This window comes from Leifsonia poae (genome assembly GCF_027921845.1).
Taxonomy (GTDB): Bacteria; Actinomycetota; Actinomycetes; order Actinomycetales; family Microbacteriaceae; genus Leifsonia; species Leifsonia poae.
This window is the reverse complement of the sequence record NZ_BSEN01000015.1, coordinates 932706-990376: the sequence shown is the minus strand read 5'-3', so window position 1 is coordinate 990376 and position 57671 is coordinate 932706. Positions and strand designations below refer to the sequence as shown.

Annotated in this window: 51 protein-coding genes (1 of these 51 only partly in view); 26 read left to right on the top strand and 25 right to left on the bottom strand. The window is 69.0% G+C overall.

Translation table 11 applies throughout. The features are described from left to right. Positions 1-51 precede the first annotated feature (51 nt). On the top strand, positions 52-489 hold the full coding sequence (locus tag PKE84_RS19505; RefSeq protein ID WP_271178900.1) for an RDD family protein: 438 nt from the start codon (positions 52-54) through the stop codon (positions 487-489). Between the two features lie 50 nt (positions 490-539). On the opposite strand, the gene PKE84_RS19500 is transcribed toward PKE84_RS19505, so the two are convergent. From PKE84_RS19500 to lipB, 3 genes are read right to left on the bottom strand one after another with little or no spacing between them, the layout of a single operon-like run. Further along, positions 540-1238 (bottom strand): DUF4191 domain-containing protein, encoded by a 699-nt coding sequence (locus PKE84_RS19500; protein ID WP_271178899.1) that lies wholly within the window; start codon positions 1236-1238, stop codon positions 540-542. A 49-nt stretch (positions 1239-1287) separates the two neighbouring features. After that, positions 1288-2277 carry a lipoyl synthase gene (lipA, locus tag PKE84_RS19495; RefSeq protein ID WP_271178898.1) on the bottom strand — a complete coding sequence of 330 codons (990 nt, stop codon included), beginning with the start codon at positions 2275-2277 and terminating at the stop codon, positions 1288-1290. Beyond that, entirely contained in the window at positions 2274-2909 is a 636-nt protein-coding gene (gene lipB / locus PKE84_RS19490) for a lipoyl(octanoyl) transferase LipB (protein WP_271178897.1), read from the bottom strand. The genes lipA and lipB overlap by 4 nt, the downstream gene beginning before the upstream one ends. Positions 2910-3020: 111 nt before the next feature. Between lipB and PKE84_RS19485 the strand changes: the two genes are divergently transcribed. Continuing rightward, positions 3021-4475, top strand: a complete 1455-nt coding sequence (locus PKE84_RS19485) for a hypothetical protein (RefSeq protein WP_271178896.1) — start codon at positions 3021-3023, stop codon at positions 4473-4475. On the opposite strand, the gene sucB is transcribed toward PKE84_RS19485, so the two are convergent. The 3 genes from sucB to PKE84_RS19470 form a co-directional block, all read right to left on the bottom strand. Next, positions 4472-6001 carry a 2-oxoglutarate dehydrogenase, E2 component, dihydrolipoamide succinyltransferase gene (gene sucB / locus PKE84_RS19480; RefSeq protein WP_271178895.1) on the bottom strand — a complete coding sequence of 510 codons (1530 nt, stop codon included), beginning with the start codon at positions 5999-6001 and terminating at the stop codon, positions 4472-4474. The genes PKE84_RS19485 and sucB overlap by 4 nt on opposite strands. Before the next feature lie 65 nt (positions 6002-6066). Continuing rightward, a complete protein-coding gene (gene lpdA / locus PKE84_RS19475; protein WP_271178894.1) occupies positions 6067-7440 on the bottom strand; it encodes a dihydrolipoyl dehydrogenase in 1374 nt (457 codons plus the stop codon). A 105-nt stretch (positions 7441-7545) separates the two neighbouring features. Then, the gene (locus PKE84_RS19470; protein ID WP_271178893.1) at positions 7546-9033 is read right to left on the bottom strand and encodes a leucyl aminopeptidase; all 1488 of its coding nucleotides are present in this window, start codon (positions 9031-9033) and stop codon (positions 7546-7548) included. 107 nt (positions 9034-9140) lie between these two features. On the opposite strand from PKE84_RS19470, the gene PKE84_RS19465 reads away from it, so the two are divergent. From PKE84_RS19465 to PKE84_RS19445, 5 genes are all read left to right on the top strand, one after another. Further along, a complete protein-coding gene (locus PKE84_RS19465; RefSeq protein ID WP_271178892.1) occupies positions 9141-10073 on the top strand; it encodes a proteasome assembly chaperone family protein in 933 nt (310 codons plus the stop codon). A gap of 75 nt (positions 10074-10148) precedes the next feature. Continuing rightward, positions 10149-11489, top strand: a complete 1341-nt coding sequence (locus PKE84_RS19460) for an MFS transporter (RefSeq protein WP_271178891.1) — start codon at positions 10149-10151, stop codon at positions 11487-11489. A gap of 216 nt (positions 11490-11705) precedes the next feature. After that, positions 11706-13019 carry an RNA polymerase sigma factor gene (locus PKE84_RS19455; protein WP_271178890.1) on the top strand — a complete coding sequence of 438 codons (1314 nt, stop codon included), beginning with the start codon at positions 11706-11708 and terminating at the stop codon, positions 13017-13019. Positions 13020-13028: 9 nt separating this feature from the next. Beyond that, positions 13029-14324 (top strand): MurT ligase domain-containing protein, encoded by a 1296-nt coding sequence (locus PKE84_RS19450; RefSeq protein WP_271178889.1) that lies wholly within the window; start codon positions 13029-13031, stop codon positions 14322-14324. Next, positions 14321-15064 carry a type 1 glutamine amidotransferase gene (locus tag PKE84_RS19445; RefSeq protein ID WP_271178888.1) on the top strand — a complete coding sequence of 248 codons (744 nt, stop codon included), beginning with the start codon at positions 14321-14323 and terminating at the stop codon, positions 15062-15064. Before PKE84_RS19450 ends, PKE84_RS19445 begins: the two co-directional genes overlap by 4 nt. A 15-nt stretch (positions 15065-15079) precedes the next feature. On the opposite strand, the gene alr is transcribed toward PKE84_RS19445, so the two are convergent. The 3 genes from alr to PKE84_RS19430 are packed head-to-tail and all read right to left on the bottom strand — an operon-like array spanning position 15080 to position 17136. Further along, positions 15080-16156 carry an alanine racemase gene (gene alr / locus PKE84_RS19440; protein ID WP_271178887.1) on the bottom strand — a complete coding sequence of 359 codons (1077 nt, stop codon included), beginning with the start codon at positions 16154-16156 and terminating at the stop codon, positions 15080-15082. Then, positions 16153-16869, bottom strand: coding sequence for an alanine racemase C-terminal domain-containing protein (locus tag PKE84_RS19435; RefSeq protein WP_271178886.1), 717 nt, complete (start codon positions 16867-16869; stop codon positions 16153-16155). Before PKE84_RS19435 ends, alr begins: the two co-directional genes overlap by 4 nt. 30 nt (positions 16870-16899) lie before the next feature. Continuing rightward, positions 16900-17136, bottom strand: coding sequence for a DUF7455 domain-containing protein (locus PKE84_RS19430; RefSeq protein WP_223690763.1), 237 nt, complete (start codon positions 17134-17136; stop codon positions 16900-16902). A 224-nt stretch (positions 17137-17360) separates the two neighbouring features. Here PKE84_RS19430 and PKE84_RS19425 point away from each other — a divergent pair, with 224 nt between their 5' ends. Then, positions 17361-19445 carry a DNA gyrase/topoisomerase IV subunit B gene (locus PKE84_RS19425; RefSeq protein WP_271178885.1) on the top strand — a complete coding sequence of 695 codons (2085 nt, stop codon included), beginning with the start codon at positions 17361-17363 and terminating at the stop codon, positions 19443-19445. 149 nt (positions 19446-19594) lie between these two features. Here PKE84_RS19425 and PKE84_RS19420 read toward each other — a convergent pair whose 3' ends face one another. Further along, the gene (locus PKE84_RS19420; RefSeq protein ID WP_271178884.1) at positions 19595-22075 is read right to left on the bottom strand and encodes a DNA gyrase/topoisomerase IV subunit A; all 2481 of its coding nucleotides are present in this window, start codon (positions 22073-22075) and stop codon (positions 19595-19597) included. A gap of 98 nt (positions 22076-22173) precedes the next feature. Here PKE84_RS19420 and PKE84_RS19415 point away from each other — a divergent pair, with 98 nt between their 5' ends. After that, the gene (locus PKE84_RS19415) at positions 22174-23328 is read left to right on the top strand and encodes an alkaline phosphatase family protein (RefSeq protein ID WP_271178883.1); all 1155 of its coding nucleotides are present in this window, start codon (positions 22174-22176) and stop codon (positions 23326-23328) included. 1 nt (position 23329) lies between these two features. On the opposite strand, the gene sepH is transcribed toward PKE84_RS19415, so the two are convergent. Continuing rightward, positions 23330-24499, bottom strand: a complete 1170-nt coding sequence (gene sepH, locus PKE84_RS19410; RefSeq protein ID WP_271178882.1) for a septation protein SepH — start codon at positions 24497-24499, stop codon at positions 23330-23332. A gap of 206 nt (positions 24500-24705) precedes the next feature. Between sepH and PKE84_RS19405 the strand changes: the two genes are divergently transcribed. After that, entirely contained in the window at positions 24706-24999 is a 294-nt protein-coding gene (locus PKE84_RS19405; protein ID WP_026307201.1) for a DUF4193 domain-containing protein, read from the top strand. A gap of 6 nt (positions 25000-25005) precedes the next feature. Here PKE84_RS19405 and PKE84_RS19400 read toward each other — a convergent pair whose 3' ends face one another. Next, a complete protein-coding gene (locus PKE84_RS19400; RefSeq protein WP_271178881.1) occupies positions 25006-25455 on the bottom strand; it encodes a DUF3093 domain-containing protein in 450 nt (149 codons plus the stop codon). Positions 25456-25493: 38 nt separating this feature from the next. On the opposite strand from PKE84_RS19400, the gene dut reads away from it, so the two are divergent. From dut to dxs, 6 genes are all read left to right on the top strand, one after another. Beyond that, positions 25494-25952 (top strand): dUTP diphosphatase, encoded by a 459-nt coding sequence (dut, locus tag PKE84_RS19395; RefSeq protein ID WP_271178880.1) that lies wholly within the window; start codon positions 25494-25496, stop codon positions 25950-25952. Continuing rightward, on the top strand, positions 25949-26575 hold the full coding sequence (locus PKE84_RS19390) for a DUF3710 domain-containing protein (protein WP_271178879.1): 627 nt from the start codon (positions 25949-25951) through the stop codon (positions 26573-26575). The genes dut and PKE84_RS19390 overlap by 4 nt, the downstream gene beginning before the upstream one ends. Before the next feature lie 9 nt (positions 26576-26584). After that, positions 26585-27346, top strand: a complete 762-nt coding sequence (locus PKE84_RS19385; RefSeq protein ID WP_271178878.1) for a DUF3159 domain-containing protein — start codon at positions 26585-26587, stop codon at positions 27344-27346. 3 nt (positions 27347-27349) lie between these two features. Then, positions 27350-29725, top strand: coding sequence for an HAD-IC family P-type ATPase (locus PKE84_RS19380; protein ID WP_271178877.1), 2376 nt, complete (start codon positions 27350-27352; stop codon positions 29723-29725). 142 nt (positions 29726-29867) lie between these two features. Then, positions 29868-32681: an aconitate hydratase AcnA gene (gene acnA / locus PKE84_RS19375; protein ID WP_271178876.1), complete on the top strand. Its 2814-nt coding sequence runs from the start codon at positions 29868-29870 to the stop codon at positions 32679-32681. A gap of 78 nt (positions 32682-32759) precedes the next feature. Beyond that, entirely contained in the window at positions 32760-34697 is a 1938-nt protein-coding gene (gene dxs, locus PKE84_RS19370) for a 1-deoxy-D-xylulose-5-phosphate synthase (RefSeq protein ID WP_271178875.1), read from the top strand. A 21-nt stretch (positions 34698-34718) separates the two neighbouring features. Here dxs and PKE84_RS19365 read toward each other — a convergent pair whose 3' ends face one another. Next, positions 34719-35255, bottom strand: a complete 537-nt coding sequence (locus PKE84_RS19365) for a dihydrofolate reductase family protein (RefSeq protein ID WP_271178874.1) — start codon at positions 35253-35255, stop codon at positions 34719-34721. A 12-nt stretch (positions 35256-35267) separates the two neighbouring features. Continuing rightward, a complete protein-coding gene (locus PKE84_RS19360) occupies positions 35268-36440 on the bottom strand; it encodes a N(5)-(carboxyethyl)ornithine synthase (RefSeq protein WP_271178873.1) in 1173 nt (390 codons plus the stop codon). Between the two features lie 93 nt (positions 36441-36533). Between PKE84_RS19360 and PKE84_RS19355 the strand changes: the two genes are divergently transcribed. Together PKE84_RS19355 and PKE84_RS19350 are read left to right on the top strand one after the other, a co-directional pair. Then, the gene (locus tag PKE84_RS19355) at positions 36534-36929 is read left to right on the top strand and encodes a MerR family transcriptional regulator (protein ID WP_271178872.1); all 396 of its coding nucleotides are present in this window, start codon (positions 36534-36536) and stop codon (positions 36927-36929) included. After that, positions 36926-37918: an aldo/keto reductase gene (locus tag PKE84_RS19350; RefSeq protein ID WP_271178871.1), complete on the top strand. Its 993-nt coding sequence runs from the start codon at positions 36926-36928 to the stop codon at positions 37916-37918. Before PKE84_RS19355 ends, PKE84_RS19350 begins: the two co-directional genes overlap by 4 nt. Positions 37919-38037: 119 nt before the next feature. Here the strand turns inward: PKE84_RS19350 and PKE84_RS19345 are convergent, their stop codons facing one another. Next, the gene (locus PKE84_RS19345; protein ID WP_373877171.1) at positions 38038-41028 is read right to left on the bottom strand and encodes a glycoside hydrolase family 2 TIM barrel-domain containing protein; all 2991 of its coding nucleotides are present in this window, start codon (positions 41026-41028) and stop codon (positions 38038-38040) included. A 92-nt stretch (positions 41029-41120) separates the two neighbouring features. Between PKE84_RS19345 and PKE84_RS19340 the strand changes: the two genes are divergently transcribed. Continuing rightward, positions 41121-41774 (top strand): TetR/AcrR family transcriptional regulator, encoded by a 654-nt coding sequence (locus PKE84_RS19340; protein WP_271178869.1) that lies wholly within the window; start codon positions 41121-41123, stop codon positions 41772-41774. Between the two features lie 33 nt (positions 41775-41807). Here the strand turns inward: PKE84_RS19340 and PKE84_RS19335 are convergent, their stop codons facing one another. The 4 genes from PKE84_RS19335 to PKE84_RS19320 all read right to left on the bottom strand — a co-directional run bounded on the left by PKE84_RS19335 (position 41808) and on the right by PKE84_RS19320 (position 47013). Further along, on the bottom strand, positions 41808-43946 hold the full coding sequence (locus tag PKE84_RS19335) for a 3-hydroxyacyl-CoA dehydrogenase NAD-binding domain-containing protein (protein WP_271178868.1): 2139 nt from the start codon (positions 43944-43946) through the stop codon (positions 41808-41810). A 3-nt stretch (positions 43947-43949) separates the two neighbouring features. Beyond that, a complete protein-coding gene (locus PKE84_RS19330; protein ID WP_271178867.1) occupies positions 43950-45155 on the bottom strand; it encodes a thiolase family protein in 1206 nt (401 codons plus the stop codon). A 72-nt stretch (positions 45156-45227) separates the two neighbouring features. Further along, positions 45228-46424, bottom strand: a complete 1197-nt coding sequence (locus tag PKE84_RS19325; protein ID WP_271178866.1) for an HRDC domain-containing protein — start codon at positions 46422-46424, stop codon at positions 45228-45230. Further along, positions 46417-47013 carry a DUF3000 domain-containing protein gene (locus PKE84_RS19320; protein ID WP_271178865.1) on the bottom strand — a complete coding sequence of 199 codons (597 nt, stop codon included), beginning with the start codon at positions 47011-47013 and terminating at the stop codon, positions 46417-46419. Before PKE84_RS19320 ends, PKE84_RS19325 begins: the two co-directional genes overlap by 8 nt. Positions 47014-47111: 98 nt before the next feature. Here PKE84_RS19320 and PKE84_RS19315 point away from each other — a divergent pair, with 98 nt between their 5' ends. Beyond that, complete coding sequence (locus tag PKE84_RS19315; protein ID WP_271178864.1) at positions 47112-48287, top strand: alpha/beta hydrolase family protein; 1176 nt, start codon at positions 47112-47114, stop codon at positions 48285-48287. A gap of 9 nt (positions 48288-48296) precedes the next feature. On the opposite strand, the gene PKE84_RS19310 is transcribed toward PKE84_RS19315, so the two are convergent. Next, the gene (locus PKE84_RS19310; RefSeq protein ID WP_271178863.1) at positions 48297-48731 is read right to left on the bottom strand and encodes a SufE family protein; all 435 of its coding nucleotides are present in this window, start codon (positions 48729-48731) and stop codon (positions 48297-48299) included. 9 nt (positions 48732-48740) lie between these two features. Continuing rightward, positions 48741-49640, bottom strand: coding sequence for a sulfurtransferase (locus PKE84_RS19305; protein WP_271178862.1), 900 nt, complete (start codon positions 49638-49640; stop codon positions 48741-48743). Between the two features lie 152 nt (positions 49641-49792). Between PKE84_RS19305 and zapE the strand changes: the two genes are divergently transcribed. From zapE to PKE84_RS19275, 6 genes are all read left to right on the top strand, one after another. Then, positions 49793-50845: a cell division protein ZapE gene (zapE, locus tag PKE84_RS19300; protein WP_271178861.1), complete on the top strand. Its 1053-nt coding sequence runs from the start codon at positions 49793-49795 to the stop codon at positions 50843-50845. 4 nt (positions 50846-50849) lie between these two features. Next, the gene (locus tag PKE84_RS19295) at positions 50850-51869 is read left to right on the top strand and encodes a serine hydrolase domain-containing protein (RefSeq protein ID WP_271178860.1); all 1020 of its coding nucleotides are present in this window, start codon (positions 50850-50852) and stop codon (positions 51867-51869) included. A gap of 41 nt (positions 51870-51910) precedes the next feature. Continuing rightward, positions 51911-52459: a hypothetical protein gene (locus PKE84_RS19290; protein ID WP_271178859.1), complete on the top strand. Its 549-nt coding sequence runs from the start codon at positions 51911-51913 to the stop codon at positions 52457-52459. 205 nt (positions 52460-52664) lie between these two features. Further along, positions 52665-53948 (top strand): ammonium transporter, encoded by a 1284-nt coding sequence (locus PKE84_RS19285; protein ID WP_271178858.1) that lies wholly within the window; start codon positions 52665-52667, stop codon positions 53946-53948. A 118-nt stretch (positions 53949-54066) separates the two neighbouring features. Then, positions 54067-55437 (top strand): ammonium transporter, encoded by a 1371-nt coding sequence (locus PKE84_RS19280; protein WP_271178857.1) that lies wholly within the window; start codon positions 54067-54069, stop codon positions 55435-55437. Between the two features lie 25 nt (positions 55438-55462). Beyond that, complete coding sequence (locus tag PKE84_RS19275) at positions 55463-55825, top strand: type II toxin-antitoxin system PemK/MazF family toxin (RefSeq protein WP_271178856.1); 363 nt, start codon at positions 55463-55465, stop codon at positions 55823-55825. A gap of 19 nt (positions 55826-55844) precedes the next feature. On the opposite strand, the gene PKE84_RS19270 is transcribed toward PKE84_RS19275, so the two are convergent. The 4 genes in view from PKE84_RS19270 to PKE84_RS19255 are tightly spaced (at most 15 nt apart) and all read right to left on the bottom strand, a layout consistent with a single transcriptional unit that may run on beyond the window. Further along, positions 55845-56084, bottom strand: a complete 240-nt coding sequence (locus PKE84_RS19270) for a hypothetical protein (RefSeq protein WP_271178855.1) — start codon at positions 56082-56084, stop codon at positions 55845-55847. A 1-nt stretch (position 56085) separates the two neighbouring features. Then, positions 56086-56370, bottom strand: coding sequence for a hypothetical protein (locus tag PKE84_RS19265; protein WP_271178854.1), 285 nt, complete (start codon positions 56368-56370; stop codon positions 56086-56088). Between the two features lie 14 nt (positions 56371-56384). Continuing rightward, positions 56385-56639 carry a hypothetical protein gene (locus tag PKE84_RS19260; protein ID WP_271178853.1) on the bottom strand — a complete coding sequence of 85 codons (255 nt, stop codon included), beginning with the start codon at positions 56637-56639 and terminating at the stop codon, positions 56385-56387. A 15-nt stretch (positions 56640-56654) separates the two neighbouring features. Beyond that, positions 56655-57671: the end of a WD40/YVTN/BNR-like repeat-containing protein gene (locus tag PKE84_RS19255; protein ID WP_271178852.1), read on the bottom strand. 1566 nt of this gene lie beyond the right edge of the window; only the last 1017 of its 2583 coding nucleotides appear in the window; the start codon falls outside the window, past its right edge; its stop codon occupies positions 56655-56657.

Below are 57671 nucleotides of genomic sequence, written 5' to 3'. Positions count from 1 at the left end.
GCAAATGTTTCCGGCATGTTACGCGTACCCCTGGCCGGTAAACTTGCGAGGGTGCCCCAGAATCCCTCCGCCTCCCGTTCCGGCGACATCGCACCGAGCAGATATCCCGGGCAGCGCCTCGGTCTCCCCGAGGAGGGCCGCGGCTCCGTGGGCCGCGCCGGGCGCCGGATCGGCGCCCTCGTCATCGACTGGGGACTGGCGTATCTGATCTCGTGGGGCCTGTTCCGTCATGACGGAACAGCGGACGGCTGGACGACCCTCGGCATCTTCGCCCTGATGCAGATCGTCTTCATCCCGACGATCGGCGGCAGCATCGGCCACCGCGTGTTCGGGATGCGCGTGGTCGCGCTCAAGGGCGGCTGGATCGGGATCTGGCGGCCCATCGTGCGCACCCTGCTGCTCTGCGTCGTCGTGCCGGCCCTGGTCTGGGACTCCGATCAGCGCGGTTTCCACGACAAGATCGCTGGGACGGTCCTCATCCGCGCCTGAGCGCGGCGGGTCAGCCCTGAGCGCGGCGGGTCAGCCCTGAGCGCGGCGGGTCAGCGGGAACGCTGCGCGCGTACCTTCATCGGGTCGATGCCCTTGGGGATCGGCATCGGGTTCTCGAGCGACTGCAGACGGTTGCTGATCGCCATGACCTCGGCCTTGGTGAGCGTCGGCTTGATCTTGGCGAGCGTGCGCGGGATCTTGTGCAGCGGCACCGAGTCGGCATCCGGACCAACGCTGATCGTCGTGACCGGTACGTTCGGGAGCACGCGGTTGACGCTGCGGCGCTGCTCGTCGAGCATCCGGACGGTGCGGGTCTTGGGACCCTCGCTGATCAGCACCACGCCGCCACGGCCGACGGCGCGATAGACCGCGTCCTGCGTCTTGCCGTTGACCGCGATGGGCATCTCTGACCCGCGCCAGCTGCGCTTGAGCGAGCTGCGCAGCACGGCGCCGACGGCACCGGGCTGACCCTCGATCTGCGAGTAGGCGGCACGCTCGGCACGGCGGCCGAGGATGATGAGCGCGATGAGCACGCCGGCCAGCAGCCCGGCGACGATCCAGAGGATCATCGTGAAGACGTTGCCGTCGGACAGGAAGATCGACAGGAGAACGCCCACGATGATCGGCAGCACGAGTCCGCCGACGATGTATGCGACGGCCCGGTTGTCGTAGCGGCGGGTCATCTGGAAGACCTGCCACATCTGCTTCAGACGGCCGGGCTCCTTGGTGGACTTGTCCTTGCGTGCCATAGGTCTAAGGATACCGGCAAGACCGGGCTCGGCGTGACCTCGTTCGCGTTCAGGAAACCGCCTGTGCGAACCCGAGTGACGCGTCGGCCAGCTGCTGCAGTTCGGGTGGCACCGGACGGCCCTTCGCCTGCATCGACTGGGCCCACAAGCGCCCGGCGCGGTAGGACGATCGCACGAGGGGACCGGCGAGCACCCCGAGGAATCCGATCTCCTCGGCTTCGTGCTTCAGCTCGACGAACTCGTCCGGATGCACCCAGCGCGCCACCGGCAGATGCCGCGCACTCGGGCGCAGATACTGGGTGATCGTGATGATGTCGGTTCCGGCGTCGTGCAGGTCGCGAAGCGCCTGGCTGACCTCGTCGCGCTCCTCGCCCATCCCGAGGATGAGGTTGGACTTCGTGATGAGCCCGGCAGCGCGTCCCTGGGTGATGACGTTGAGGGAGCGGTCGTAGCGGAACGCCGGCCGGATCCGCTTGAAGATCCGGGGCACGGTCTCGACGTTGTGCGCGAACACCTCCGGCTCGGCCGAGAACACCTCGCCGAGATAGTCCGGGTTGCCGGAGAAATCGGGTACCAGGATCTCGACGCCCGTGCCGGGGCTCTGCCGATGGATCTCGCGGATCGTCTCGGCGTACAGCCACGACCCCTCGTCGTCCAGGTCGTCGCGGGCGACGCCGGTCACCGTCGCGTAGCGCAGACTCATCCGCGTGACGGACTCGGCGACGCGACGCGGCTCATCGGTGTCGTAGTCGGCCGGCTTGCCGGTGTCGATCTGACAGAAGTCGCAGCGCCTGGTACACTGCGCTCCGCCGATGAGGAAGGTCGCCTCGCGGTCCTCCCAGCACTCGAAGATGTTCGGGCAGCCGGCCTCCTGGCACACGGTGTGCAGGTCTTCGCTCTTCACCAGCGACTGCAGCTGCCGGTACTCCGGCCCCATCTTCGCCTTGGTCTTGATCCACTCGGGCTTGCGCTCGATCGGTGTCTCGGCGTTGCGGACCTCGAGACGCAGCATCCGGCGTCCCTCGGGTGCGGCGCTCACGCGACGGCCGCCAGTTCCTGCTCGAAGCGGGCCTGGACGAGCGGCGCGACGTCCTGAGGCGTCACCGTGCGGCCGAGCACGCGGCTGATCGAGGTGATCCCCGCATCCCGGATGCCGCAGGCGACGATGGCGTCGTACGCCTCGAACCCGTTGGAGCAGTTCAGGGCGAAGCCGTGCATCGTCACCCCCTCGGCGACACGGATGCCGATCGCGGCGATCTTCTCGTCGCGCTGCACCCCGCGGATCCAGACGCCGGAACGGCCCTGCACCCGCTCGCCGGTCACGCCGAGGTCGGCGAGCACGTCGATGAGGATGCCCTCGAGCCGGCGGACGTATCCGACGACGTCGATCGGTTCGGCGAGATGGAAGATCGGGTACCCCACGAGCTGACCCGGCCCGTGCCAGGTGATCTTCCCGCCGCGGTCGACATCGATGACGGGTGTTCCGTCTGTCGGCCTTTCGTCGGGCTCGGTTCGCTTGCCGGCGGTGTACACCGACGGGTGCTCGAGGAGGATGACGGTATCGGGCGCCCGGCCTGCGACGACAGCGGCGTGCAGGGCACGTTGCTGTTCGAGGGCCTCGAGATACGGCACGGAGTTGGCGCTTAGCCCCGTGACGATAAACGCGGTCACCGGGTCAGTCTATGCGCTCGCCGGTTCTCCACAGTCCACTTCGACCGCGCGTTGTGCACCGACGTGCGTCGGACGGTTGCCGGTCCGCGGGAGCTGGACTGGGATGGAGTCATGGCGCCGACACCCGCACTCGACCTCGCGCGTCGCGCCTCGGCCCTGGCCGCTCAGCACGACTGGACGACGCTGGCGACGCTGGCAGCCGATGAGCGCGAACTGCGTCAGCTCGTGCTCCCGTCCGGTGCTGCCTTCCCCGTGGAACTCTGGCTGCAGACGCCGTCGCCGGATGCGCACACCAGGGTGCAGACGGAGATCGAGCTCGCGGCCCCCGGCGCGTCCGAGCATCTGCTCGGGCTCGTCGAGGTGGTGACGGAGACGACACGGCGCCGCGAGCTGAGGGGGACGACGGTGGTGCCCGCCGTGCTTCGCGAACACGCCTCAGGCGGGCTGCTCGCCGACCTGCTCGCGCACCGCACCTACCTGAGGGCGGGGGAGGTGGCCACGGTCCTGCTCGGGGTGGCAGCGGGGCTGTCGGCCCTGAACGAGCGCGGCTGGGCCCACGGGGCGCTGACCACGCGGTGCGTCGTGTTCCGGCACGACTCCTGCCCGGCGCTCGCGTCCCTGGCGGGAGCGCGCCGTCTGACGGCGGACAGCGCCGACGGCGACCGCCGCGGCTTCCTGCGCCTCGCAGACCGGTTGGCAGGCTCCCTCCCGAGGGCCGATGGTGATCGGATCCTGGAGGCGATCCGTGAGCCGCTCCGGTCGGGGAGCTGGGAGTCCGTGTCCGACGCGGTGGCGGTCGCGGTCGAGCCCGAGGCGGTGTTGATTCCCGTCGGGAGTGGCGACGTCGCCGGTCCGGACACTCGGCCGACCGCCGCGCTGGCGTCGCACGCCGTGCCGTCGCGGGCCATGGCTCCGCACGCGGGGATGCTCGACACAGTTCTGGAGGGGCACCCGATCGCGGCGATCGTGCAGCGGGTCACCGGATGGCTCGGCACGCGCAGGAAACTGGTGGCCGTGGCCGTGACGCCGATCGCGCTGGCAGCTCTCGCGGTGGCGATGGTGCCCCCGGACGCCCCGACCTCTGGCGCGGTTCCGCCGGCGTCTCCCGCCCAGGATGCCCCGTCAGGCGCCGTGTCCACACCCTCGGCCTCCGCGTCGTCTCCGCGGGCAACAGCGACGTCCATGGCCTCAGGTAGCAGTGGTGGTGGCACGGGCGATCAGCGGCTGCGATCCGATGATCCGGTGGTCGCGGCAGCGGGCCTGCTTGCCGCCCGGCTGGCCTGCTTCCGTGCCGCTTCCAAGCCGTCGTGCCTCGAAACATCGCTGAGGGTCGACTCGGCGTTGTACCGGGAGGATGCCGCCGCGCTCGGTGCGGTCGGGGCGGACGTGCTCCGGGACTTCTCGGATGCCCGCCTGGCGCTGGTGCAGCGCTGGGGCGATGCGGCGCTGGTGTCGGCGACACCGTCTGCCGCGCAGAGCGGGGCGAGCGGGAAAAGCGAACCGGCCTCGGTCCTGATGGTCAGGAACGAGGCCGGTTGGCGCTTACGTGATGTCTATCGCGATTAGATGCCCAGGTTGCCGGCGAAGTCGCCGCCCTCGAGGCGGTTCTTCACCGCGACGAGGAAGCGAGCGGCGTCGGCACCGTCGACGATGCGGTGGTCGTACGACAGCGCAAGGTACACGGTGGAGCGGATCGCGATCGAGTCGGATCCGTCGGCCGAGATGACCACGGGCTTCTTGGTGACGATGCCGGTGCCCAGGATCGCGACCTGCGGGAGGAAGACGACCGGGGTGTCGAACAGCGCGCCACGCGAACCGGTGTTGGTTAGCGTGAACGTGCCGCCGGCCAGCTCATCCGGCTTGAGGCGGTTCTCGCGGGTGCGCTCGGCGAGGTCCGCGATCTCCGCGGCGAGCCCGGCGAGGTCGAGCTCGGACGCATTGCGGACCACGGGGGTCAGCAGGCCGCGCTCGGTGTCGACCGCGATCGACATGTTCTCGTGGTCCGGATAGACGATCGAGTCGCCGTCGATCGTGGCGTTGATGACGGGGTACGTCTTCAGCGCCTCGGCCGCCGCCAGAGCGAAGAACGGGAGGAACGAGAGCTTGACGCCCGTCTTGGCCTGGAAGTCGGCCTTCACCTTGTCGCGGAACGCGGCGACCTTGGTGACGTCGACCTCGACCACGGTGGTGAGCTGAGCGGACGACTGCATCGAGACGACGGCGCGCTCGGCGACGACCTTGCGCAGACGCGACATCGGCTGGGTCGTGCCGCGCAGCGGCGAGACCTCGGGAGCCGGTGCGGCAGCGGGTGCTGCTTCGGCCGGGGCGGCCGCAGCAGCGGGAGCAGCAGCCGAGAGGATGTCCTCCTTACGGATGCGTCCGCCGACACCGGTGCCGGTGACGTTCGCGAGGTCGATGCCCTGCTCGTTCGCCAGCTTGCGGACGATCGGGGTGACGTAGCCCGCGTTGCCGGCGTGTGCACCGCCCGACGATGCTGCGGGAGCAGGCGCGGCGGCGGGAGCAGGCGCCGCGGCGGGCGCCGGAGCAGCGGCAGGAGCAGCTGCCGCGGGTGCCTCGGCGGGGGCGGCCGCCGGAGCGGGCGTCTCCGCGGCGGGGGCCGGAGCCTCAGCCGGAGCCGGAGCCTCCTGAGCGGGCGCAGGCGCCGCAGCCGGAGCGGCAGCGACCGGAGCCGGTGCCTCGGCAGGTGCCGGAGCCTCTGTCGGAGCGGCCTCTGTCGGAGCGGCCTCTGCCGGTGCGGCCTCGGCAGGCGCGGCCTCGGCAGGCGCAGCCTCGGCAGGTGCCGGAGCAGCCTCGGCCTCAGCGGCCGGCGCGGCCGGAGCCTCGCCACCGCCGGAACCGTCGCCGATCGTCACGAGCGCGGTGCCCACCTCGACGGTCTCGTCCTCCTGCACCAGGATCGCCTCGATCACGCCGGCGATCGGTGACGGGATCTCGGTGTCGACCTTGTCGGTCGAGACTTCGAGCAGGGGCTCGTCGACCTCGACACGGTCGCCAACGTTCTTCAGCCAGCGGGTGACCGTGCCTTCCGTGACACTCTCACCGAGTGCCGGGAGGCTGACGGATTCGCTCATGAGCTTGTCTCCTTCAAACCAATTCGTTCAGTAGCTTATTGCAGTCGCGTCGACGATCGACGGACCTAAAGAGTGTGCAGCGGCTTGCCCGCCAGGTAGAGGAAGGCCTCTCCGAGCGACTCGTTCTGCGTGGGGTGAGCGTGCACGAACGGAGCGATGTCCTCCGGGTACGCCTCCCAGTTCACCGCGAGCTGTGCTTCGCCGATGAGCTCGCCGACGCGGGCACCGATCATGTGCACGCCGACGACGGGGCCGTCGACCACGCGGACGACCTTGACGGAGCCGCTGGTGCCGATGATCTCGCTCTTGCCGTTGCCGGCGAGGCTGTAGTCGTAGCTCGACACCTTGTCGGCGCCGTACTGCTCGACCGCCTTGGCCTCGGTGAGGCCGACCGACGCGACCTCGGGGTCGCAGTAGGTGACCTTGGGGATGTTGACGTCCGCCACGACGATCGGGTTCAGGCCCGCGATCTCCTCGGCGACGAAGATGCCCTGCTGGAACCCGCGGTGCGCGAGCTGCAGGCCGGGGACGATGTCGCCGACGGCGTAGACGCCCGGGATGTTCGTGTGCAGGCGCTCGTCGGTGATGACGAAGCCGCGGTCCATCGTGACGCCGACCTCTTCGTAGCCGAGGTTGGCGGTGTTCGGGCCGCGCCCGACGGCGACGAGGAGCAGTTCGGCCTCGACGGTGTCACCGTTCTCGAGCGAGACGACGACGCCGTCTTCGTTCTGGGTGACGCCGGCGAACCGCACGCCGAGACGGTAGTCGATCCCGCGGCGCCGGAACGCGCGCTCGAGGGACTTGCTGATGGCCTCGTCCTCGTTGGGGACGAGGTGGGGGAGGGCCTCGATGATCGTGACCTCGGCGCCGAACGACTTCCAGACGCTGGCGAACTCGACGCCGATCACACCGCCGCCGAGCACGGCGACCTTCTTGGGAACGAAGTCGAGCTCGAGCGCCTGCTCGCTGGCGATGACACGGCCGCTGATCTCGAGCCCCGGAAGGGAGCGGGAGTAGGAGCCGGTGGCCAGGATGACGTTCTTGCCGACGATGGTGTTCTCGCCGACCTGCACGGTCGTGGGGGAGACCAGACGGCCCTCGCCCTCGATGACCGTGATGCCGCGAGCCTTCACCAGGCCCTGCAGGCCCTTGTACTTCTTGGCGATGATGTTCTGCCGGTATTCGGTGACACCGTTGATGTCGATGCCCTGGAACTCCGTGATGATGCCGTACTTCGACGACTCACGCGAGTAGTCGGCCACCTCGGCGGCGTGAAGCAGCGCCTTGGTGGGAATGCATCCTCGGTGCAGGCAGGTGCCTCCGACCTTGTCTTTCTCGATCATGCCAACGGTGAAACCGAGCTCGGCCGCACGCAGCGCTGCTGCGTAGCCTCCACTTCCACCGCCGAGCACCACAATGTCAAAGTTCTGCTCAGACACCCAGCTACTCCCTCGCGCATCAGGATTCGTGACACGACCCTGCCCCGAGGGATCACTCGTGGGCAGGCGTTGATTCGGCAAGATTTTCTTGCCTCTACGACCCTACTACTTCCGTGAAAAGTCCTCGGCCAACCGGATGAGCGCACGGACGGTCACGGCGGTCGGGCCCTTGCCGGTGAATCCGTAGGGCGCGGCCGGACCCTTCGCCGGTCCGGCGATGTCGAGGTGGGCCCACGGGATGCGGGGCGAATCCTCCGCATCTCCTGTGCGTCCGACGAACTCCTGCAGGAAGACTCCTGCAAGGAGCATCCCGCCTGCCGTGTTGCCGGGGTTCGCGTTGGCGATGTCGGCGACGTCGGAGTTGATGGTCGCACGCAGCTCGCCAGGGAGCGGCATCGGCCAGAGCAGTTCGCCACTGGTCTTGGCCGCGTCGAGCACCCGCTCGACGAGGGCGTCCTCACCCATCACAGCGGCGTAGCGCGTGCCGAGAGCGACCATGGCGGCACCGGTCAGGGTGGCGACGTCGACGATCGCATCCGGCTTCTCCTCGCTGGCGGCCACGAGTCCGTCGGCCATCACGAGGCGCCCCTCCGCGTCGGTGTTGAGCACCTCGACGGTGCGGCCGCCGCGGATGCGGAGCACGTCGTTCGGCCGGATCGCCGAGCCCGACGGCATGTTCTCCGCGATGCAGAGCCACGCGGTCACGGTCACGGGGAGGGCGAGACGAGCGGCGGCGAGCGTCACGGCCAGCACGGTCGCGGCGCCGGTCATGTCGTACTTCATGCCGACCATGCCGGTCGGCGGCTTGAGGGAGAGCCCGCCGGTGTCGAAGGTGATGCCCTTGCCGACGAGGGCGAGGTGCGCGGTCGAACCGGCGGGGTTGTAGGTGACCTTCACCAGGCGAGGGGGCCGGGTGGAGCCCTGACCGACACCGAGGATGCCGCCGAAGCCGTCGGCGGCGAGCTGCTTCTCATCCCAGACGGTCACGTCGACGGGGAGGCCCTGCGCATTCGAGCGCGCGGCCTCGGCGAGCGTCTCGGGATAGAGGTCGAGAGGAGGCGTGTTGACGAGATCCTTCACCAGGGCGACGGCCTCGGCGACGGCGGTCGCCCGCGCCACGAGCTGGTCGCCGTCGGCGCTCGAGCCGAGCACCTCGATGGTCGCGACCGGTGTCTTCGTCGCCGACTTGGAAGCCTCGCGATAGGCGGTGAAGGCGTACGAACCGAGAGCGGCGCCCTCGAGAACCGCGCCGAGCTGCTCGTCACCCTCGACCGGGAACGCGATGCTCACCGATCCCGTGCCCGCGAGCTGCCGGATGCCCGACCCGGCGGCATACCGCAGCGCGTCCTCATCCACCGCGTCCGGAACGCCGATCACGGCGATGGGCGTGCCGCCCTCGAGGCCGGGCAGTCGCACCAGCTCGTCGCGTCCGCCCGTGAACCCGATCGCGTCCAGCTGAGCTGCGACGGCCTCGTAGCCCTCCACGGCGAACAGGGTGGCGGTCCCGCCGGACAGGCGGGCGGCGATGAGCACGATGTCGGACGAGGAAGAAGGAGTGGCTGCGGGGGAGAGCGAGAGAGAAGGAACCGTCATGCATCGAATCTACCGCCCGGGGCCGCGAGCCCCCTGTTCGCTGTGGGCGTGAGGCTTCGCGGCCTGTTCGCAGGATTCGCCCGCAGGGGTCGGCCTAGAGTTAAAACATGCACGATCCTGGCGAACTGTACGACCGCAATCCGGCCCTCGAGGTCCCGGAGGGTCTCCACCTGGTCGCCGGCCTCACCGGGTTCGCCGACGCGGGCTCCGGCGTGAGCCAGCTCGGCACCTACCTTCTCGGAACGCTCGACACCGACGTCGTGGCGACGTTCGACGCCGACATCCTGCTCGACTACCGCGCGCGCCGCCCGATCATCTACTTCGATCAGGATCACCTCACCGACTACCAGCCGGCGACGCTCAAGCTCTATCTGGCGTACGACGAGCTGCGCCAGCCGTTCCTCCTCCTCTCCGGCTTCGAGCCAGACTTCCAATGGGAGCGCTTCACGCAGGCCGTGCTCGGGCTGCTGGACGAGCTCAAGGTGAAGAGCGTCACGTGGGTGCACGCCATCCCGATGCCGGTGCCGCATACCCGCCCGATCGGCGTCACGGTCAGCGGCAACCGCTCCGAGCTGATCGAGACGATGTCGATCTGGAAGCCGCACACCCAGGTGCCGGCGAATGCGCTGCACCTGCTGGAGTACCGGCTGCAGCAGCTGTCGTACCCGATCGCCGGGTTCATCCTGCTCATCCCGCACTATCTGGCCGACACGGAGTACCCGGCCGCCGCCATCACGGCGCTCGACAGCATCAGCGCAGCGACCGGCCTGATCTTCCCGACCGACCGGTTGCGGCAGGAGGACAGGGAGTTCATCGCGAACATCGACGAACAGGTCGCAGGCAACGCCGAACTGGCGCGGCTGGTGGGCACCCTCGAGGAGCGCCACGACAGTTATATGGAAGACAACCAGCTGCGGTCCCCTCTGACCGACAGCGAGGGGGAGCTGCCGTCGGCCGACGAGATCGCCGCCGAACTCGAGAACTTCCTCGCCTTCCGCCGTCACGGCGACGACGAGCCGGGCGGTCCGGCCGCTTCCTGACCGGATGCTCCGCCGACCCGTCGTCGAAGCAGGGCCCACGCACGGGAGCCTCCGCGACGGTAATACGCTTGACGGGTGAACTCGCGTCGATCCTGGCTGATTTTCGGGGTCGGCGTCTTCGCCTATCTCATCGCCGTGATGCAGCGCACCACGATCGGTGTCGCCGGTGTGGCCGCGACCGAGCGCTTCCACAGTTCGGCCTCGGTGCTCTCGACGCTCGCGGTCGTGCAACTCGTCGTCTACGCGGCGATGCAGATCCCGGTCGGCGTGCTGATCGACCGGGTGGGCTCCCGCTGGCTGATGGCGTTCGGCACGGCGTTCATGGTCGCCGGCCAGATCACGGTCGCCTTCGCGCCGACGATCGGCGTCGCGATCGCGGGGCGCATCCTGGTGGGCGCCGGCGACGCGACTGTCTTCACCTCTCTGATGCGCCTGACGAACTCCTGGTTCAGCGGACGGATCGTGCCGCAGCTCTCGCAATGGATCGGCAACATCGGTCAGCTCGGGCAGGTCCTGTCCGCCATCCCGTTCGCGCTGATCCTGCACCAGGCCGGATGGACCACCGCCTTCCTCACGGCGGCGTCCCTCTCGGTGATCGCCTTCATCGGGATCGTCGTCGTGATCAGCGACCGTCCGGTCGGCTCGCTGGAGGGTCCGCGACCGGCCTCCTGGGCGGAGTCGATGCGGCAGCTCCGGGTCAGTCTGGCCCGGCCGGGCACGCAGCTCGGGTTCTGGTCGCATTTCGTGACGCAGTCGTCCGGAACGGTGTACAGCCTGATGTGGGGGCTCCCGTTCATGGTCTACGCGCTCGGGATCGATCCCGCCGAGGCGGCCGGGCTGTTGATCGTCCCGGTGGTCGCCGGGCTCATCGCCGGGCCGATCCTCGGCCTGCTGACGGCACGTTTCCCGTCACGACGCAGCAACCTGGTGCTCGGGATCGTCGGGTTGATGGGGGTCACCTGGGCCTTCGTGCTGCTCTGGCCGGGCGTCCCGCCGCTCTGGATGCTCATCGTGCTGCTCGTCGTGCTCGGGATCGGCGGCCCCGGCTCGCTGATCGGCTTCGACTTCGCCCGCACCTTCAACCCGTTGCGCAGCCTGGGATCGGCGAACGGGATCGTGAACGTCGGCGGCTTCCTCGCCAGCTTCATCATGATGTTCCTCATCGGCGTCGTCCTGGACACCGAGAATTCGATCCACGTCGCGGCCGGCCAGCCGTCTGATCTCTACGCGTTCGACTCGTTCCGCTGGGCCTTCGCGGTGCAGTACGTGATCGTGGGGATCGGCGTCGGGTTCCTCCTGCATGCACGGCGCCGCACCCGGCGCCGTCTCTCGGAGGATGAGGGAATAGAAGTGGCCCCGTTGTGGGTTGCACTCATGGAGGCGTGGAGAGGCCGCAGGGGCCGGACGGCCCGCTGAGAGCGCCGGGAACGGCTGCTGAGGTTTGGTCGGGGGCGGCCGGGATTCGTGCAATAATTGTAGTTCGGACCCGTTCATATCCAGGGGCTCGGAGCATTTGACGATGCCCGGCGAAAAGACCCAGGACTTGACATGGGTCTTAGTAATGTCCGCACGCAACCTGAGCCAGGCCAAGGCGCGAACTCGGCCCCTCCGCTTGGTATGAAAGGTGTTCACATGGCAACCCGTGCAGCAACGAAGACTCCGACGGCCGATCCGGCCGTCGACGAGGTGACGACAGCGACCGCGAAGGCGGCCGTGAAGCCCGCCGCGAAGAAGGCCGCGCCGAAGGCGACGGCGAAGCCCGCCGCGAAGAAGGCGGCGACCAAGCCCAAGGGCCGCGCCGCCAAGAGCGACGACGACGAGGTCGGCGACGACGAAGCGGTCGAGATCGACGAAGTGGAGACGGCGGAGGACGCCACCGAGACCGAGGGCGACGATGCCGAGGTCAAGGCGGAGGACACCGACGACGACACCGAGAAGCCGGCAGCCGTCGAGGAGCCCCTTCCGACGGGCGCGCTGGTACTGCGCGCCGTCGACGAGGACGACGACATCCCCGTCTACTCCACCGCGATCACCGGCGCCACCGCCGACCCGGTCAAGGACTACCTGAAGCAGATCGGTAAGGTCGCCCTGCTGAACGCGGCCGAAGAGGTCGAACTCGCGATGCGCATCGAGGCCGGACTGTTCGCCGAGGACAAGCTCGCGAACACGCCGAACATGCCCAAGGAGCTCGAGCGCGAGCTGCGCTGGGTCGCCCGTGACGGCCAGCGTGCCAAGAGCCACCTGCTCGGCGCCAACCTCCGACTGGTCGTCTCGCTGGCCAAGCGTTACACCGGCCGTGGCATGCAGTTCCTCGACCTGATCCAGGAAGGCAACCTGGGCCTCATCCGTGCCGTCGAGAAGTTCGACTACACCAAGGGCTTCAAGTTCTCGACCTACGCCACCTGGTGGATCCGTCAGGCGATTACCCGCGCGATGGCCGACCAGGCGCGCACCATCCGTATCCCGGTGCACATGGTCGAGGTCATCAACAAGCTCGCCCGCGTGCAGCGCCAGATGCTCCAGGACCTGGGTCGCGAGCCCACGCCCGAAGAGCTGAGCCGCGAGCTCGACATGACGCCGGAGAAGGTCATCGAGGTGCAGAAGTACGGCCGCGAGCCGATCTCTCTGCACACTCCGCTCGGTGAAGACGGCGACAGCGAGTTCGGCGACCTGATCGAGGACACCGAGGCGGTCGTGCCGGCCGACGCGGTGGGCTTCACGATGCTGCAGAAGCAGCTCGAGAGCCTCCTCGACTCGCTGTCCGAGCGCGAGGCGGGCGTGATCCGCATGCGCTTCGGTCTCGGCGACGGAATGCCGAAGACGCTCGACCAGATCGGCGACACCTTCGGTGTGACGCGTGAGCGCATCCGCCAGATCGAGTCGAAGACCATGGCGAAGCTGCGCCACCCGTCGCGTTCGCAGTCGCTGCGCGACTACCTCGAGTAGGCCGGGGGAGTGCGCTACAGACTGGCCGTCATCGCCGGTCGCCTCGCCCGCTGGCTTCTGCGCCTGCGCGGCGGGGGATCGGCTGTGCCCGGCAGGGTCGCCCTGGCGATCGCGCCGCGTTTCTTGGAGCGGTCGGTCAGCCGGCTTCCCCTCGGCGTCGTGTTCGTCTCCGGATCGAACGGCAAGTCCACGACGACCAACATGCTCACGGGCATCCTGCGTGAGCACGGTCTGAACGTCTTCACGAACCCGTCGGGAGGCAACCTCCCGCAGGGCATCGCCTCCGCTCTACTGGCGAGCGTTCCGCTCGACGGGTATGTGCGCGGCGATGTCGGGGTGATCGAGGTCGACGAGGCCTACGGCGTCGATCTGGCGACCGTGCTCAAGCCGCGGGCGTCGTTGCTGCTCAACGTGCAGATCGATCAGCTGAACCGCTTCTTCGAGCCCACCCGCGTGGTCGGGATGCTCCGTACGATCGGCGCGCGATCGTCCGAGTTCGTCGTGGTGAACGCCGATGACGACAGCCTGGCGCGCGTGGGCGCCGAGCTCGCCGCCGAGGGTCGCGACGTCTCGACCTTCGAGGTCGCTCCTGCTCTGATCGCCGCGTCGCCGAACGGGCTCGCGAACGTCGAGGACTTCTCGGGCGTCGCCTCCGGCACGCTCCCGCCGCCCACCGTCACCGTCGCGTCCCTCGGCGCCCGCACGGCGTCGCTCGACCTCGCCGCTGCCGGGCCGTCGACACCTGCTTCGAGCGTCGAGATCGCACTGCCCGCGCGGGGCCTGCACTACGCGGTCGACGCGGCCGGCGCGACGGCGATGGCCCGCCGCCTTCTCGGCGACCGGTTCCGTGCCGACGCGGTGACCAGGGCGATGACGTCGCTCCGCACCGTCTACGGACGCGGCGAGACGCTCCGGGTCGGCGACGAGGACATCGAGATCATCATGATGAAGAACCCGCCGAGCCTGCAGCTCAACCTCGACTACCTGGCGGAGGCCCCAGAGCAGGTGTTCGTCGCCGTCGACGAGGGGACGCCGGACCCGTCGTGGGTGTACGACATCGATCTCTCGTCGATCGCGCACGTCGACGTGATCTCGGGCACCAAGGCCTGGCAGTTCGCGACGCGCTTCGGCTATGCGGGCATTCCGGTCGGATCCGTCGTGCCGGAGCTCCGGCCGGCCCTCAACGCCTTCCTCGCGCTGCCCAAGCCGTCGCACGGCACCAAGACCATGATCGTGAACTACGAGCAGATGATGCTGATCCGCAAGCAGCTCGGCTTCCTCGACCTGGAGGGCGGCGAGAAATGACGGCGTTGCGCATCCTGCACCTCTACCCGCGCGAACTCGGGATCAACGGCGACGTCGGCAACGTGACCGCGCTCGTCGAGCGCGCCCGGTGGCGGGGGATCGAGACCGAGGTCGTGACGCACGAGGCCGGCGTCCGGCTCCCCGACGACATCGACATCGTGCACATCGGCAGCGGCCCGCTCTCGTCGCAGCGCGTCGTGCTCGAGGACGTCCAGCGCATCGCGCCCGCCCTGCGGGCCTGGCGCGACGGCGGAGTCCCCGTTCTGGCGATCGCCGGAGGCTGGCAGCTCCTCGGTTCCGAGCTCGTGACGAGCGACGGCGAGCGACTGGCCGGTGCCGGTGTGTTCCCGACGCGCGCGACGCTGGGCGCCGAACGTCACGTGGGCGAGATCGTCGTGCGCACCTCCGAGGGAACGCTCGCCGGCTTCGAGAACCACTCCGCGACCACCGTGCTCGAGGGCGCCGAGCCGCTCGGCACCGTCATCAGCGGCTTCGGAAACGAGGCGTCGTCGTCCGAGCGGTACGAGGGCGTGCGCATCGCGGCTGCGATCGGCACGCACCTGCACGGTCCGGTGCTCCCGATGAACCCGTCACTCGCCGACCGGATGCTCGGCTCTGCGCTTGCGCTCCGTGGCACGTCCGAGCCGCTGGCGACGACGAGCGAGCTGGAGCACGTCGACCGGTTCGCCGCGAACGCGCGCCGCGCCATCGCCGATCGCCTCGGGGTCAAGCTCGGCTGACGGCTGACGGCTGGGTCAGCCGAGGTAGACGCGGGGGACACGCTGCGCGACGCCGGTGACCATCTCGTCAGCGATCGTCTCGGCCCAGTCCGCCCATTTCTCGGCGATGACCTCGCCATTGACGCCGGGGCCGAACAGCGTCGCCGTGTCTCCCACACGAACCCGATCGCTGCCCATCTCGACCAGCATCGAGTCGACCTCCACCGCGACCACCTGTCGCGGGATGCCGCCGATGGCGACGTGCGCCTTCGCGATGCCGAGAGTGGGCACGCCGTCGCCGTAGCCGATGGCGATGCGGGCGTGCGAGGTGCCGCCGACGTGGATCTCCGTCACCGGAGCCTCCAGCCGCATGACCGGCACCAGACCCAGATCGGCTCCCGTGCTGTCGTCGAACGGGGAGATGCCGTACGCGGCGATGCCGAGACGCACGAGGTCGAAGCGGGCCTCCGGCATCCGGATGCCCGCGGAGCTGGCCGCCAGGTGCAGGATCTCGAACCGGGCGCCGCGCTCCTCGGCGATCGCCACGGCGGCGCGGAACTCGCCGAGCGCCTTCTCGTCGTCGTCGATGGAGGCGTCGGCGAGGTGCGACCAGGCGGCCCGGATGCGCACCACGCCCTGCTCCTGCAGGGCCACGGCGGCATCGATCAGACCCGGCCATTCCTCGATGGTGGCGCCATTGCGGCTGAGGCCGGTGTCGACCTTGAGATGGATCACGGCGGGACGGTCCGCCGCGGCGGCGGCGATCGCGTCGAGTTGCCAGCGCGCGGAGACGCCGAGTTCGATGTCGGCCTCGATGGCGGCGCGGAAGTCGGCGTCGGGTCCGTGCAGCCAGGCCAGGAGCGGCACGGTGATACCGGCCCCGCGCAGCACCAGGCCGGCCGGGATCTCCAGGACGGCGAGGGAGGTCGCACCCGATTCGAGCCCGGCGCGGGCGATCGGGAGGAGGCCGTGCCCGTAGGCGTCGGCCTTGACCGCGAGCATCACCTCGGACGGCGCGATGAGTGCGGCGAGGTGGGAGACGTTGTGCCGCAGTGCGGCGAGATCGATCACAGCGCGCGGCAGCGGTTCGGCGATGGCGTCGGTGATCGTCATGCGCGGTACACCCTCTCGATGCGGGTGCCGAGCCGGCTGGTGATGACGGGGGCGGCGATGCCGATCACCCGGGCCCAGTCGGCGACGCTCGGTTCGCCGCGCACCGGATCGCCGAAGAGAACGGCGTGGTCACCGGGCTCGGCGGAGTTTCCGTCGAGATCGACGACGAACTGGTCCATCGCGATGCGGCCCGTCACGCGGCCGGTGAAGTCACCGACACGCACCGGCGCCTTGTTCGAGGCGACGCGCGGGATGCCGTCGGCGAACCCGAGGGCGACGAGCGCGAGGCTCGTCGGCTGCGCCGTGCGGTAGGTGTAGCCGTACGAGACACCGCGATCGGCGCCGACGTGCTTGACGGCGATGACCTCGCCGACGAGCCGGAGCGCGGGCAGTCCGCGTGCCTCGTCCAGGCCGAACAGCTCGGTCCCGATGAGGGGGCCGCGGGTGGACCGGTCGTCGACGCTCGCGACGACGGCTCCGCTCAGACCGGCGTCTGCAAGCGCGGCTGCGTCTTCGTACCGGGAGACGAGAAAACCGCCGACCCCCGCATCCGACAGCGCACGTGCCACGGGGATGAGCCCGTGTCCGTACGCGTCGGCGCGGAGGTCGGCGGTGGAGTCGGTGAGCGGTGAACCGCTGTCTGCTGCGTTACGGACGATTCGTTCGAGGTCGACGAACGCGTGCCTGTGCACACTCGTCGGCCGCGAATCCATCGTCAGCAGTCAGGGGGAACGTCGCGGAGCCTACGCGCGCTGGTCCTCGAAGAGACGCGCGGTCTCGTCGTGCCAGCTGTGCGCGATCTCCGACAGCTTCTCCTGGTGCTTCTTGCCGTGGTGAGCGCAGAAGAGGAGCTCGCCGTTATTGACGACGACGCGGATGTACGCCTGTGCTCCGCAGCTGTCGCAACGGTCGGCCGCCGTCAGTTGCGGCCCCGATGCGAGCTCGTCAACCGCACCGTTCTCCGTGGTGATCGTCGACATGTGATGCTCCTTTCAGATCGCAACCCGTGAACTCGATACCTCTATAGAACCACGTTCTCACGGGAACACTGCGTGATTTGCCTGCTATTTCGCTCAACGCGTAGCCCATGGGCCGTGGGTGTCGGTGGCGGGCGCCGGCCCGAAGACTCCGTAGGCTGGAGGGTGGGATGGCGCCAGCCCCCTCATCAGCACCCGCGGCGCCTCGACTTCTGCAAGGAGCGCTCGTGGCGAGCTCAGATTATTCGGCCAGACACCTCTCCGTCCTCGAGGGACTGGAGGCGGTGCGCAAGCGCCCAGGCATGTACATCGGCTCGACCGACTCGCGCGGTCTCATGCACTGCCTCTGGGAGATCATCGACAACTCGGTCGATGAGGCGCTGGCCGGTCACGGCTCGACGATCGACGTGATCCTGCACTCCGACGACAGCGTCGAGGTGAGGGACACCGCCCGCGGCATCCCCGTCGACGCCGAGCCCAAGACCGGGCTGTCGGGCGTCGAGGTCGTCTTCACGAAACTCCACGCCGGCGGCAAGTTCGGCACGGGCTCGTACGCCGCATCCGGTGGTCTGCACGGCGTCGGAGCATCGGTCGTCAACGCGCTCTCCGAGCGGCTCGACGTCGAGGTCGACCGCGACGGTAAGACCTGGGCGATGTCGTTCCACCGAGGCGAGCCCGGCATCTTCGACGACGGCAAGAACGAACCGAGCCCGGATGCCCCCTTCACGCCGTTCGTGAAGAACAGCGAGCTGCGGGTCGTCGGCAAGGTGAAGCGCGGCGTCACCGGCACGCGCATCCGGTACTGGGCCGACCGTCAGATCTTCACCAAGGGTGCGGACTTCCAGGGCGACGACCTGATCGGCCGCGCGCGTCAGACCGCGTTCCTCGTGCCGGGACTCACGATCACCATCGACGACAAGCGGAGCCCCGAGGGGGAGAAGACCGCGTTCGAGTACCAGGGCGGCATCTCGGAGTTCGTCGATTTCCTCGCCCCCGACAGCCCGATCACCGAGACGTGGCGGCTCACCGGCGAAGGCCACTTCACTGAGACGGTTCCGGTGCTCTCCGACTCGGGTGCGATGCTTCCGACCGAGCTCAAGCGCGAATGCCAGGTCGACATCGCGCTGCGCTGGGGCACCGGATACGACACCGTGATGCGCAGCTTCGTGAACATCATCGCCACGCCCAAGGGCGGCAGCCACCAGACCGGCTTCGATCAGGGCATGCTGAAGTTCCTGCGGCAGCAGGTCGAGCAGAACGCGCGCCGCCTCAAGGTCGGCAACGACAAGCTCGAGAAGGACGACGTGATGGCCGGCCTGACCGCTGTGCTCACGGTGCGCCTGCCCGAGCCGCAGTTCGAGGGCCAGACCAAGGAGATCCTCGGCACCCCGGCGGTGCGGGCGATCGTGGCGCAGGTGGTGCAGAAAGCGATGTCCGAGCGGTTCGGGTCGTCCAAGCGCGACGACAAGGCGCAGTCCGCGCTGCTGCTCGACAAGGTCGTGGCCGAGATGAAGTCCCGGATCTCGGCGCGCGCTCACAAGGAGACGCAGCGCCGCAAGAACGCGCTCGAGACGTCGTCGCTGCCGGCCAAGCTCGTCGACTGCCGGTCGAACGACGTCGGCAACAGCGAGCTCTTCATCGTCGAGGGCGACTCGGCGCTCGGCACCGCCCGGCGCGCCCGCGACAGCGAGTACCAGGCTCTGCTGCCGATCCGCGGCAAGATCCTCAACGTGCAGAAGGCCTCGGTCTCCGACATGCTCTCGAACGCGGAGTGCGCGGCGATCATCCAGGTCATCGGCGCCGGATCCGGGCGCAGCTTCGACCTGTCGACGGCGCGCTACGGCAAGGTCATCATCATGAGCGACGCGGATGTCGACGGAGCGCACATCCGGACCCTGCTGCTCACTCTGTTTTTCCGTTACATGCGCCCGATGATCGAGGAGGGTCGCGTGTTCGCCGCCGTTCCTCCGCTGCACCGAGTGATCGTCATGAACCCCGGCACGAAGCCCAACGAGACGATCTACACGTACTCGGAGGCGGAGCTGCAGGCCGTGCTCGCGGACCTGAAGAAGCGCGGCAAGCGATACCAGGAGCCGATCCAGCGCTACAAGGGGCTGGGCGAGATGGACGCCGACCAGCTGGCCACGACGACGATGGACCGCCACCACCGCACGCTGCGGCGGGTGCGCGTTCCCGACGCCGAGCAGGCCTCCGCGGTCTTCGAGCTGCTGATGGGCAACGATGTCGCGCCGCGCAAGGAGTTCATCATCGCCGGAGCGGACGACCTCTCCCGCGCCCGCATCGACGCCTAGCGCGAGCACCGGCTCACGCGATCGAGTCCGAACTTGTTGCGCCGAAATCCGGCGTGTCGGAGCAACAAGTTCGGACTCGATCGCGTGGGTGCGATCGCACGTGGGTGCGAGCGCAGGCGCGTATGGGCGCGGGTGCTGGGCGCGGGGCGCTAGGCGCCGAGGCGGCGGCCGATCGAGCTGACGACCATGTCGAGCGGGGTGCCGGAGGCGTCGCGGCGTGAGCCGCCCTCTGGAAGCACGCGCGCGGCGCCGTCCGGCCCGACGGCGAGGGCGGGGGCCCGGCCGGCCCAGGCGAGCGCGACCTCCGTCTCGCCCTTGAGGAAGCGCTGCGAGCGGACACCGCCGGTCGCGCGTCCCTTAGCCGGGAACTCCGAGAAGTCGCTCACCTTGCCGCTGCCGGGGTCGGCGCCGAGCAGCGTGTCGCCGCCCGTGGCGATCGTCACCACGACGACCTCGTCGCGCTCCTCGGCCGGGATGCTCGTGAAGTGGACGACCCGCGCATCCGCGCCGAGGTTGATGCCGGCCATGCCGCCGGCGGCGCGCCCCTGGGGGCGCACGGCGGACGCCGGGAAGCGCAGCAGCTGGCTGTCGCTGGCCACGAACACGAGCTCGTCGGTGTCGTCGCCCTGCACGGCGCCGACGACCGCGTCGCCGGGCTTGAGAGCGATGATCTCGAACTCGGGCTTGTTCGCCCAGTCGCCGGCCGTCACGCGCTTCACGACGCCCTGCCGGGTGCCGAGCGCGATCGACTTCGGCGAGGTCAGGGAGACCACGGCGAGGATCTTCTCCGAGCGATCGGCGAGGGCCAGGTAGTCGCCGACCTTCACTCCGGCGCCGAGCTGTACCGAGTTCACGGGCACGGCCGGCAGGTCGACGGGGGAGAACCGGATGAGCCGGCCCGTGTTCGTCACGGCGCCGATCTCGGTGCGCGTGGTGGTGTCGAGCTGCGAGAGGATCGCGTCGTGCTTGCTGCGCCGTGCCGGCGCGGCGATGCGGTCGAGGCCGCCCTCGTCATCCGGCTGCTGATCGACGCGCAGGATGCGGCCGGTCGTCGACAGGAGCACGCGGCAGGGCACATCCGCCACCTCGAGCACGACGGGCTGCTTGCCGCGCACCGACGCCGTGGCGATGGACGGGCGGGCCTCCGTGAGCAGCGTGCGGCGCGGCGTGCCGAACTTGGCGGCCACCTGCTCGAGCTCGTCGGAGACCAGCGCGTTGATGCTTTCGCGGCTGCTCAGCAGTTCCTCGAGCTCGGCGATCTCCGCCTCGAGCTGGGCCTTCTCGTTCTCGAGCTCGATGCGCGAGAACTTCGTGAGGCGGCGCAGACGCAGCTCGAGGATGTAGTCGGCCTGCAGTGTGCTGAGGTCGAAGACGTCCATCAAGCGCGTGCGTGCCTGCTCCGTGTCGTCGCTGGTGCGGATGACCTGGATGACCTCGTCGATGTCGACGATGGCGATGAGCAGACCCTCGACCAGGTGCAGCCGTTCTTTGCGGCGGGCGAGGCGGAACTCGGAGCGGCGCGTGACCACGCGCACGCGGTGGTCGATGTAGACGGTGAGGAGCTCGCGGAGCCCGAGCGTCTGCGGGCCGCCCTCGACGAGCGCGACATTGTTGATCGAGAAGCCGTCTTCGAGCGGCGTGTGCCGGTAGAGCTGCTCGAGCACAGCCTCGGGGCTGAAGCCCGTCTTGATGCCGATGACGAGCCGGAGGCCGTGCTGGCGGTCGCTGAGGTCGGTGACGTCGGAGATGCCGGAGAGCTTCTTGGAGTTGACGCCGTCTTTGATCTTCTCGATGACCTTCTCGGGGCCGACGAGGTAGGGGAGCTCCGTGACGACGAGCCCGCTCTTGCGCGCGGTGATCGACTCGACCGAGACCTTGGCCCTGGTCTTGAAGCTGCCGCGGCCGGTCGCATACGCGTCGCGGACGCCGGCGAGGCCGACGATGGTGCCGCCGGTCGGCAGGTCGGGACCGGGGACGTACTCCATGAGGTCATCCAGCGTGGCATCCGGATTCGCCAGGAGGTGGCGGGCCGCCCCCACGACCTCGATGAGGTTGTGGGGCGCCATGTTGGTGGCCATGCCGACCGCGATGCCGCTGGCGCCGTTGACGAGCAGGTTGGGGAAGGCCGCAGGCAGCACGTCCGGCTGCATGAGCTGGTTGTCGTAGTTGGGGACGAAGTCGACCACGTCTTCGTCGAGGTCTTCGGTGAGCGCGAGCGCGGCCGCGGCCAGACGGGCCTCGGTGTAGCGCGGGGCGGCCGGGCCGTCGTCGAGGGAGCCGAAGTTGCCGTGGCCGTCGATCAGGGGAACGCGCAGCGTGAAGTCCTGCGCCATGCGCACGAGGGCGTCGTAGATGGCGCTGTCGCCGTGCGGGTGCAGCTTTCCCATCACTTCGCCGGTGACGCGCGCGGACTTCACGTGTCCGCGGTCGGGCCGCAGCCCCATCTCGGTCATCTGGTACAGGATGCGCCGCTGCACCGGCTTGAGTCCGTCACGGGCATCCGGGAGGGCGCGGGAGTAGATCACCGAATAGGCGTACTCGAGGAACGAGCCCTGCATCTCGGTCGTGACGTCGACGTCTTCGATGCGTTCGGTGGTGCCCGCGCCGGGCTGGTCGTCTGTCGGTGTCATTCGTGCAATCTCGGGAAGGGAGAGGGGTCTCACGGTGCCGGCCCCGTTCGTCGTGCGCCACCTCGTGCGGTCGGACGCCGTATGACAAACTGGGCCGGATGCCCCCCATGCTACCGGCCGCCTTCACCACGCGTTCGAGCCTTGCCGCTGTTCTGCCAAGTTGCTCGGCCGCGCTCGCCGGTGAAGCCAACGAGCTGGACCTCCCGGCCGTCGATCACGCGGTCGTCATCGTCGTCGACGGACTCGGGGCCGCCGCGCTCCGCTCCCGCGCCGGTCACGCCAGGACCCTGGCGTCGCTCCTCGGCAAGACCACGACGATCGATGCCGGCTTCCCGACCACGACCGCGGCCGCGCTGGCCACCCTCGCGACGGGGACGTACCCGGGCGAGCACGGTCTCGTCGGATACAAGGTGCGGGATACCGTCAATGGTCGTCTCGTCAACCAGCTGAACGGCTGGGACGGTCGGCTCGATCCTGCGATCTGGCAGCGATCGCGCACCGTGTTCGAGGAGGCGGCGGAGAACGGCGTGCACAGCTGGGCGATCGGGATGCCGAAGCACAGCGACTCCGGGTTCACGCACGCGATCCTGCGCGGGGCCGAGTACGTCGGCGGTCGCACGATGGCGGAGCGCTTCGCCGAGGCCGAGCGGATCGTGCAGACGCCAGGTCCGGGGCTCACCTACCTCTACGTGTCTGAGCTTGACCAGCTCGCCCATGCGCGCGGCTGGGAGTCGCCCGACTGGACGGATGCCCTCGAGACCCTGGATGCGCTGGTCGCGTCGTTCAGGAGACGGCTCGGTCCGCGGCACGGCGCGCTGCTCACGGCCGACCACGGCGTGATCGATGTTCCGTCGAGCGGGCACGTGCTGTTCGACACCGCTCCCGAACTGGTCGACGGGGTCTCGGCCATCGGCGGAGAGCCGCGACTGCTGCATCTCTATCTCGAGACCCCCGGGGCCGAGGCGGCGACGCAGCTGGCCGAGCGCTGGCGCGACGTCGAGGGCGACCGCGCATGGGTTGCGACCAGGGACGAGGCCGTGGCGATGGGGTGGTTCGGTCCGGAGGTGGCTCCGGAGGTCCTGCCGCGCATCGGCGATGTGCTGGTGGCCGCCCGCAAGCGGATCGCCTATTACGACTCGCGCGATCCGTCACGCACGGGGCAGAACATGATCGGCCAGCACGGTTCGCTCACCGCCGACGAGACGCGTGTCCCGCTGCTCCGGTTCGGAGCGTTCGCGTCGAGTACGCGCTGACTCAGGCCAGGTCGTCGTCGGTGCGCGCGCCGAAGACGATCTCGTCCCAGCTCGGCATCGACGCGCGGCCCTTCTTGCCGGCCCGCGGCTGCGGCCCGGTGGCGCCTGACGAAGACGACGAAGACGACGACGAGATCACCGACGACGGAGCCGACGCCGCCGACGAGACGGGAGCGTTCGGGGGCGTGCCCTCCGGCGAGTCCTCGCGCAGCGGTTCGAAGATGTCGAACGGCTCGTCGATCACGCGCACGGGCACGGGTGCCTCGACGGGCGCGTCCGCCAGCTCGACGGACGGTTCGGTGCGCTCTTCGTAGGTGGCGGCCTCGCGCTCTCCGCGACGGCGCCGGAGCGCCTCGAGCAGGTCGGCGGTCTGGTGCAGGTCGCGCGGCGTCTCGTCGTCGGCCCGCTTGATCGCGGACACCGAGATCGAGTTGTTGGCGGAGGTCAGCGTGCGACCATAGACCAGCGGCTCGAGGAACGGGGCCGTGTCGGGACCGATCAGGTCGCTCGGCGGTTCGGGGAACGTGAACGCGCCGCTGTCGAACCGCGATTCATCGGGTTCGGAGTCGTGCGGCATCACGGCCCGCAGCCGGGGGATGAGTGCGCCCTTCAGCTCTCCGGCCTGCGACAGCGTCGTGGCCTCCGAGTTGAGCGGGGAGAGTGCGTGCTTGCGCGCATCGTAGCTCCAGCGCGCATCGTGGTCGATCTGGTCGGCCGTGAACTCGAGCTTGAGGATCCAGCCCGCCTCGGAGTCCTTCCAGCTCGCCCAGCGCTCACCGGTGACGCCGAGGGAGGCCAGGCGGTCGCGGATGACCGCGCCGAAGGTGTTGCCCTCGCCCAGCGGGTCGACATCGACCGTGGTGTGCACGGGCACGCTCAGGGCGCTGGCGACGATGTGCTCGCGCTCGGCGACGATGGGACCTTCGAACCGCTGGATGTACTCCAGCGGCGCGCCCGTGACCGTGGCCACGTCTTCTGCGGACATGCCGGAGCGGATGTGCGCCTGCACTTCGCGCGGCGAGAGTTTGGGTGACGCGGCGGACGCTTCCTGCCTGAACTGGCGCACCTTCGAGTGGAGTGCTTCGTCGATGGCGATGCGGAAACGTTCACCGTCATCGCCGACGGCGACGAGCGCTCCGTCTTCGACTCCGATGACCTTCAGATCCTGCATGGTGGATGCCTTCCCAGCTATTGGCGTACGGCCCAAGAATGCCACGCGTGGAGCGGGTTTCCAGGGAATAACGCGGGCGTGCCGGAAGTTGAAAACCGAGCAATCCCTGGGAGCTTTTTGAGTGGTTTGCTATTCCCCTGGGATTGATGCAAACTATCGCCGCCGATTGCGAAGAATCGGCCGTTATGTATAAGAAGTGGATGGGCATGGCAACGGATTACGACGCACCGCGGAAGACCGAAGACGACTCAGAGTCGATCGAGGCCCTCAAGGAGCGAGTGCCGGACAAGATGTCCGGGGTCGTCGACGTCGAAGACGCCGACAACCCGGGTGGTTACGAGCTCCCCGGTGCCGACCTGTCGGACCTCGACCTCGACGTCGTCGTGCTGCCGCCCCAGGCGGACGAGTTCACCTGTGTGAACTGCTTCCTGGTGAAGCACCGCTCGCAGATCGATCACGAGACGAAGCTCGGACCGATCTGCGTGGAGTGCGCAGCCTAAGGGCGGTCAGCTTGACGCGAGGCGAGCCTCATCGAGAACCCGGACCAACTGGTCCGGGTTTCTTGTTGAGAGGAGCCAGTACGGCGCAGGGTCGTCCGGGTCGAGCACGGGGACGGTGACGACCCCGGAGATGAAGCCGCGCATCAGCAGCCACGCACGCGCATCGAGGCGCTGCCCGCGCTGGAGGCTCGCCTCCTCGCCCGTGTAGCCGGCCGGTTGTCCGATCAGCGACAGCGGGATGCGCGCCCGGCCCGCGAACAGCTCGGTCGCCGTGACCCGGATGGTCGGCGCCGACAGGATGAACGCCGCCACGATCGCGGCGTAGAAGATGATCGAGACGACGATGCCGACCGCCAGGTCGATCGGCGCGAGGATCAGGATCGTGATCGGGATGACGAGGGCGCTCGAGATGAAGAGCCAGGGGGCAGCGTAGAGGCGCTCGCGGTACAGGTCCATGGCTCTATTCGATCAGACTTCTGCACTACCCTCGACACGTGACCGATACCGTTGACGTTCCGATCGTCGCCGACGTGCTCCCCGCCTACGCCCACCTGGGCGATGCCGGCGCCGATCTGTGCGCCGCCGAGCCCGTGACGCTCGCTCCCGGGCAGCGCCACACCGTGCCGACGGGCGTCTCGGTCGCGCTGCCCGACGGCTACGCGGCCTTCGTGGTCCCGCGCAGCGGCCTCGCCGCCAAGCACGGCATCACGATCGTGAATTCGCCGGGCACCGTCGACGCCGGCTACCGCGGAGAGATCCGCGTGACCGTTCTGAACACCGACAGCTCGATGCCGTACGATATCGCCGTCGGCGACCGGATCGCGCAGCTGATCGTGATGCCGGTCACCCGGGCCCGGTTCGTGCCCGTCGAGAGCCTTCCGGAGAGCACCCGAGGAGCCGCAGGCTTCGGCTCGACCGGATACACAGTGACGCAGTCAGGAGAACACGCGTGAGCGATACGTCTAGCACCGATCCCGAGATCTGGGAGAAGTCGGCGCCGGAGGACCGCGAGACCGAGGGACCGCTCGACGAGAGCGAAGCCAATCCGGTGCGTCCGTACGTCGACCTCGGCGGCGTGAAGATCCTCCCGCGCGAAGGTCTGCACCTCCGGCTCGAGGTCGAGGAGGAGACGCAGCGCGTCGTCGCCGTCGGGCTGGACTACGCCAACTCGACCCTGCAGGTGCAGCCGTTCGCCGCTCCGCGTTCGAGTGGGCTGTGGCACGAGATCCGCGAGCAGATCACCGATCAGGTCAACCGCCAGGGCGGGCGCACGACCGAGCGCGAGGGCGTGTTCGGTCCGGAACTCGTCGCCGAGATCCCTGTCGCGGCACCGCAGGGCGCACCCGGCGAGACCCGCGTCGCGCGCTTCGTCGGCGTCGACGGCCCGCGCTGGTTCCTCCGCGGTGTCATCGCGGGAGACGCCGCGATCAAGCCGGATGCCGCCGCCCTCGTAGAAGACCTGTTCCGCAGCATCGTCGTGGTGCGCGGCTCGTCGCCGATGCCGCCGCGCGACCTCATCCCGCTCCGGATGCCCACCGCGCCGTCGACCGGCCCCGATGACTACACGTCCCTCTAGGCGGGTTCCATGACCGATCGTTCCCCGGAGGACCCGGGACACGAGGACGACGCCGCCCGCGACGCCGTCCCGTCGGCCATCGGGGAGTCGCTCGCCCGGGCAGCGCAGAAGTCTGGTCTCGGACAGCTCGCCGACGGCGAGAACTCGACCGGCGCGGCTCTCCTCGGCGCGCTCGGCGGCTTCCGCGGGCTGGCGGAGACCATCCTGCCCGGCCTGGTCTTCCTGATCCTCTTCACCTTCACGCAGAACGTGCCGCTCTCCATCGGCTGCTCGGTGCTGGTCGCGATCATCTTCACCGCCGTACGGCTGATCGGCAAGACGCCGGTGACCCAGGCGATCGCCGGTCTGCTCGGCGTCGGGATCTCGGCCATCCTCGCCCTGATCACCGGACGTGGCGAAGACAATTTCATCCTGGGCATCTGGACGAACGCCGCCTACGGCGCCGCTCTCCTGATCTCGATCCTGGTGGGTTGGCCGCTCATCGGTCTCGCCGCCGGCTACCTCATGGGCGACGGCCTGGCGTGGCGCTCGCGCAAGAACACCTACCGGGTGATGCAGGCGCTCACGTTCCTCTGGTTCCTGCTGTTCGCCGCGAGGCTTGTGGTGCAGGTACCTCTTTATCTTGCGCACACCGACGCCGCGACCAGCGCGCTCGCCCTCACCAAGCTCCTCATGGGCGTCCCTCTGTATGCCCCGCTCCTGCTCATCACCTGGTTCGTGGTGCGCGGGCAGTTCGCGGGCACCGGCACGAAGAAGCCGGCCGAGGGGTAGGCCATGCTGGACGCGCGAACCAGGGAGGGGCTGACCAGCGCGGAGGTCGTCGAACGTCTGTCGGACGGTCGCGGTAACACCCAGCACCAACCGACCTCGCGGTCGATGGCGGACATCCTCCGCGAGAACATCTTCACGCTGTTCAACGGCATCCTCACGGTGTGCTTCATCGCCGTGCTCGTGCTCGGCGACCTGCGCGACGGCTTCTTCTACGGCGTCGTCGTCGTGAACGCACTGATCGGCATCGTGCAGGAGGTGCGCGCGAAGATCGTGCTCGACCGGGCAGCGCTGCTCGCCGCCCCGGAGAGCCGGGTGCGGCGCAACGGGCAGGTCGTCTCCGTGGCACTCGAAGGTGTCGTGCTCGACGACCTGCTGGTGCTGCGCGCCGGTGATCAGGTGCCGGCCGACGCCCGAGTGGTCGAGAGCACGGGTCTCGCTCTCGACGAGTCGATGCTGACCGGGGAGTCCGACCCGGTCTTCAAGGACGACGGCGCGGTGCTCCTCTCCGGCTCGCATGTCACCAGCGGAACCGGCTTCGCCGTGGTCACGGCGGTCGGCGCCGACTCGTACGCGAGCAAGCTGACCAGCGAGATCCGCAAGCGCACGCTCGTGCACTCGGAACTGCGGGACGCGACGAACCGCATCCTGGTCTATCTGTCGTGGATCCTCGGCCCGGTCATCCTGATCACGCTGATCGGACGGGTGCTCACCTACGGCGGCTGGAACACCCTGTTCGTCGACGCCCGCTGGCGGCGCGCACTGCTCGACGCGGTCGCGGCCGTGGTCGGGATGATCCCGGAGGGGCTGGTGCTGCTCACCAGCCTCGCGTTCGGAGTCGCCGCGATCCAGCTCGCGGCGCGCAAGGTGCTCGTGCAGGAGCTGGCCGCGGTCGAGGTGCTGGCCCGCGTCGACGTGCTTTGCCTCGACAAAACCGGCACGCTCACGACCGGCGAGCTCGGCTTCGACCGCACCGAGCTGCTCGGCGATGCGATCGGCGACGACGAGGTCGGGGTGGCGCTCGCCGCGTTCGGCAGCGACGACGCGGGAAACGCGACCGCCGGCATCCTGTCGAGCCATTTCCGCTCCGAGCGCTTCCGGGTGCACCGGCGCGTGCCGTTCAGCTCGGCGACCAAGTACAGCGCGGTGGTGATCACGGTGGACGGCGACTCCCAGTCGTGGATCCTCGGTGCCCCGGAGCGCGTGCTGGCCGATCATCCGGATGAGCTGGCTGCGGCCATGACGGTCGCGGCGACCGGGCAGCGGACGCTCGCGCTGGTGCGTGCACTGGACGCGCTCCCGGCGGGCTCGCACGCGCCGATTGCCGGGCTCGCGGTGGAGCCGGCCGCGCTGCTGGTGCTCAGCGAGACGGTGCGGCCGGAGGCGGCCGCCACGCTCGGCTACTTCGCCGAGCAATCCGTGCGCGTGATCGTGATGTCGGGGGACAACCCGGCGACGGTTGCGGCGATCGCCGGCGGGCTCGGGCTCTCGGGGGAGGTCGTCGACGCCTCGGTGCTCGCGGACGATGAGGCGCTCGCCGCCGCCCTGGCCACCTCCGACGTCTTCGGGCGGGTCAGCCCCGAGCAGAAGCGTGCTGCCGTGGGGCTGCTCCGCGAGCAGGGACGCACGGTCGCGATGACCGGTGACGGTGTCAACGACGCGATGGCGATCAAGGATGCCAGCCTCGGCATCGCGATGGGCAATGCGACAGCGGCGACCAAGGCCGTGTCTCGTCTCGTGCTGCTCGACAGCCGCTTCGACCGTCTGCCCGATGTGCTGTCATTCGGGCGCCGGGTGATCGCCAACGTAGAGCGGGTCTCGAACATCTTCCTCGCCAAGACCGTCTACGGCATCCTGCTCGCGCTCGTCAGTGCGGTGGCGCTGTGGCCGTTCCCCTTCCTGCCGCGGCAGCTCACGCTGGTGTCGACCCTGGCGATCGGCATCCCGTCGTTCTTCCTGGCTCTGGCGCCGAACCGGCGCATCTACCGCGCGGGCGTGCTCGGCCGGATCCTGCGGTACTCGATCCCGACCGGCGTGATCGCCGGACTGACCTGCGTCGTGGCGTATGTGCCGCTGTACCGGTCGATCCCGCTGCACGAGGCGCGCAGCGTGACGACCATCGCCCTCTTCTGCGTCTCGCTCTGGATCCTCTGCGTGCTGACCCGGCCGCTCAGTCCGGCACGGTGGGGGCTGCTCGGCGCGGTGGCGGCGGCGATGGTGCTGGTGTGCGTCATCCCGTTCACCGCGAAGTTCTTCGAGATGCACGTGTCGCTCGACCTGGCGCTGCTGTGGGGGATCGTGGTGGGCGCCGTCGGCGCCGCCGGGATCGAGCTGTTCTACCGGTTCGCGAAGCGCCGCGGGCTGGTCTTCGATCGGGAATGACGCGTGGTAGATTTATCTTGACGTCAAGATATATTTTCAGCCGGACGACTTAGGCTTGCCTTGCTGGAAACACAGTTCGACGCACAACCAAGATTGACAGAGGGCTTGCGTTACCAGGCCTGCCAATGAAGGAGAGGGCACAGTGTCTGCGGTAAACAGCTTTGGAGCGAAAGACACCCTGACCGTCGGGTCGACCGAGTACGAGGTCTTCCGTATCGACAAGGTCGAGGGCTATGAGAAGCTCCCGTTCAGCCTCAAGGTTCTCCTCGAGAACCTGCTGCGCACAGAAGACGGCGCGAACATCACCGCCGACCACATCCGGGCCCTCGGCGGCTGGGTCCCCGAGTCGGAGCCCGACACCGAGATCCAGTTCACGCCGGCGCGCGTGATCATGCAGGACTTCACCGGCGTCCCCTGCATCGTCGACCTCGCCACGATGCGCGAGGCCGTCTCGGCCCTCGGCGGCGACCCGAACAAGATCAACCCGCTCGCGCCGGCCGAGATGGTCATCGACCACTCCGTCATCGCCGACCTGTTCGGCACCGAGAACGCACTCGAGCGCAACACCGACATCGAGTACGAGCGCAACGGCGAGCGGTACCAGTTCCTCCGCTGGGGCCAGACCGCCTTCGACGACTTCAAGGTCGTCCCGCCGGGAACCGGCATCGTGCACCAGGTCAACATCGAATACCTGGCCCGCGTCACCATGACGCGCGAGGTCGGCGGGGCCGTCCAGGCCTACCCCGACACCTGCGTCGGCACCGACTCGCACACGACGATGGTCAACGGCCTCGGCGTGCTCGGCTGGGGCGTCGGCGGCATCGAGGCCGAGGCGGCCATGCTCGGCCAGCCCGTCTCGATGCTCATCCCCAAGGTCGTCGGCTTCAAGCTCACCGGCGCCATCCCGACCGGTGTGACGGCGACGGATGTCGTGCTCACCATCACGCAGATGCTGCGCAAGCACGGCGTCGTCGGCAAGTTCGTGGAGTTCTACGGAGCCGGCGTCGCCGAGGTGCCGCTCGCGAACCGGGCCACCATCGGCAACATGAGCCCCGAATTCGGCTCCACCGCCGCCATGTTCCCGATCGACGACGTCACCCTCGACTACCTGCGTCTGACAGGCCGTAGCGAGGAGCAGATCGCGCTCGTGGAGCAGTACTCCAAGCTGCAGTCGCTCTGGCACGACCCGTCGACGGAGCCCGTCTTCAGCGAGTACCTCGAACTCGATCTCGGCACCGTCGTGCCGTCGATCGCCGGCCCGAAGCGCCCGCAGGACCGCATCGTCCTCGCCGAGGCGAAGGACCAGTTCGAGAAGGACCTCGTCGACTACGCGGAGATCGACCACGACATCGTCGACCTGACGATCTCGGAGTCGTTCCCGGCGTCCGACCCGGGCGAGCTCAGCCCGCAGGACACCAACAGCATGCACGTGCACCACCACCACAGTCACGCGCCCAAGGCCGCCTCGAGTCCGACCCCGGTCACGCTCGCCGAGACCGGCACGTCGTTCACGCTCGACCACGGAGCCGTGGCGATCGCCGCGATCACCTCGTGCACCAACACATCCAACCCGTCGGTGATGCTCGCTGCCGGTCTGCTCGCCCGCAACGCGGCGCAGAAGGGCCTGAAGTCCAAGCCCTGGGTCAAGACCACGCTGGCTCCCGGGTCGAAGGTCGTCACCGACTACTACGAGAAGGCGGGCCTCACCGGCTACCTCGAAGACCTCGGTTTCTACACGGTCGGCTACGGCTGCACCACCTGCATCGGCAACTCCGGCCCGCTGATCGAGGAGATCTCGCAGGCCGTCAACCAGAACGACCTCGCCGTGACCGCGGTGCTCTCGGGCAACCGCAACTTTGAGGGCCGCATCAACCCCGACGTCAAGATGAACTACCTGGCGAGCCCGCCCCTGGTCATCGCGTACGCCCTCGCCGGGTCGATGAACTTCGACTTCGAGGTCGACGCGCTCGGTCAGGACCAGGACGGCAACGACGTGTTCCTCAAGGACATCTGGCCCGACGCCGCCGAGGTGCAGGAGACCATCGACTCCTCGATCAACGAGGGGATGTTCACGCACGAGTACGCGAGCGTGTTCGAGGGCGACGAGCGCTGGAAGTCGCTGCCGACCCCGACCGGTTCGGTGTTCGAGTGGGACGAGAAGTCGACGTACGTGCGCAAACCCCCGTACTTCGAGGGCATGACGTTGGAGACCACGCCGGTCACGAACATCCAGGGCGCGCGCGTGCTGGCGAAGCTCGGCGACTCGGTCACCACCGACCACATCAGCCCCGCCGGCAACATCAAGGCGGACAGCCCCGCCGGCCGCTACCTCGACGAGCACGGCATCGACCGCAAGGACTACAACTCCTACGGGTCGCGCCGCGGCAACCACGAGGTGATGATCCGCGGAACCTTCGCGAACATCCGGCTCAAGAACCAGCTCCTCGACGGCGTCGAGGGCGGCTACACCCGCGACTTCACGCAGGAGGGCGGCCCGCAGTCGTTCATCTACGACGCGTCGCAGCACTATCAGGAGCAGGGCGTCCCGCTCGTCATCCTGGGCGGCAAGGAGTACGGTTCGGGCTCGTCGCGTGACTGGGCGGCGAAGGGCACCAGCCTCCTCGGCGTCCGCGCGGTGATCACCGAGAGCTTCGAGCGCATCCACCGCTCCAACCTCATCGGCATGGGCGTCGTCCCGCTGCAGTTCCCGGCCGGCGAGAGCTGGGCGTCGCTCGGCCTCGACGGAACCGAACTGATCTCGATCGACGGCCTCGAGCAGCTGAACGAGGGCACGACGCCGAAGACGGTCCACGTGACCGCCGCACCGACCGCCGACTCGCCCGAGGGCAAGCAGACGGTCGAATTCGACGCGGTCGTCCGTATCGACACGCCAGGTGAAGCCGACTACTACCGCAACGGCGGCATCCTGCAGTACGTGCTGCGGAGCCTGGTCTGACGCTCGGTCTGTCAAGGGGTGGCTCGGAAACGATGTTTCCGAGCCACCTCTGATTCGTCCGCGCCTAGACTCGAACCCATGAGCATCCTCGAGACCATCCACGGTCCCCGCGATCTCGACGGTCTCTCCGAGGAGCAGCTCGTCCAGCTCGCGGCGGAGGTCCGGGCGTTCCTCGTCGCGAACGTGGCGAAGACCGGCGGTCACCTGGGCCCGAACCTCGGCGTCGTCGAGGCGACGATCGCCATCCACCGGGTGTTCGACTCGCCCAGGGACGCGATCGTGTTCGACACCGGCCACCAGTCGTACGTGCACAAGCTGCTCACCGGCCGGCAGGACTTCAGCATGCTGCGTCAGAAGGGCGGCCTCGCCGGTTACCCGCAGCGCTCGGAGTCCGAGCACGACATCGTCGAGAGCTCCCACGCCTCGAGTTCCCTCTCGTGGGCCGACGGCATTTCGCGCGCCTTCGCCATGACGGGTCAGAACGACAGGCATGTCATCGCGATGGTCGGCGACGGCGCGCTCACCGGCGGCATGACGTGGGAGGCGCTCAACAACATCAGTGACGACAACACCCGTCGCCTGATCATCGTCGTCAACGACAACGGACGCTCGTACGCCCCGACGATCGGCGGCATGGCCCGCTTCCTCAACACCGTGCGCACCCGGCGCAGCTACCGCAGTCTGTACCTGAGCAGCCGCAAGGCGTTCGACCGGCTGGGCGGCCCCGGGCGCTCGTTCTACCGCGGCGTGCGCGGTGGACTGCACGGCTTCCTCAGCCGCTTCTCCAACAACGAAGCCCTCTACTCCAATCTCGACATCAAGTACATCGGGCCGGTGCACGGCCACGACATCGAGGCGATGGAAGAGGCGCTCCGGCAGGCCAAGAACTACGGCGCGCCGGTCATCGTGCACGCCATCACGCAGAAGGGCCGCGGCTACGAGCCCGCCCTGCGCGACGCCGCCGACCAGTTCCACGCGGTCGGACAGATCGATCCCGAGACCGGCGAGCCCATCGAGAGTTCGAGCAAGCCGTCATGGACGTCGGTGTTCGCCGACGAGATCGTGAAGCTGGCCGAAAAGAACCCGAAGATCGTGGGGATCACCGCGGCGATGCTGCGCCCGACCGGCCTGCACAAGTTCGCGGAGCGCTTCCCCGAGCGCGTGCACGATGTCGGCATCGCCGAGCAGCACGCGGCGACGAGTGCGGCCGGGCTCGCCTTCGGCGGGCTGCATCCGGTCGTCGCCGTGTACGCCACCTTCATCAACCGCGCCTTCGATCAGGTGCTGATGGATGTCGGGCTGCACCGCGCCGGGGTGACGTTCGTGCTCGATCGGGCCGGGGTCACCGGCCCGGATGGCCCCAGTCACCACGGCATCTGGGATCTGGCGATCCTGCAGGTCGTGCCGAACATCCGGCTCGCGGCACCGCGGGATGCCGCGCGCTTCCGCGAGGAGCTGGCCGAGGCCGTCGTCGTCGACGACGCGCCGACGGTCCTGCGGTTCCCGAAGGGCTCGGTCGGCCCCGACATCGAGGCGGTTCGCCGCACCGACGACGGAGTCGACGTGCTGGCCGAAGGGGAGCGCAAAGACGTCCTCATCGTCGCGGTCGGCCCCATGGCGTCCCTCGGACTCACCGTCGCCGAACGTCTCGCCGCCCAGGGCATCGGTGCGACCGTCGTCGACCCGCGCTGGGTGGTGCCCGTTCCCCGCAGCATCCTGTCCCTCGCCGCCGACCACCGCATCGTCGTCACCATCGAGGACGGCATCCGGGTGGGCGGTATCGGCACCCGGGTGCGTCAGGACCTCCGCGAGGCCGGCATCGACACGGCGGTGGACGAGCTCGGCCTTCCCGACGAGTTCATCGATCACGCCACCCGCGAGCAGATCCTCGAAGAGGCCGGCCTGACGCCGCAGAAGATCGCGCGCGACCTCGTGGCGCAGGTGCTCGGCAGCCGCATCCCGATCGCTCGGCCGCTCCCGGCCGACGAGCTCAGCGAGCGCCACCTCGACGCATAGCCGCCGCGAGCGCTCGTCGGGTCAGGCGACCCGGTAGACGTGCTCGATCGCCCCGCCGGTGAACGGCGTGGTGCGCAGCAGCTCGAGCGGGCGGCTCACCTCGGAGACGGGCAGCAGCGGCTTGCCCGACCCCACCAGCACCGGCATGTAGGTGACGTGCAGCTCATCGAGGAGCCCCGCGTCGGCGAACTGAGCGGCGATCGAACCGCCGCCGACCACCCACACGTCACGATCGCCGGCGGTGTCGCGTAGCTCGGTATCGAGCTGCGCCAGGTCGCCCTCGAAGAAGGTGATGTCGGCGCCCTCGACCACCGGGAGCGAGCGGTGCGTGACCACCCAGGTCGGGATGCCCGCGTACGGCCACTGGAGAGACGGATCGGCGAGCAGGAAGTCGTACGTCGCCGCACCCATCACGATGGCGCCGATGCCGGAGAGGAAGCGCTGATAGTGCTCGTCGAACGCCTCGAACCCGAACTGCAGCAGCCAGTCGATGCGGTCGGAGGAGTCGGCGATGAAGCCGTCGATGGACGAGGCGACGTAGTACTGGGTGAGAGCCATGCCGCGACGGTATCAGCGACGGAGGACATCCCGGTACGGCGGCAGCGGCTCGCGATTCTGGAAGGTGAGGATGGCCGGATTCACGATCAGGCCGTCCTGGATCTCGATCGCGCGCCGGATGGTCGGGTCGGCCTGCCACGCCTCGGGCCCGCCCATCACGACCTCGAGGAACGGTGTGAGCGCCTCGCCGATCTCCCAGGTCGCCGAGTCCCACAGGTACGAGGGGCTGTGGTCGACGGCGTAGTACTGCACGTGGTCACCGACCTCGAAGATGGGGTCGTCGAAGGTGGTCGACCGTGCCCAGCTGAACCCCATCCCCTCGTCGCACGAGACGTCGACGATCAGACTGCCCGGCGTGAAGGCGGCGAGGTCGGACTCCTGCAGGTAGGTGAGCGGCGCGTTCGGATCCTGGAGCGTGCAGTTCACCACGATGTCGGCCTCGGCCAGGAACGGCGCGAGCGGGACGCGTCCGTGATCGGTGATCACGTGACTGAGGTGGGGCGCGTCGTCGTCGTGGTCGAACTGAACGATCCGGACGGAGTGGATGGGGGAGCCGACGGCCGCGACCTCGCGGTTGGTCAGCACCTGCACGTCGTGGACGCCATGCGCGTTGAGGGCCGTGACCGCTCCGCGCGCCGTGGCCCCGAAGCCGATGACGATCGCGTTCAGCCGCCGCCCGTAGTCGCCGGTGCGGCCGACGAGCCCGAGAGCGTGCACGACCGAGCAGTAGCCGGCGAGCTCGTTGTTCACATGGAACACGTGCAGGGCGAAGTTCCCCTTGCTGGTCCAGTGGTTCATCGCCTCGAACGCGATCAGCGTGAGGTGCTTGTCGATGGCGCGCTGCGTGATCTCGCGGTCCTGAACGCAGTGCGGCCAGCCCCACAGCACCTGGCCGTCGCGCAGGTCGTCGAGGTCGGAGGGCTGCGGCTTGGGCAGCAGCACGACGTCGGCGGAGGCGATGACCTCGGCGCGCGAGGCGATCCGGCCCACCAGCGGACGTAGGTCGTCGTCGTCGACGCCGAACCGCGAGCCGTAGCCGCTCTCGAGCACGATCCGCTCACGCAGTTCGGCCGGGATGCGGTCGAGGCGAGCCGGGTGCAGTGGCAGTCGCCGCTCATCCGGTTTCGCGGAGGTCGCGAGCACGCCGAGCGTGAGCGGGACGGAAAGAATGGAATCGGCCGACATGATGGCTCCCTCGTGGGCGCCGCGGTGGCTCCGTTCTCCCAGACTAAGCCCGCAATTGACTTAGAGTGCGCTCTAAGTCTTATCGTGGCTCGTATGACCGAATCTTCCGAGACGGCGCTCACCGGCACACTGTCGATCTCCGGCGTCGCGGCCCGCACGGGTCTCTCGACGCACACGCTGCGCTACTACGAGCGCGAGGGGCTGATGTTCGCGCCCGTCGATCGCGCATCGTCGACGCACCGGCGCTACACGGAGGCCGACGTGAACTGGGTGATCTTCCTCACCAAGCTGCGGCTGACCTCGATGCCCATCGCCAAGATGCGCGAATACGTCGAGCTCGCCCGCCGCGGTGACGACAGCGTCGCAGACCGGCTCGAACTCCTGCTCATCCACCGGATGAACGTGGTGCGCCAGCTCGAGGAGATGACGGCGAGTCTCGCCGCCATCGACTACAAGATCGGCCTCTATCAAGAAAAGGTAACCGCATGAAGAAGATCACACTGGGAACCGAGAAGCTCGAGGTCGGACGCCTGGGCCTCGGCTGCATGGGCATGTCCGCCTTCTACACGGGCGCGGGCGCTGACGACGCCGGCTCGATCGCGACCATCCACCGTGCCATGGAGCTCGGCGTGACGCTGTTCGACACCGCCGAGATGTACGGCCCGTACCGCAACGAGGAACTGCTCGCCAAGGCCTTCGCCGGGCACCGCGACGAGGTCGTGATCGCGACGAAGTTCGGCACCATCAACCACCGCGTCCCGGAGGAGAACGGCCAGCCGGTCCGCACACTCGACGGCTCGCCCGAGAACGTGCGGCTCTCGGTCGAGGGCTCGCTCCGCCGCCTGAACACCGACTACATCGACCTCTACTACCAGCACCGGATGGACCCGGGAACGCCGATCGAAGACACCGTCGGCGCCCTCTCCGAGCTGATCCAGGAGGGCAAGATCCGTCACTACGGGCTGTCCGAGGCGGCGCCGGCGACCATCCGGCGCGCGAACGCCGTGCATCCGGTGACGGCGATCCAGACCGAGTACTCGCTGTGGACGCGCGATCCGGAGGCCGAGGTGCTTCCGACCGTGCGCGAACTCGGGATCGGCTTCGTGCCGTACTCGCCGCTCGGCCGCGGCTTCCTCACGGGGACCATCCGTTCGCTCGACGAGCTGGCCGATGACGACTTCCGCCGCTTCAACCCGCGCTTCGAGGGGGACAACCTGGAGGCGAACATCCGGATCGTCGAGCAGGTGGACGCCGTGGCGAAGGAACTCGACGCGACGCCAGGACAGGTCGCGCTGGCGTGGCTGCTCGCCCAGGGCGACGACATCGCGCCCATCCCGGGCACGCGACGCGTCGCCAACCTCGAGCAGAATGTGAAGGCCGACGAGCTGGTGCTCTCGGCGGATCAGCTCGAGCGCCTCGCCGAGGTGGCCCCGGCGGTCGGCGACCGCTATGCGGACATGAGTCCGCTCAACAAGTAGCTCCGCACGGCCGGTCTCGTCGGGCTCGGTCTCGGAGGGCTCGGTCTCGTTGAGGGGCGGCTAACGCAGGTTCCACCGGCGTGTTTCGGTGCGTTCGCCGCCCCTCAACGAAAAGAGAGCTAGGCGAAGCGGATGCGCAGGGTGCGCGCTTCGGGTCGTAGCGCGTACTCGGGCCAGACGTCGGGGCCGCAGGCGCGGGAGCCCAGTCCGTGCTGTGCCGCGTCGACGAACAGGTAGGTCGTGTCGCTCGCGGGCAGCTCGAACGGATGCCCGGCCGCCGCAAGCTGCTGCGGGGTGTGCCTGCTCAGCGTGAAGCCGGGGCGGCGCCCCCGCGTGTCCGGCAGGAACGTCAGAGCGAGCACGTCGGCCTCGCCGGCACGGAGCGTGAGACGCCGCACGGCCGATCGGTGCCCCGTCTCCTGCGGGCGCGCGTAGTCCGCCGACAGGTCGTCGACGGTCGACTCGTAACGGCCGACTGCGGCGGCGTGGATGCTGTCGGGGTACGACTCCAGCGGGCCGAGCCCGAACCAGCTCGCTCCGTCGACGGCCGTCGCGTCGTCCGGCAGATCGAACCGCACGCCGATGCGCGGCCACACCGTGTTCCATCCGGCCGACGGCAGGATCTCGACGCGCAACTCGAGCTCGCCGTCGTTCAGCGTCCAGGTCGACTCCACCGACACCGACGCGAGGGCGTTTGCCGCGCTGACACGCTCGACGGTGCGCAGGCTCGTCGCGTCGCCCGACGACGACACCAGTCGCCGGGTGAGCCGGTCGAGGCCCTGCTCGCGCCAGAGGCTCGCGCTGGAGACGCCGACGACGCTGCCGTCGGATCCGGTGGGGTCGCTGTACGCGGCGCCCTCGTCGTTGTCAGTGGGTGCGCGCCAGAGCTCCAGGCGCGGCCCGGACACGGGACGACCGCCGAGCGACACCAGCCGGCCGTTCTCGAACGACGCCGGGCCGAGGGTGAGTGTGCCGGATGCCGGTGCTGCTGCATCCCCCGACCGGAGCGGCACGGTCGGTGCGGCCGGCACCGGGATGCGCGCCGATCGATCGACCTGCGCGCTGGCGACGATGTGCCCGGCGGGAGCCCACGCGACGTCGTCGCGCAGTTCGGCGTCGACGGTCAGCCAGGTCTCCGCGTCGTGTGCGACGGGCACCTCGGGCAGCGGCACCAGCACGGTCGCGCCTGCCTCCAGCTCTGGAACGTCGAGCTCGCCGGTGCGCACCACGGCCCCGTCGTGCTCGACACGCCAGCGGAATCGCAGGTCCGACGCATCCGCCGAGTGCCGCAGGTTGGTGAGTGCCACCGCGTCAACGTCGAACACGAACCGGATGGGCTGCACGACGGCCTTGTACTCGTGCAGGCCGGGCGTCGGCACGTCGTTGCTCAGCACCATCCCGTCCATCACGAAGTTGCCGTCGTGCACGACCTCCCCGAAATCCCCGCCGTACGCGAAGAACTCGGCGCCCTCGGGGGTCGTCGTGCGGATGCCGTGGTCGCGCCACTCCCACACGAAACCGCCGTGAAGGCGCGGATGCTCGTGCACGAGCTGCTCGTACTGGTCGAGCGCGCCCGGCCCGTTCCCCATGGCGTGCGCGTATTCGCACAGGATGAATGGCTTGGTGCGCTGCCGTGCGCCCTGCGCAGGCGTGCAGTTCAGGAGCGGCGCGCGAGAGCCGTCGGTGCCGATCTCGGCCGTCTCGATGACGGTCGGGTACATCCGGGAGTACACGTCGGTGTACTCCCCGGTGTAGTCGCCCTCGTAGTGCACGGGGCGTCCGGTGTCGCGGGCGTGCACCCAGGCCGACATGGCGGCGAGGTTCGCTCCCGTGCCCGACTCGTTGCCGAGCGACCACATCACGATGCTGGGGTGGTTCTTGTCCCGCTCGACGGTGCGCCGGATCCGGTCGAGGTAGGCGTCGCGCCACGCGGGGTCGTCGCTGGGGTTGCCACGCCAGCCGCCCTTCTCGAAACCGTGCGTCTCGAGGTCGCACTCGAGGATCACCCAGAACCCGAGCTCGTCCGCGAGATCGAGCAGGCGCGGATGCGGCGGATAGTGACTGGTGCGGATCGCGTTCACGTTGAACTGCTTCATGCGGGCGAGGTCGGCCCTGGCGTGCTCCTCGTCGAAGACGCGGCCGCGGTCGGGATGCGCCTCGTGCCGGTTCATCCCGTGGAACACGACGCGGTTCCCGTTGACGAGGAAGCGGTCGCCCCGGATCTCCACCGTGCGGAAACCGACGCGCAGCGTGATCGTCTCCGCCGCAGACGAGACGGTCGCCTCGTAGAGCAGGGGACGCTCGGCCGACCACGGCTCGACGGTGTCGACGGCGATCGGCCCGACCTCGTCGGGCGTCTGCCAGGTCCGCTCCACTCCGAGCTCCGGAACGCTCAGCGTGATCGGGAAGGCCGAGGGGTCTGCGGTGAGCTCGGCGTCGAGCGTGCCGGCGCCGTCGCGGTAGCCGGCGCGCAGCCAGACGTCGTCGATGCCGCCCGCGGGGCGCGCGACGAGCGTCACACTGCGGAAGATGCCCGGCAGCCACCACTGGTCCTGGTCTTCGAGGTAGCTGGCCGGTGACCACTGGTGCACTCTCACGGCGACAACGTTCTCGCCCGGCCGCACCGCGTCGGTGACGTCGAATTCGGTGGCCAGCCTGCTGCCGGTCGCGATGCCGATCTCGATGCCGTTCAGCCAGACCTTGTACAGGGACTCCACGCCGTCGAAGCGGAGCAGGATGCGCTCGGCCGCGCTCCAGTCGGCGGGCAGGGTGAAGCGCCGTCGGTAGTCGCCGGTCGGGTTCTCGTCGGGCACGTGCGGCGGGTCGATCGGGAACGGGAACTGCACGTTCGTGTAGATCGGCCGGCCGTACGCTCCGTCGCCTTCCAGCACCCAGTGCGACGGGACCGGGATGGTGTCCCAGTCGCTGTCGTCGAAGCCGTCGTCGGCGAGGTCCTCGTCGGCGGGAGCGACGGGGGAGAGCCGGAACAGCCACGCGCCGTCGAGCGAGAGGGTCGGCGCATCCGAGTGCAACCAGGAGCGGGGCGGCCGCCGCGGGCCACGGCCAGGTGCGGTGTCGGCGAGGTACGGCACGGAGGAGGTGGATGCGATGGTCACGGTGCTCCAGTTCGGTCACGGCGTCGTGCGAGGGTTCGTGGAGTCGACGCTATCCGAAAACCGATCGGATGACCTAATTTAGAGAGATGGACACCGACAGCCCCGCGGGCCGAGCACGCGGACCTTACGCGAAGAGCGCCGAACGGCGGCGCCAGATCGTCGATGAGGCGTACCGGATGTTCTCCACGCGCGGCTACCAGGCCAGCTCGCTCCGCGAGATCGCCGGGGCGGCGGGCATCAGCCTCTCGAACCTGCAGCACCATTTCGCCAGCAAGGAGGAACTGCTGCTCGCGGTGCTGGAGCGGCGCGACGAGACCCCTGCAGCCGAGACGGCCGCCGCCGACACCGCCGAAAACGCCGACGAGAACGCCGCCGTGCCGTTCGACGCGGCCATGGTGGCGCGGGCCGCCGCGAACGAGCGCATCCCCGGGCTGATCGCGCTGTACAGCGTGCTCTCGGCCGAGGGCGTCACAGACGGGCATCCGGGGCGCGAGTTCTTCCTGCGCCGCTACGACTCGTTGCGCGCCGGGTACACGGCGGAATTCGAGGAGGTGCGCAGGCAGGGCCGGCTGCGCAGCGGTGTCGACCCGGCGATGGCAGCGGCCAGCGTCGTCGCGCTGTGGGAGGGCATCCAGCTGCAGTGGCTGTACGCCCCCGACCGCATCCACGCGGCCGACGCGCTGCGCGCCTACCTCGACCTCGTGATCGTGAGCGCAGACGACGAAGGGGCGGATGCCTGAGCATCCGCCCCTTCGAAGGGAACCGCGTGCCGCCTAGGCGACGCCCTTCACGGGCGGGTGGTGGAACGTGTCTCCGAAGACGCGCTCCGACGCCCCGACGCGATCGAGGTACGGGGTGATGCCGCCCATCTGGAATGGGAAGCCGGCGCCGAGGATCATGCAGAGGTCGATGTCCTCCGGTGCCGCGACGACCGTGTCGTCCACGAGCATCCGGTGGATCTCGTCGGCCAGCCCGTCTTCGAGCCGGCGGAGGATCTCCTCCTCCGACCACGGGTTCGTGCCGCCCGCGATGATCTTGGCCGCCTGCTTGTCGACGCCCTTGATCTTGCCCTTCGAGTCCTTCTCGAGCAGGGTGCCGTATTCGGCCAGCTTGTGCAGATTCTCACTGCGGTAGAACCGGTCGGGGAAGGCGGCGTGGTGCGTGTCGAGCACGTGCGCGCCGACCTTGAGCCCGACCAGGTCGAGCAGGGCCGACGGCGGCATCGGCAGGCCGAGCGGCGCGAACGCCTTGTCGACCGTCTCGAACGAGGTGCCGTCGTCGACCGCGTGCATCGCCTCGCCGAGCACCTTGGCCAGCACGCGGTTGACCACGAACCCGGGGGTGTCGGCGGTGATGACCGCGTTCTTCTTGAGGGCAGCCGCCGTCACCATCGCGGTCGACAGGGTCGCCTCGTCGGTGTTCGGGGTGTTGACGACCTCGATGAGGGGCATCACGGCGACCGGCGTGAAGAAGTGGAAGCCGACGAGGCGCTCCGGGTGCTTCAGCTTGGCGCCGATCTGCTCGACCGAGAGGGAGGAGGTGTTGGTCGCGAGCACAGCGTCGTCGGAGATGTACTGCTCGATCTCCTCGAAGACGTCCTGCTTCACGGAGAGCTCCTCGAACACGGCCTCGATGACCCAGTCCGCGTCGGCGAACAGCGACTTGTCGGTCGTGCCCGTGACCAGCGCGCGCAGCCGGTTGCCCTCATCCGGTGAGATGCGCCCCTTCTCCTGCAGCTTGCCGATCTCGTCGTGGATGTAGGCGACGCCCTTGTCGACGTGCGCCTGGTCGAGGTCGGTGATGACGACCGGCACCCGCAGGCGGCGCACGAAGAGCAGTGCGAACTGGCTGGCCATGTAGCCGGCGCCGATCACGCCGACCTTGGTGACCTTCTTGGCTACCTTCCGGTCGGGTGCGCCGGCGGGACGCTTCGCGCGCTTCTGCACAAGGTTGAACGCGTAGATGCTCGCCTGGAACTGGTCACCGGAGATGAGCTCGGCGAGAACGTCGTCCTCGCGGGCGAAGCCCTCCTCCTTGGTGCCGGACTTGGCCGCCTTCAGCAGGTCGAGCGCCGCGTACGGCGACTTCGGAACGGTGCCGATGCGGCTCTCGAGCATCTTGCGGGCGATGCCGATAGCGGCGTCCCACTTGACCATCCGCTCGACCTTGCCCGGCACGTTCGGTCGCTTCACCGTGAGCTCGCCGGTCAGCACCTTGTCGGCCCACGCCAGGGAGTCCTCGAGGAAGTTCGCCGAATCGAAGATCGCGTCGGCGATGCCCAGGTCGAAGACGTCCTGCGGCTTGAGCATCCGGTTCTGCTTGAGCGGGTTCTCGACGATCACCTTGAGGGCGTTCTCGATGCCGATGAGGTTGGGCAGGATGTACGCGCCGCCCCAGCCCGGGATGAGGCCGAGGAAGACCTCGGGCAGGGCGAAGGCTGCGGCCGACCGGTCGATGGTGCGGTAGTCGGCGTTGAGGCCGATCTCCACGCCGCCGCCGAGGGCCAGGCCGTTGGTGAACACGAACGACGGGACGCCGAAGGCGGCCTGCTTGCCGAGCACGTAGTGGCCGAGCTGGGGGAGCAGCTTCGCGACCTCGACGCTCGGGATGTCGCCCACGCGGCTGAGGTCGGCCCCGGCGGCCAGGATGAACGGCTTGCCGGTGACGGCGACCGCATCGATCTCGCCTCGCGATGCCCGCTCGGTCAGCTCGTCGAAGGTTTTGCCGAGCTCGAGCAGCGTCGCCGGTCCCATCGTGTTCGGGCGCGTGTGGTCGCGCCCGTTGTCGAGGGTGACGAGCGCGAGGGTCTTGCCGCTCTTCAGCGGGATGTCCTTCACGAACGAGTGGGTGACGACCTCGTCGCTGGTCAGGTCGACGAGCGGGCTGAAGTCGATGGTGGAGTAGTCGGTCACGTGTCAGGCCTTCCGGGCGCGCTTGTTGTAGTGAGGGTTCTCCCAGATGACGCTGCCGCCCTGGCCGAGGCCGACGCACATCGCGGTGAGGCCGTAGCGCACCTCCGGGTGCTCCTCGAACTGGCGGGCGAGCTGGATCATCAGGCGCACGCCGCTCGCGGCGAGCGGGTGGCCGACGGCGATGGCGCCGCCCCACTTGTTGACGCGGTCGTCCTCGTCGTCGATGCCGAAGTGATCGAGCAGCGAGAGCACCTGGATGGCGAACGCCTCGTTGAGCTCGAACAGGCCGATGTCATCGATGGTCAGGCCCGCCTTGCGCAGCGCCTTCTCTGTGGACGGCACGGGGCCGATGCCCATGATCTCGGGCTCGACGCCCGCGAACGCGAAGCTCACCATGCGCATCTTCGGCTGCAGACCGAACTCCTTGACCGCGTCTCCGGAGGCCAGGAGGCTCGCGGTCGCGCCGTCGGTGAGAGGCGACGAGTTTCCGGCGCTCACGCGGCCGTGCGGACGGAACGGGGTGCGCAGCGTGGCGAGCGACTCCATGTTCGTCTCGGGACGCATGCCTTCGTCCTGCGTGGCGAGGCCCCAGCCGCTCTCGGAGCGGATGGCGACCGGCACGAGGTCGGGCTGGATCTTGCCGGCGGCGTAGGCCGCGGCGGTCTTCTGCTGGCTGCGCATGGCGAAGCGGTCGCTGCGCTCCTTGGTGAGAGCAGGGAACCGGTCGTGGATGCGCTCGGCCGTCATACCCATGTTGAGCGCGTCCTCGCCGACCAGGCGCTCCGAAAGGAAGCGCGGGTTGGGGTCGGCGCCGAAGCCCATCGGGTGGCGTCCCATGTGCTCGACGCCGCCGGCGATCGCCAGGTCGTACGCGCCGAATGCGATACCGGAGCCGAGAGTCGTGACGCTCGTCATGGCGCCGGCGCACATCCGGTCGATGGCAAAGCCGGGCACGGACTTGGGCAGGCCGGCGAGCAGCGCGGCCGTGCGGCCGAGGGTCAGACCCTGGTCGCCCTGCTGGGTCGTCGCGGCGATGGCCACGTCATCGATACGGTCTTTGGGCACGTTCGGGTTGCGCTCGAGCAGCTCGATCATGGCCTTGACCACTAGATCGTCTGCGCGAGTGTTCCAGTACTGCCCTTTTTCGCCGGCTCGCCCGAACGGAGTGCGTACTCCGTCGACGAAGACGACATCAGCTCTATCGGCCACAATGCCTCCCACTTTCAGGTCTGCATCGATCCTAAAGAGGGCCCCGGAGCGGCGAGAATCGTTTGATTCTTTCTACGAATCCGATTCGGCGGTGTCGGCCGCGTTTTGGTGGGCTTCCACAAACGCCTGGGCGATGATCTGTGAGGTTGCCTCAATCTGCCACGGTCGTGCGCCCCAGTCGGCCAGCGCGGAGCCGACGGACTCGGCGGTGATCTCGGCCGGAGGAGCCCACGCGACCCGGCGCAGAGTCTCCGGAGTGAGCAGGTTCTCGACCGGGATCGCGCGCTCCTCCGACAGTGCGGTGACGGCGGCGCGTGCGGCCTTGAGACGGGCATCCGCCGCGGGGTTGCGATCGGCCCAGGCACGCGGGGGCGGGAGGGTGTCGCCGTTGCCGCGCATGACCGGTAGGTCGGTCGTCGTGCGGCCTGCCTCGATGGCGGCCCACCAGCGGTCGATCTCGGTGCGGCTCGCGCGTCCGTTGAACTCGCGCAGGCCCGCGAGGGCGCGCTTGGTCTCCGGCATCGCCTTAGCGGCGGCGGTCAGTGAGGCATCCGGCACGAGGCGCCCGGGAGCGGTGTCGATCTCGCGCGCCAGCTCGTCGCGGCTCAGCCAGAGCTCGCGGGCGACGGCGAGGTTGCGGATGCCGCGCACCGAGTGGATGCCAGACAGCCGACGCCACGGCTCGGCGCGCACGGGCTTGAGGTCGCGCGCGAGTTCGTCGGCGAACTCCTCCTGGGCGATCTCCGTCTTGCCCGCCTCGTCGAGCAGGGCGGCGATCGCGTCGCGGAGGTCGGGCAGGAGCTCGACGTCGAGGGCGGCGTAGACGAGCCACGGCTCCGGCAGCGGTCTGGTCGACCAGTCGGCGGCCGAGTGTTCTTTGGCCAGGTGGATGCCGAGCAGCTCCTCCACCACGGTCCCGAGACCGACGCGGGGCATCCCGAGCAGGCGGGCCGCCAGTTCGGTGTCGAAGATGGTGTGGGGGTCGAGGCCGACCTCGCGCAGGCAGGTGAGGTCCTGGGTCGCGGCGTGCAGCACCCATTCCTCGTCGGCGATGGCGGCGTTCAGCTCGTCGAAGCGGCCGACCGCCGGCGGATCGAACAGGAACGTGCCCGCGCCGCGCCGGAACACCTGGATGAGGTAGGCGCGCTGCGAGTACCGGAAGCCGGAGGCGCGCTCGGCGTCGACGGCGATGGGGCCGTTCCCCGCTGCGATCGCGTCGACCGCGGCTAGATAGTCGTCTCTGGTGGTGATGACGGTGTGTTCAGCCACGCGGATTCCGTCGTGTGGAGAGCAGGCTCACACCCTCGCCTGCAGGCGGGAGTCCGGCGAGCATGCAGAGCAGTTCGCCCCAGCCTTCGACGTGCGCCGTGATGTCGTTCTCCAGCGGCGTCCACGACGCCCTGAGTTCGATCTGCGAGCCGTCGCCCTGCCGGGCGAGCTCACCGAAGCCGGTCGAGATGATCTTGGTCGCCGTGCCGCTCGCCGCGGTGTATTTGGCGTGCCGCGCGTCGAGCGCGTCGACCAGCCACGACCAGGCGACATCGGCGAGGAACGGGTCGAGGCCGATGTCGGTCTCGAGGGGCGCCTGCGCGAAGCAGACGATGCGGAAACGGCCGCCCCAGGCCTCGGGCTCATCGGGGTCGTAGAGCAGGATGAACCGTCCGGTGCCGAGATCGGAGTCGATCCCGTGCCGCGCGGGGCGCACGTCGGCCGCGAGCGCGACGGCCCACGGAGCGAGCTGCCCCGGCGCCGGGATCTCGCTGATCACGAGCTCGGAACGGGACTGCACACCACGGATGGTCTCCAGCGCCGCGGCGAACTCCGGAGGAGTGCTGGGAGTGGAGGATGTCGTCGGCACGATACGAACACTAGAGTCGTTTTCTCGTGCCCGGTGGTAAGGCACGCCGCTGGAGAACTCCTGAGCGCGAACAGAGAGTGGCGCGCTACCCTGCTGCCATGGCGAGGTCGATGATCGCGAAGACGTTGTGGACGGCCGCGGGCGTCGCGGGAGGGCTCGCGCTGGTGGCGGCCGCCGGAGCCGGATTCGTGATGGCGCGCGTCGCCCGCACGGTGATCACTCCGGTGCGCAAGAGGCCACAGAACCAGACGGTCAGGGCCGTCGATCGGGACGCCGGCACCGTCACCCTGCGCAGCACGCCCGATGCCGCTGTGCCGGGCCGATACGGCCTCTGGTTCGACGACGAGACCGGCTACGCCAAGATCGGCGGTGTCATCGAGAAGGTCAACGGCTCGGTGACCCGCACCCTCGAGTCGGTGGCGTTCGGGGAGCTGCGGCCGACGTGGCGCGCCCGGATCACGGGGTACTACTACCTCGAACCGGAGGAGCTCGGCCTGCCGGTGCAGAGCGTGATCATCGACACCGATCTCGGCGAGGCGCCGGCCTGGCTGTTCCCCTCCGCTGACGACGCCGGATCGGACCGCTGGGTGATCCAGGTGCACGGGTGGGGGGCGAGCCGCCAGGAGGGGCTGCGCGCTGTCCGCGCGTTCCACGACCAGGGGTACACGTGCCTGCTCGCGTCGTACCGCAACGACGGGGATGCGCCCGAGAGCGCGGACCGACGGTACGGCCTCGGCGGCACCGAGTGGCGCGACATCGACGCGGCCATCCGGTTCGCGGCCGACAGCGGTGCTCGTTCGATCGTGCTGATGGGGTGGTCGATGGGTGGCGCCGTCGTGCTCCAGACCATCACGCGCACGTCGTCCGTCGACCTGATCCACGGGATCGTGCTCGATTCTCCGGTGATCGACTGGATCGACACGCTCGAATACCAGGCGAAGCTGCTGCGACTGCCCGACCCGATCACCCAGGGCGCGCTCCGCATCATCGAGTCGGCCTGGGGCGGCCCGATCACCGGCCAGGGCGCACCCATCGACCTGGCGAGCATGAACTTCGTGGCGCGTGCGGCCGACCTGAGCCTGCCGACGCTCATCCTGCACAGCGACGACGACGGCTTCGTGCCCTCGACCGCATCCCGCGCGCTCGCGGAGGCCCGCAGTGACATCGTGACCCTGGTGCCGTTCGCCGTCGCGCTGCACACGAAGCTCTGGAACTACGACCAGGAGCGGTGGACGTCGTCGATCGCTGCCTGGCTCGCCGAGAACATCGACTGAGCCGGATCGCTACGCGGCGAGCTTCTCGCGCACCTGCCGCTTGGTGCGGCCGAGCAGCGCCGACATGCCCCGGATGCGCAGGGGCGACACCGCCTGGGTGAGGCCGATCGTCTGCGGGTAGTCGTCGGGCACCGCCAGCACCTCGTCCGCGCTCAGCCCGGCGAGGCCCTGCACCAGGATCGATGCGAAACCCCGTGTGGTCGGCGACTCTCGTGGCGCGGTCGCGTGCAGGTGCACGATGCCCTCCCCGTCCACCTCCACGAAGATGTAGACGGGCGACTGGCATTCCTCGACGCGCTCCAGCAGATCCGGATGGTCGCGGTAGCGCTCGGGCAGCTCGGGCAGCTCCTCGGAGAACTCCAGCAGCAGCTCCAGCCGGTCGGGCTGCTCGAGCGCCAGGAAGTCGTCGCGGATCTCCGCCAGTGCCGGAGCCAAATCAGTCATGATCCGATTTTACGTCGCGGGAACCTCGCCCGGCTCGCTTCCGGTCGCAATGGGAACGCGCACGGCGCTTCCCCACTCGGTCCACGATCCGTCGTAGTTGCGCACGTTCTCGAAGCCCAGCAAGTGGGTGAGCACGAACCAGGTGTGGCTGGAGCGCTCGCCGATGCGGCAGTAGGCGATCACGTCGTCGCCCGGCTTCAGCCCGGCTTCTCCCAGGTAGATGGACTCCAACTCGGCACGACGCTTGAACGTGGCATCCGGAGCGGCGGCGCGCGCCCACGGCACCGAGGCGGCCGACGGGATGTGGCCGGCCCGCAGCGCGCCCTCGGTGGGGTAGCCGGGGATCTCGGTGCGCTCGCCGCTGTACTCCTCGGGTGAGCGCACGTCGATGAGCGGCTTGCCGAGGTGCGCGAGGACGTCGTCCTTGAACGCGCGGATGATCGTGTCATCGCGCTCGGGGACCGGATACTCGACCGGTTCCCGCTCGGGGACGACCTTCGTGATCTCGCGGCCCTCCGCGATCCACTTGTCGCGCCCGCCGTCGAGCAGGCGCACGTCCTCGTGGCCGAACAGGCTGAACACCCAGAGAGCGTAGGCGGCCCACCAGTTGTTCTTGTCACCGTAGAAGACCACCGTGTCGTTACGGCTGATGCCCTTGCGGCTGAGCAGCTCGGCGAAGTGCTCGCCGTCGACGTAGTCGCGCTGCACCGGGTCGTTGAGGTCGGTGTGCCAGTCGATCTTGACCGCTCCGGGGATGTGGCCGGTGTTGTAGAGGAGGACGTCCTCATCCGACTCGACTACGACGAGTCCCGGGTCTCCGAGGTGCTCCTGGAGCCAATCGGTGCTCACCAGCCGCTCGGGGTGGGCGTAGTCGGCGAAATCGGGGGACGGGTCGGCCTCGATGGTCATGCGGATGTACCTCCTGGGAGCGCCTCGTGGGCACGGGTAACAATCATCGGCGTCGGATTAGGCTGGGGAACCTCGACACTCTGTGAACTTACGTTCAAGGCTATCCGGCGTAAACAGGTGCGGTAAGACTTCGACACAAAGGTGCAGCTTTCATGACCATCGAACAGACCGGCGCTGTCGTGCGTCTCGCCGACCGCACGCCCGACATCACGGGGGTGGAGATCGCCGCGTCGCTCGTGCCGCCGTCGCAGTTCGTGCACGCGACCTTCGAGTCGTACCGTCCCGACCACGATTACCCGTCGCAGGCCGAGGCCGTCGGGCTGCTGAAGTCGTTCGCGAAGTCGTGGGAACCGCAGCGCCCGGCCGGGCTCTTCAGCCGCAATCGCAAGAAGGCGGAGACCAAGCCGGGTGTGTACCTCGACGGCGGCTTCGGTGTCGGCAAGACGCACCTCCTGGCTGCGCTCTGGCACGAGGCGCCCGGGCCCAAGTACTTCGGCACCTTCATCGAGTACACCGCTCTCGTCGGCGCGCTCGGCTACGCCGGCGCCGTTAACCTGCTGCGCGGCTCGGCGCTCATCTGCATCGACGAGTTCGAGCTCGACGACCCGGGCGACACGATGATGATGACCAGGATGCTCGGCGAGCTCGTCGCCTCCGGCACCCGCATCGCGGCGACCTCCAACACGCCCCCGAACGCGCTCGGCGAGGGGCGGTTCGCCGCCAGCGACTTCCTGCGCGAGATCCAGGCGCTCTCCGACCGGTTCGAGACCATCCGCATCGACGGACTCGACTACCGGCGCCGCGACACCGAGGGACGCGCGGTGACGGTCGACCAGCAGGTCTACGACCGCATCGTGAGCACACTGTCCGACCGCGGCGAGTCGGTCACCAGTGACGATTTCGACGCGTTGATCGCGCACCTGGCGACGGTCCACCCGTCGAAGTACATCAAGCTGCTCGACGGCGTCGATGTGATCGGGCTCACCGGGGTGCGCATCCTGCACGACCAGATGGCCGCGCTGCGACTTGTCGCGTTCATCGACCGGGTCTACGACGCCGAGATCCCGATCGTGCAGACCGGCGAGGCGCTCAACGGGGTGTTCGACGACGACATGCTCGGTGGCGGCTACCGCAAGAAGTACCTGCGCTCGGTGTCGCGCATGATCGCGCTCACCACGGGCGAGCTGCCCCCGCACGACGAGTAGCCCGATGTCCACGCTTCCCGACGAGGTCACCCTGTCCGATGGTGTCGACGCGGTCGCGCGGCAGAGCGGGTTCGCCGGGGCCGTCTCGATCGTGCGTGGAGGGGAGACCGTCGTCGAGAAGGCGTACGGTCTCGCTGACCGCGCCCGCGGCATCCGGAACACTGCCGGCACCCGGTTCGGGATCGCGAGCGGAGTGAAGGGGCTCACGGCGCTCGCCGTGGTGTCGCTCATCTCCGACAGTGCGCTGGCGTTCGAGACGACCGCACGGTCGGTGCTCGGCGGAGACCTGCCCTTGATCGACGACGCGGTGACCGTCGAGCAGCTGCTGGCGCACCGCTCCGGGATCGGCGACTACTTCGATGAGGAGGCCGAAGGGGAGATCACCGACTACGTGCTGCCCGTGCCGGTGCACGAGCTGGTCGCAACCGAGGACTACCTGCGCGTGCTCGGTGGGCATCCGCAGAAGTTCGCGCCGGGGGAGCGGTTCTCGTACTGCAACGGCGGGTACGTGGTGCTCGCCCTCATCGCTGAGCGTGTCTCCGGGGTGCCGTTCCATGAGCTCGTGCGCACCCGGGTCTGCGAGCCGGCCGGGATGACGGCGACAGGGTTCCCGCGCTCCGACGAACTGCCGGGCGACGCCGCCCTCGGGTACCTGCCGATCGCGGGGCACGACCGCACCAATGTGTTCCACCTGCCGGTCGTCGGAAGCGGCGACGGCGGTGCGTATTCGACGGTCGGCGACGTCGGCCGGTTCTGGTTGGCGCTGCTCGGCGGTCGCATCGTGTCGAGGTCGGCGATCGCCCGGATGCTCGAGCGTGTCAGCGACGCCGGTGACGGCATGGGCTACGGCCTCGGCTTCTGGCTGCGGGACGCCGACGGCGCCGTGCTGCTCGAGGGGTACGACGCGGGCGTCTCCTTCCGAAGCTGGCATCGTGTCGACCGCGACGAGACCGTCACGGTGATCTCGAACAGCTCCGACGGCGCGTGGCCGGTGGCGCGCCGGCTGGCGGAACTCCTCGGCTGAGTCCCTGGCGGCGCCGTGCGTGCGACAGATAGGGTCGGGTCATGCTGCAGAATCGGGTGGTCGGTGGGGCGACCATGGGCGCTCGTGCTGTGCCGGTCGATGAGTCGGCCGAGGCGACGATCCGTCCGCTGAGGCGGGTGCCGGAGTTCGGGCCGTACGGATACCTCAATCTTGCCGTGACCGCGATACTGATCGTCGGCCTGGTCGCTGCGGGCGAAGCCGGGTGGCTCTCGCGCGACGGGGGTGTGCTGGTCGGGACTTTCGCGATCATCCTTGCCATCTCGGCGCTGTCCAGGTGGACCCGCGTCCACGGCTCCGACGCCGACGCCCGTTTCCGTGCGGGGCCGAAGAACCTGGCGTACTGGGCGCAGCGGTCAGGGAATCTCGGGGTCGCCGTGATCGGGGTGGCGGCACTGGTGAGTCACTACGCGGGCCTGCATGTGCTCGCGATCGCCCTGCTCGGTGTGACGCTGGGGGCGCTCGCCGGAGTGGCTCCGACGTTCTTCTCGACGCCGCCGGCGGCGCCGACAGCGGTCGAGCAGCGCTCGGAAACCATCGACGTGCCCGACGACGACGCGATCCGGTCCTGACTCCGGCATAATCCCGGCGGTCTGGCATCGACTTCTCCGCTCGCCGAAACACGATGTTTACATGCATGGCGCATGCGTAACACTCGCGAAACACGAGCATCGCTCGACCGAAACCTCTCCCGACAAAACTGGCGACACCCCGAAGCGCTCCCGAGCAGCATCACCGGGGTCACCGTGTGCATTCACAGAGAGGTAGACCATTCGTATGTTGCTACACACAGCAGCGGACTACGCAGAGGCAGGGACCGTCAACTCCCTGTGGCTGCTCGTCGCCGCAGCGCTTGTCCTGCTCATGACCCCCGGCGTGGCCTTCTTCTACGGCGGCATGGTTCGCGCCAAGAGCGTCATCAGCATGATGATGATGAGCTTCGGCGCCATGGCCCTCGTCGGAGTGCTCTGGGTGGCCTACGGCTACGGCCTCAGCTTCGGACCGGCCTCCATCCCGCACTTCCTCGGAACGCCCGACTGGATGCTCTCGAGCCTGATGGGCAAGGACGGCATCACGCCCGACCTCTCCGGTCTCTCGTTCGCCGGCTTCCAGGCCACGTTCGCGATCATCACCGTCGCCCTGATCTCCGGAGCGATCGCCGACCGCGCCAAGTTCGGCGCGTGGATGGTCTTCGCCGGCGTCTGGGTCACGGTCGTCTACTTCCCGGTGGCCTACTGGGTGTTCAACCTGGCTGACGGCTGGGCTCCCGCCGTCCTCCACGTGAACGACTTCGCCGGTGGTACCGCGGTGCACATCAACGCCGGTGCCGCAGGCCTGGCGCTCGCTCTGGTGCTCGGCAAGCGCGTCGGGTTCCAGAAGGGCATGTCGAAGCCGCACAACGTTCCGCTCACCCTGCTCGGTGCCGCCCTCCTGTGGTTCGGCTGGTTCGGCTTCAACGCCGGCTCGGAGGCCGCGGTCGACGGTGTCGCCGCCATCGCCTGGATCAACACGCTCGCCGCACCGGCCGCCGCGATCATCGGCTGGCTGATCGTCGAGAAGCTCAAGGACGGCAAGGCGACGTCGATCGGTGCGGCGTCCGGCGCGGTCACCGGTCTGGTCGCCATCACCCCGGCCTGTAACATCCTGACCCCCGGCTTCGCGATCCTCCTCGGAATCGTCGCCGGCGCGGTGTGCTGCCTGGCCATCGACCTCAAGTTCAAGCTCGGCTTCGACGACTCGCTCGACGTGGTCGGCATCCACCTCATCGGTGGTCTGATCGGAACCCTCTGGATCGGCATCTTCGGCTTCACCCACGTCTACAACTCCAAGGGCGAGGCGACGGACTCCTTCTCCAGCCTCCTGTACGGCGGCAGCTTCCAGCAGCTGGGCGTGCAGGCCGTCGGAGCCTTCGCGGTGATGATCTACTCGTTCGTGCTGGCCTACGCCATCGGCTGGGTCATCCAGAAGACCATGGGCTTCCGGATCAAGAACGAGGACGAGCTGGCCGGTGTCGACACGGTGGTGCACGGCGAAGAGGGCTACGCCCTCGAGACCGTCTGATCCGACGCAACTCACTCACACAGCAGCAGAGCGGGGTGTCGCCTTCGGGCGGCACCCCGCTCCGTGTGCGGGCTGGCGCTAGGGTGAGAGCCAGTCGGCGTGCGCAGAAGGAGGGCGGATGATCACGTGGCGCTCCCACGCGGTCGCCGTCGCTGCACCGGCGTCGTCGCAACAGGTCGACAGCCTGCTCATGCTCGTGAGCGCCACGCTCGTCATCCTGGTGGTCGCGGGCATCGCGCTCTTCTACGGCGGGATGACCGGTCGCGATGGAGCGGCGCAGGCGTTCAGGGCCGCACTCTCGGGGGCGGCCGTCGTGGTCGTGCTGGCCGTGCTCGGCGGTTTCGGGCTGATGCTCGGCCCGGCGCTCGTTCCGACGGTCGTCGGGCAGCCGGACTGGGCCCTCATGCGACTGCTCGGCGATGCCGGCCTCGGCGCGGGCGGTTTCGCGACGATCGACCCGTACCCGCTCGCCCATGCGGGCTACCTGATCGCTCTCTGCGTGGTCGCGGTCGCGATCCTCGGTGCCGCCGTCGCGTCGCGCGTCACGCTGCGCGCCTGGGTCGTCTTCGTCGCGTTGTGGTCGGTGCTCGTGCTGTTCCCCGCCTGCTACGCGGTGTTCGCCCTGTCGAACGGCTGGGCCGTGGCCGGGATGCACGTGATCGACTTCGGGGGCGCCATCCCGGTGAGCCTCGCCGCCGGGAGCGGAGCGGCCGGGGTGATCCTCGCGTGCGGGCGGGCCGGCCATCCGGTGGCAGGTCCCCACAGCCTCCCGTTGGTGGCCGCGGGCGGCGCGCTCATCTGGTTCGGCTGGTTCGGGCTGACGATGGGATCGGAGGGCGCCGTCGACTCCTTCTCTCCCTTGATCTGGATGAACACCCTCATCGCCTCGGCGGGAGGCGCCCTGACCTGGATCGTCGTCGACCGTGTGATGCTCCGCCGTCCGACCGTCACCAGTGCACTGTGCGGCGCCGTCTCCGGGCTGGTGGCGATCACTCCGGCATCCGGCGTCATCACCACGGGGTGGTCGCTGCTCCTCGGCGTGCTCGCGGCGCTCGCCTGCGCCTCGATGGTCGACGTGGCGGCGCGAGCCCGGTTCGGCGTTCCGATGACCATCTGCGTGATCCACATCGTCGCGAGCCTGGTCGGGCTGCTGTTCATCGGCCTGTTCGCCAGCGGCGGCGGGATGATCGACAGCGGCAACTTCGACCTGTTCGTGTCGCAGGCCGTCGCCGCCCTATCCGTCGCCGCGGCATCGGTTCTGATCTCGGGACTGATCGCGGTGCTTCTGCGTGTGACGATCGGACTCACGCGCGTCCGGTATCGTGCCCACCGTGGCATCCCCGATGAGACTCCTGCGCACTCTGGCGAACCTCTTCCGGTCGAACCCGGACCCGAAGCCGAGCTCGAAACCGGCGTCGACGACGACGGGGACCCGGGCGCAGCTCGCGGGGGACGAGCCGGGACGCAGCGGGCGGGACGCGACCGCTGAGGTCGACCCGCACCGCATCGGTCCGGTGCGCACGGCCTATGCGCCGTCCACCGATGGCGACGCGGACCCGGGGGAGATCGTCTGGACCTGGGTGCCGTACGAGGAGGCCGACGGCCGTGGCAAGGACCGTCCGGTGCTGGTGGTGGCGAGCGAGCGATCGGGCACCGTGCTCGCGGTGCAGCTGACCAGCCAGGCGCATCCGGGCCGCCCTGAATACGTGCCGATCGGCAGCGGACCGTGGGACAGCCAGGGGCGCCCGAGCTATGTGAACCTGCAGCGGGTCTTCCGCGTGCACCAGGGAGGGATGCGCCGCGAGGCGGCCGCGCTCGAGCGCGCGCGCTTCGACGTCGTGCGGGCAGCGCTCGCGGGCCGCTACGGCTGGAGCTGACGACCGGCGTCGACCGTGGTCAGTCGCGGGCGGATCTGAGGCGTGCTCCCGTCACCGCGGCGAGCACGGCGAAGACAACGGCGATCAGCGCGAGCGCGGCGACGACGAGCCACTCGGCCGTGCCGCTGCCCTCATCGGGATCGAGACCGGTCAGCCGCTCGATCCACTGCGGCTGGATGAGCGTCACGATCGCGACGATCGCCGCGATCAGCGCGATGACTCCTTCGACGGACATCCGGATGGTGAGTCGGCGGCGCATCTCACTCGCCTCCGAACGGGACGGCGGGACCGGCGGAGAACGCGTCGCCGGGGTCAGAGGCATCTACGCCCGGTCGATCTCCGGCCCCCGGCGCTGCCGGGACGTCGCCCGTCGCCCCGGCTGCGCCAGGACCCGTCGGTGCTGCTCCCGCCGACTTCGCGCCGACGGCCGCCGCACGGGCGAGGACTTCTGCGGGTGCGGAGTCGGCTGCAGCCGATCCGTGATCACCCGACGTCACCTCGACGGCATCGGGTGCGCCGTCGTCGATCGTGATGCTGACGTGCATGATGGTGCGCTCCTTCAGTTCAGAACGGCATAACGGCCCTCGAAGGTGAGAGGCGTCGTGGTGAGGTTGCGTGCAACGATCCAGTAGGTGCACTGATCGGTCGCGCCCCGCTCGACCTGGATGGTCCAGTCGACCTGGGGCGCACCCGGCTTCGGTGTGGTGGGCATCAGGTACCAGACGACATGCCACGCCGGAGGCCAGCCCCACGTGTACCAGCTGCCCGAGGCACCGGCGGCGAGGGTGCCGGTGAATTGAACGTTCGTCCACATGATCTGTTCTCCCTCTCAGTACAAGCTCAAGATCTCGAAGCGGCCCTCGAACGTGACGGGCGCGTTGCTGAGGTTCCGCACGGTGATCCAGTAGGTGGCGAACTCGGAGCTCGCGCGCTCCACCTGGGTCGAGTAGGACAGCTGCGGGCCGCCGGGCGTGATGACCGTCGGCATCGCCGTCCAGATGACGTGCCAGGCGGCGGGCCAATTGAACGTGAACCAGCGGCCTGATGCGTGTGGGGCGAGCGTTCCCGTCCACTGCACTCCGCAGGTCGGCGAGGTCGGCCAGCCGTCGACCGGGATCTCCCAGACGCCGCGATTGCGGGTCGCTGCGCGCAGCACCCGCGCGTGCGGATGGAATATCAGGTCACCGATGTAGGCGTTGGGGAGGCTGGAGGCGAAGGGGCTCCACGTCGCTCCGGCGTCCTGACTCTGGTAGACGCCGAGGTCGGCGGCGACCCAGACGCGTGACGGATTCGCCGGATCCACCGCGATCGCATTGATCCCGAGGTTGGGGAGTCCGGCGGAGCAGTCGGTCCACGTCGTGCCGCCGTCCGACGATCGGAAGACACGCCCGCCGCCGCGACTGGAGCTCGTCGCCCACAGCCGCCCCGAGCCTCCCGGCACCGCCCGGATGTCGCTCACCCAGGCTCCGGCACGCGGAGTGGTGAGGCTCGAGAACGCGCCCCAGGCTCCGCCACTGAACCGGGTGACCAGCAGGCCGCCGCCGGTGAGGCCGACGACGACGGTGTCCGGATCCGGAACATGCATCGCGCTCGCGGTGCCGCCGGCCGGATAGCCGACCCTGGTCCAGGTCGTCCCGTTGTCGCGCGACACGTAGAGTGCGTCGCCGCCGAGCGCGACCGTGTCGCCACCCGACTCGCTCGCCTCGAACGGCACGTAGAAGAGTCCCGAACTCTCGCCGGCGGGCCGGGCCGGCGTGATGTTCGACCAGCTCGCCCAGGCTCCCTTGGTCGTCGACCGTTCGGCCGAGCCGTTCTGGAACGTGTGGAAGACGATGTCGGAGTTCGT

Excerpts from the sequence above, each read along its gene's own strand:
- PKE84_RS19500 (WP_271178899.1), bottom strand. The coding sequence starts at position 1,238 with ATGGCACGCAAGGACAAGTCCACCAAGGAGCCCGGCCGTCTGAAGCAG.
- PKE84_RS19485 (WP_271178896.1), top strand. The coding sequence starts at position 3,021 with ATGGCGCCGACACCCGCACTCGACCTCGCGCGTCGCGCCTCGGCCCTG.
- sucB (WP_271178895.1), bottom strand. The coding sequence starts at position 6,001 with ATGAGCGAATCCGTCAGCCTCCCGGCACTCGGTGAGAGTGTCACGGAA.
- PKE84_RS19470 (WP_271178893.1), bottom strand. The coding sequence starts at position 9,033 with ATGACGGTTCCTTCTCTCTCGCTCTCCCCCGCAGCCACTCCTTCTTCC.
- PKE84_RS19465 (WP_271178892.1), top strand. The coding sequence starts at position 9,141 with ATGCACGATCCTGGCGAACTGTACGACCGCAATCCGGCCCTCGAGGTC.
- PKE84_RS19455 (WP_271178890.1), top strand. The coding sequence starts at position 11,706 with ATGGCAACCCGTGCAGCAACGAAGACTCCGACGGCCGATCCGGCCGTC.
- PKE84_RS19445 (WP_271178888.1), top strand. The coding sequence starts at position 14,321 with ATGACGGCGTTGCGCATCCTGCACCTCTACCCGCGCGAACTCGGGATC.
- alr (WP_271178887.1), bottom strand. The coding sequence starts at position 16,156 with ATGACGATCACCGACGCCATCGCCGAACCGCTGCCGCGCGCTGTGATC.
- PKE84_RS19435 (WP_271178886.1), bottom strand. The coding sequence starts at position 16,869 with ATGGATTCGCGGCCGACGAGTGTGCACAGGCACGCGTTCGTCGACCTC.
- PKE84_RS19430 (WP_223690763.1), bottom strand. The coding sequence starts at position 17,136 with ATGTCGACGATCACCACGGAGAACGGTGCGGTTGACGAGCTCGCATCG.
- PKE84_RS19420 (WP_271178884.1), bottom strand. The coding sequence starts at position 22,075 with ATGACACCGACAGACGACCAGCCCGGCGCGGGCACCACCGAACGCATC.
- PKE84_RS19415 (WP_271178883.1), top strand. The coding sequence starts at position 22,174 with ATGCCCCCCATGCTACCGGCCGCCTTCACCACGCGTTCGAGCCTTGCC.
- sepH (WP_271178882.1), bottom strand. The coding sequence starts at position 24,499 with ATGCAGGATCTGAAGGTCATCGGAGTCGAAGACGGAGCGCTCGTCGCC.
- PKE84_RS19405 (WP_026307201.1), top strand. The coding sequence starts at position 24,706 with ATGGCAACGGATTACGACGCACCGCGGAAGACCGAAGACGACTCAGAG.
- PKE84_RS19400 (WP_271178881.1), bottom strand. The coding sequence starts at position 25,455 with ATGGACCTGTACCGCGAGCGCCTCTACGCTGCCCCCTGGCTCTTCATC.
- PKE84_RS19385 (WP_271178878.1), top strand. The coding sequence starts at position 26,585 with ATGACCGATCGTTCCCCGGAGGACCCGGGACACGAGGACGACGCCGCC.
- PKE84_RS19380 (WP_271178877.1), top strand. The coding sequence starts at position 27,350 with ATGCTGGACGCGCGAACCAGGGAGGGGCTGACCAGCGCGGAGGTCGTC.
- dxs (WP_271178875.1), top strand. The coding sequence starts at position 32,760 with ATGAGCATCCTCGAGACCATCCACGGTCCCCGCGATCTCGACGGTCTC.
- PKE84_RS19365 (WP_271178874.1), bottom strand. The coding sequence starts at position 35,255 with ATGGCTCTCACCCAGTACTACGTCGCCTCGTCCATCGACGGCTTCATC.
- PKE84_RS19360 (WP_271178873.1), bottom strand. The coding sequence starts at position 36,440 with ATGTCGGCCGATTCCATTCTTTCCGTCCCGCTCACGCTCGGCGTGCTC.
- PKE84_RS19355 (WP_271178872.1), top strand. The coding sequence starts at position 36,534 with ATGACCGAATCTTCCGAGACGGCGCTCACCGGCACACTGTCGATCTCC.
- PKE84_RS19350 (WP_271178871.1), top strand. The coding sequence starts at position 36,926 with ATGAAGAAGATCACACTGGGAACCGAGAAGCTCGAGGTCGGACGCCTG.
- PKE84_RS19340 (WP_271178869.1), top strand. The coding sequence starts at position 41,121 with ATGGACACCGACAGCCCCGCGGGCCGAGCACGCGGACCTTACGCGAAG.
- PKE84_RS19315 (WP_271178864.1), top strand. The coding sequence starts at position 47,112 with ATGGCGAGGTCGATGATCGCGAAGACGTTGTGGACGGCCGCGGGCGTC.
- PKE84_RS19310 (WP_271178863.1), bottom strand. The coding sequence starts at position 48,731 with ATGACTGATTTGGCTCCGGCACTGGCGGAGATCCGCGACGACTTCCTG.
- PKE84_RS19305 (WP_271178862.1), bottom strand. The coding sequence starts at position 49,640 with ATGACCATCGAGGCCGACCCGTCCCCCGATTTCGCCGACTACGCCCAC.
- zapE (WP_271178861.1), top strand. The coding sequence starts at position 49,793 with ATGACCATCGAACAGACCGGCGCTGTCGTGCGTCTCGCCGACCGCACG.
- PKE84_RS19295 (WP_271178860.1), top strand. The coding sequence starts at position 50,850 with ATGTCCACGCTTCCCGACGAGGTCACCCTGTCCGATGGTGTCGACGCG.
- PKE84_RS19290 (WP_271178859.1), top strand. The coding sequence starts at position 51,911 with ATGCTGCAGAATCGGGTGGTCGGTGGGGCGACCATGGGCGCTCGTGCT.
- PKE84_RS19285 (WP_271178858.1), top strand. The coding sequence starts at position 52,665 with ATGTTGCTACACACAGCAGCGGACTACGCAGAGGCAGGGACCGTCAAC.
- PKE84_RS19280 (WP_271178857.1), top strand. The coding sequence starts at position 54,067 with ATGATCACGTGGCGCTCCCACGCGGTCGCCGTCGCTGCACCGGCGTCG.
- PKE84_RS19270 (WP_271178855.1), bottom strand. The coding sequence starts at position 56,084 with ATGCGCCGCCGACTCACCATCCGGATGTCCGTCGAAGGAGTCATCGCG.
- PKE84_RS19265 (WP_271178854.1), bottom strand. The coding sequence starts at position 56,370 with ATGCACGTCAGCATCACGATCGACGACGGCGCACCCGATGCCGTCGAG.
- PKE84_RS19260 (WP_271178853.1), bottom strand. The coding sequence starts at position 56,639 with ATGTGGACGAACGTTCAATTCACCGGCACCCTCGCCGCCGGTGCCTCG.